Annotated in this window: 49 protein-coding genes and 1 tRNA gene; 26 read left to right on the top strand and 24 right to left on the bottom strand. The window is 70.1% G+C overall.

Annotated features, from left to right (window positions below):
* The 3 genes from OQF71_RS01260 to yqeC form a co-directional block, all read right to left on the bottom strand.
* A partial coding sequence (locus OQF71_RS01260) for a phosphoenolpyruvate-utilizing N-terminal domain-containing protein (RefSeq protein ID WP_280585265.1) occupies window positions 1-839 on the bottom strand: 839 nt, incomplete at its 3' end.
* Entirely contained in the window at window positions 836-1162 is a 327-nt protein-coding gene (locus tag OQF71_RS01255) for an HPr family phosphocarrier protein (RefSeq protein ID WP_280585263.1), read from the bottom strand. The genes OQF71_RS01255 and OQF71_RS01260, both read right to left, overlap by 4 nt.
* A gap of 30 nt (window positions 1163-1192) precedes the next feature.
* Window positions 1193-1936 (bottom strand): selenium cofactor biosynthesis protein YqeC, encoded by a 744-nt coding sequence (yqeC, locus tag OQF71_RS01250; protein WP_280585261.1) that lies wholly within the window; start codon window positions 1934-1936, stop codon window positions 1193-1195.
* 146 nt (window positions 1937-2082) lie between these two features.
* On the opposite strand from yqeC, the gene OQF71_RS01245 reads away from it, so the two are divergent.
* A complete protein-coding gene (locus OQF71_RS01245; protein ID WP_280585260.1) occupies window positions 2083-3969 on the top strand; it encodes an aldehyde ferredoxin oxidoreductase C-terminal domain-containing protein in 1887 nt (628 codons plus the stop codon).
* Between the two features lie 14 nt (window positions 3970-3983).
* Here the strand turns inward: OQF71_RS01245 and OQF71_RS01240 are convergent, their stop codons facing one another.
* Window positions 3984-5186, bottom strand: a complete 1203-nt coding sequence (locus tag OQF71_RS01240; protein WP_280585256.1) for a redox-regulated ATPase YchF — start codon at window positions 5184-5186, stop codon at window positions 3984-3986.
* A 115-nt stretch (window positions 5187-5301) separates the two neighbouring features.
* Window positions 5302-5559 carry a hypothetical protein gene (locus OQF71_RS01235; protein ID WP_280585255.1) on the bottom strand — a complete coding sequence of 86 codons (258 nt, stop codon included), beginning with the start codon at window positions 5557-5559 and terminating at the stop codon, window positions 5302-5304.
* Between the two features lie 114 nt (window positions 5560-5673).
* Here OQF71_RS01235 and OQF71_RS01230 point away from each other — a divergent pair, with 114 nt between their 5' ends.
* A complete protein-coding gene (locus tag OQF71_RS01230; protein WP_280585254.1) occupies window positions 5674-6216 on the top strand; it encodes a universal stress protein in 543 nt (180 codons plus the stop codon).
* Window positions 6217-6257: 41 nt separating this feature from the next.
* On the opposite strand, the gene OQF71_RS01225 is transcribed toward OQF71_RS01230, so the two are convergent.
* Window positions 6258-7244 (bottom strand): biotin--[acetyl-CoA-carboxylase] ligase, encoded by a 987-nt coding sequence (locus OQF71_RS01225; RefSeq protein WP_280585253.1) that lies wholly within the window; start codon window positions 7242-7244, stop codon window positions 6258-6260.
* A gap of 137 nt (window positions 7245-7381) precedes the next feature.
* Between OQF71_RS01225 and OQF71_RS01220 the strand changes: the two genes are divergently transcribed.
* Together OQF71_RS01220 and OQF71_RS01215 are read left to right on the top strand one after the other, a co-directional pair.
* Window positions 7382-7729 carry a 2Fe-2S iron-sulfur cluster-binding protein gene (locus OQF71_RS01220; protein ID WP_280585251.1) on the top strand — a complete coding sequence of 116 codons (348 nt, stop codon included), beginning with the start codon at window positions 7382-7384 and terminating at the stop codon, window positions 7727-7729.
* A gap of 138 nt (window positions 7730-7867) precedes the next feature.
* Window positions 7868-8440: a hypothetical protein gene (locus tag OQF71_RS01215; protein WP_280585249.1), complete on the top strand. Its 573-nt coding sequence runs from the start codon at window positions 7868-7870 to the stop codon at window positions 8438-8440.
* Between the two features lie 16 nt (window positions 8441-8456).
* Here OQF71_RS01215 and OQF71_RS01210 read toward each other — a convergent pair whose 3' ends face one another.
* A complete protein-coding gene (locus OQF71_RS01210) occupies window positions 8457-9413 on the bottom strand; it encodes a DMT family transporter (protein WP_280585247.1) in 957 nt (318 codons plus the stop codon).
* 182 nt (window positions 9414-9595) lie between these two features.
* Between OQF71_RS01210 and OQF71_RS01205 the strand changes: the two genes are divergently transcribed.
* Window positions 9596-10078, top strand: a complete 483-nt coding sequence (locus tag OQF71_RS01205) for an Lrp/AsnC family transcriptional regulator (RefSeq protein WP_280585246.1) — start codon at window positions 9596-9598, stop codon at window positions 10076-10078.
* A 12-nt stretch (window positions 10079-10090) separates the two neighbouring features.
* Here the strand turns inward: OQF71_RS01205 and OQF71_RS01200 are convergent, their stop codons facing one another.
* The 3 genes from OQF71_RS01200 to OQF71_RS01190 form a co-directional block, all read right to left on the bottom strand.
* Entirely contained in the window at window positions 10091-10582 is a 492-nt protein-coding gene (locus tag OQF71_RS01200) for a phosphate-starvation-inducible PsiE family protein (protein WP_280585245.1), read from the bottom strand.
* A gap of 69 nt (window positions 10583-10651) precedes the next feature.
* Window positions 10652-12535, bottom strand: a complete 1884-nt coding sequence (gene gatE, locus OQF71_RS01195; protein ID WP_280585244.1) for a Glu-tRNA(Gln) amidotransferase subunit GatE — start codon at window positions 12533-12535, stop codon at window positions 10652-10654.
* Window positions 12536-12865: 330 nt separating this feature from the next.
* Window positions 12866-12950: transfer RNA gene (locus OQF71_RS01190), tRNA-Leu, on the bottom strand.
* Between the two features lie 165 nt (window positions 12951-13115).
* Here OQF71_RS01190 and OQF71_RS01185 point away from each other — a divergent pair.
* Complete coding sequence (locus OQF71_RS01185; protein ID WP_280585243.1) at window positions 13116-13676, top strand: DUF420 domain-containing protein; 561 nt, start codon at window positions 13116-13118, stop codon at window positions 13674-13676.
* 56 nt (window positions 13677-13732) lie between these two features.
* Window positions 13733-14257 carry a metal-dependent hydrolase gene (locus tag OQF71_RS01180; protein WP_280585242.1) on the top strand — a complete coding sequence of 175 codons (525 nt, stop codon included), beginning with the start codon at window positions 13733-13735 and terminating at the stop codon, window positions 14255-14257.
* A gap of 15 nt (window positions 14258-14272) precedes the next feature.
* On the opposite strand, the gene OQF71_RS01175 is transcribed toward OQF71_RS01180, so the two are convergent.
* The 4 genes from OQF71_RS01175 to rqcH form a co-directional block, all read right to left on the bottom strand.
* Window positions 14273-14968 (bottom strand): halocyanin domain-containing protein, encoded by a 696-nt coding sequence (locus OQF71_RS01175; protein WP_280585241.1) that lies wholly within the window; start codon window positions 14966-14968, stop codon window positions 14273-14275.
* Between the two features lie 78 nt (window positions 14969-15046).
* Window positions 15047-16546: an amidophosphoribosyltransferase gene (gene purF / locus OQF71_RS01170; protein ID WP_280585240.1), complete on the bottom strand. Its 1500-nt coding sequence runs from the start codon at window positions 16544-16546 to the stop codon at window positions 15047-15049.
* Between the two features lie 148 nt (window positions 16547-16694).
* Window positions 16695-17078: a DUF5820 family protein gene (locus tag OQF71_RS01165; protein WP_280585239.1), complete on the bottom strand. Its 384-nt coding sequence runs from the start codon at window positions 17076-17078 to the stop codon at window positions 16695-16697.
* A 72-nt stretch (window positions 17079-17150) separates the two neighbouring features.
* Complete coding sequence (gene rqcH / locus OQF71_RS01160) at window positions 17151-19352, bottom strand: ribosome rescue protein RqcH (RefSeq protein WP_280585238.1); 2202 nt, start codon at window positions 19350-19352, stop codon at window positions 17151-17153.
* 210 nt (window positions 19353-19562) lie between these two features.
* On the opposite strand from rqcH, the gene OQF71_RS01155 reads away from it, so the two are divergent.
* The gene (locus OQF71_RS01155; RefSeq protein WP_280585237.1) at window positions 19563-20612 is read left to right on the top strand and encodes a transposase; all 1050 of its coding nucleotides are present in this window, start codon (window positions 19563-19565) and stop codon (window positions 20610-20612) included.
* 240 nt (window positions 20613-20852) lie between these two features.
* On the opposite strand, the gene OQF71_RS01150 is transcribed toward OQF71_RS01155, so the two are convergent.
* Window positions 20853-22595 carry a tRNA uridine(34) 5-carboxymethylaminomethyl modification radical SAM/GNAT enzyme Elp3 gene (locus tag OQF71_RS01150; RefSeq protein ID WP_280585236.1) on the bottom strand — a complete coding sequence of 581 codons (1743 nt, stop codon included), beginning with the start codon at window positions 22593-22595 and terminating at the stop codon, window positions 20853-20855.
* An 87-nt stretch (window positions 22596-22682) separates the two neighbouring features.
* Between OQF71_RS01150 and OQF71_RS01145 the strand changes: the two genes are divergently transcribed.
* From OQF71_RS01145 to OQF71_RS01135, 3 genes are all read left to right on the top strand, one after another.
* A complete protein-coding gene (locus OQF71_RS01145; RefSeq protein ID WP_280585235.1) occupies window positions 22683-24197 on the top strand; it encodes a DUF790 family protein in 1515 nt (504 codons plus the stop codon).
* 84 nt (window positions 24198-24281) lie between these two features.
* Window positions 24282-24815: a DoxX family membrane protein gene (locus OQF71_RS01140; RefSeq protein ID WP_280585234.1), complete on the top strand. Its 534-nt coding sequence runs from the start codon at window positions 24282-24284 to the stop codon at window positions 24813-24815.
* Window positions 24816-24828: 13 nt separating this feature from the next.
* Complete coding sequence (locus OQF71_RS01135) at window positions 24829-25086, top strand: hypothetical protein (RefSeq protein ID WP_280585233.1); 258 nt, start codon at window positions 24829-24831, stop codon at window positions 25084-25086.
* A 78-nt stretch (window positions 25087-25164) separates the two neighbouring features.
* Here the strand turns inward: OQF71_RS01135 and OQF71_RS01130 are convergent, their stop codons facing one another.
* Both OQF71_RS01130 and OQF71_RS01125 read right to left on the bottom strand, forming a co-directional pair.
* The gene (locus OQF71_RS01130; protein WP_280585232.1) at window positions 25165-25710 is read right to left on the bottom strand and encodes a hypothetical protein; all 546 of its coding nucleotides are present in this window, start codon (window positions 25708-25710) and stop codon (window positions 25165-25167) included.
* Window positions 25707-26657, bottom strand: coding sequence for an RsmB/NOP family class I SAM-dependent RNA methyltransferase (locus OQF71_RS01125; protein WP_280585231.1), 951 nt, complete (start codon window positions 26655-26657; stop codon window positions 25707-25709). Before OQF71_RS01125 ends, OQF71_RS01130 begins: the two co-directional genes overlap by 4 nt.
* Before the next feature lie 123 nt (window positions 26658-26780).
* Between OQF71_RS01125 and OQF71_RS01120 the strand changes: the two genes are divergently transcribed.
* Window positions 26781-27521, top strand: coding sequence for a PAC2 family protein (locus tag OQF71_RS01120; RefSeq protein WP_280585230.1), 741 nt, complete (start codon window positions 26781-26783; stop codon window positions 27519-27521).
* A 20-nt stretch (window positions 27522-27541) separates the two neighbouring features.
* Here OQF71_RS01120 and OQF71_RS01115 read toward each other — a convergent pair whose 3' ends face one another.
* Together OQF71_RS01115 and OQF71_RS01110 are read right to left on the bottom strand one after the other, a co-directional pair.
* A complete protein-coding gene (locus OQF71_RS01115; protein WP_280585229.1) occupies window positions 27542-28903 on the bottom strand; it encodes an isochorismate synthase in 1362 nt (453 codons plus the stop codon).
* Window positions 28904-28970: 67 nt separating this feature from the next.
* Window positions 28971-29621 carry a molybdopterin-dependent oxidoreductase gene (locus OQF71_RS01110; protein ID WP_280585228.1) on the bottom strand — a complete coding sequence of 217 codons (651 nt, stop codon included), beginning with the start codon at window positions 29619-29621 and terminating at the stop codon, window positions 28971-28973.
* A 272-nt stretch (window positions 29622-29893) separates the two neighbouring features.
* Between OQF71_RS01110 and OQF71_RS01105 the strand changes: the two genes are divergently transcribed.
* The 3 genes from OQF71_RS01105 to OQF71_RS01095 all read left to right on the top strand — a co-directional run bounded on the left by OQF71_RS01105 (window position 29894) and on the right by OQF71_RS01095 (window position 32469).
* Complete coding sequence (locus OQF71_RS01105) at window positions 29894-30112, top strand: cell surface protein (RefSeq protein WP_280585227.1); 219 nt, start codon at window positions 29894-29896, stop codon at window positions 30110-30112.
* Window positions 30113-30229: 117 nt separating this feature from the next.
* Window positions 30230-30508, top strand: a complete 279-nt coding sequence (locus tag OQF71_RS01100; protein WP_144798579.1) for a UPF0058 family protein — start codon at window positions 30230-30232, stop codon at window positions 30506-30508.
* Between the two features lie 83 nt (window positions 30509-30591).
* Window positions 30592-32469, top strand: coding sequence for a rhomboid family intramembrane serine protease (locus tag OQF71_RS01095; protein WP_280585226.1), 1878 nt, complete (start codon window positions 30592-30594; stop codon window positions 32467-32469).
* Between the two features lie 2 nt (window positions 32470-32471).
* On the opposite strand, the gene OQF71_RS01090 is transcribed toward OQF71_RS01095, so the two are convergent.
* Window positions 32472-33095 (bottom strand): METTL5 family protein, encoded by a 624-nt coding sequence (locus OQF71_RS01090; RefSeq protein ID WP_280585225.1) that lies wholly within the window; start codon window positions 33093-33095, stop codon window positions 32472-32474.
* A 3-nt stretch (window positions 33096-33098) separates the two neighbouring features.
* Window positions 33099-33500, bottom strand: coding sequence for a hypothetical protein (locus OQF71_RS01085; RefSeq protein WP_280585224.1), 402 nt, complete (start codon window positions 33498-33500; stop codon window positions 33099-33101).
* 291 nt (window positions 33501-33791) lie between these two features.
* On the opposite strand from OQF71_RS01085, the gene OQF71_RS01080 reads away from it, so the two are divergent.
* The 4 genes from OQF71_RS01080 to OQF71_RS01065 all read left to right on the top strand — a co-directional run bounded on the left by OQF71_RS01080 (window position 33792) and on the right by OQF71_RS01065 (window position 38406).
* Window positions 33792-34748 (top strand): transcription initiation factor IIB, encoded by a 957-nt coding sequence (locus OQF71_RS01080; protein WP_144798575.1) that lies wholly within the window; start codon window positions 33792-33794, stop codon window positions 34746-34748.
* A gap of 144 nt (window positions 34749-34892) precedes the next feature.
* Window positions 34893-35327: a universal stress protein gene (locus tag OQF71_RS01075; RefSeq protein WP_280585223.1), complete on the top strand. Its 435-nt coding sequence runs from the start codon at window positions 34893-34895 to the stop codon at window positions 35325-35327.
* A gap of 27 nt (window positions 35328-35354) precedes the next feature.
* Window positions 35355-37196, top strand: a complete 1842-nt coding sequence (gene menE, locus OQF71_RS01070) for an o-succinylbenzoate--CoA ligase (RefSeq protein WP_280585222.1) — start codon at window positions 35355-35357, stop codon at window positions 37194-37196.
* Window positions 37197-37257: 61 nt separating this feature from the next.
* Complete coding sequence (locus OQF71_RS01065; RefSeq protein WP_280585221.1) at window positions 37258-38406, top strand: acyl-CoA dehydrogenase family protein; 1149 nt, start codon at window positions 37258-37260, stop codon at window positions 38404-38406.
* A 32-nt stretch (window positions 38407-38438) separates the two neighbouring features.
* Here OQF71_RS01065 and OQF71_RS01060 read toward each other — a convergent pair whose 3' ends face one another.
* Window positions 38439-39113: an MBL fold metallo-hydrolase gene (locus OQF71_RS01060; RefSeq protein WP_280585220.1), complete on the bottom strand. Its 675-nt coding sequence runs from the start codon at window positions 39111-39113 to the stop codon at window positions 38439-38441.
* Between the two features lie 103 nt (window positions 39114-39216).
* Here OQF71_RS01060 and OQF71_RS01055 point away from each other — a divergent pair, with 103 nt between their 5' ends.
* On the top strand, window positions 39217-41094 hold the full coding sequence (locus tag OQF71_RS01055) for a helix-hairpin-helix domain-containing protein (protein ID WP_280585219.1): 1878 nt from the start codon (window positions 39217-39219) through the stop codon (window positions 41092-41094).
* Window positions 41087-41530: a hypothetical protein gene (locus tag OQF71_RS01050; protein WP_280585218.1), complete on the top strand. Its 444-nt coding sequence runs from the start codon at window positions 41087-41089 to the stop codon at window positions 41528-41530. Before OQF71_RS01055 ends, OQF71_RS01050 begins: the two co-directional genes overlap by 8 nt.
* A 27-nt stretch (window positions 41531-41557) precedes the next feature.
* Here OQF71_RS01050 and OQF71_RS01045 read toward each other — a convergent pair whose 3' ends face one another.
* The gene (locus OQF71_RS01045; protein WP_280585217.1) at window positions 41558-46303 is read right to left on the bottom strand and encodes a glycoside hydrolase family 15 protein; all 4746 of its coding nucleotides are present in this window, start codon (window positions 46301-46303) and stop codon (window positions 41558-41560) included.
* Between the two features lie 111 nt (window positions 46304-46414).
* Here OQF71_RS01045 and malA point away from each other — a divergent pair, with 111 nt between their 5' ends.
* The 4 genes from malA to OQF71_RS01025 are packed head-to-tail and all read left to right on the top strand — an operon-like array spanning window position 46415 to window position 53782.
* The gene (gene malA, locus OQF71_RS01040) at window positions 46415-48592 is read left to right on the top strand and encodes an alpha-amylase MalA (RefSeq protein WP_280585216.1); all 2178 of its coding nucleotides are present in this window, start codon (window positions 46415-46417) and stop codon (window positions 48590-48592) included.
* Entirely contained in the window at window positions 48589-51204 is a 2616-nt protein-coding gene (gghA, locus tag OQF71_RS01035; protein WP_280585215.1) for a glucosylglycerol hydrolase, read from the top strand. The genes malA and gghA overlap by 4 nt, the downstream gene beginning before the upstream one ends.
* Window positions 51205-51255: 51 nt before the next feature.
* Window positions 51256-52746 carry a 4-alpha-glucanotransferase gene (malQ, locus tag OQF71_RS01030; protein ID WP_280585214.1) on the top strand — a complete coding sequence of 497 codons (1491 nt, stop codon included), beginning with the start codon at window positions 51256-51258 and terminating at the stop codon, window positions 52744-52746.
* 4 nt (window positions 52747-52750) lie between these two features.
* The gene (locus tag OQF71_RS01025; protein ID WP_280585212.1) at window positions 52751-53782 is read left to right on the top strand and encodes a sodium:calcium antiporter; all 1032 of its coding nucleotides are present in this window, start codon (window positions 52751-52753) and stop codon (window positions 53780-53782) included.
* 4 nt (window positions 53783-53786) lie between these two features.
* On the opposite strand, the gene OQF71_RS01020 is transcribed toward OQF71_RS01025, so the two are convergent.
* Window positions 53787-53999 carry a PLDc N-terminal domain-containing protein gene (locus OQF71_RS01020; protein WP_280585211.1) on the bottom strand — a complete coding sequence of 71 codons (213 nt, stop codon included), beginning with the start codon at window positions 53997-53999 and terminating at the stop codon, window positions 53787-53789.
* Between the two features lie 130 nt (window positions 54000-54129).
* On the opposite strand from OQF71_RS01020, the gene OQF71_RS01015 reads away from it, so the two are divergent.
* On the top strand, window positions 54130-55088 hold a 959-nt coding region (locus OQF71_RS01015; RefSeq protein WP_280585210.1), incomplete at its 3' end, for a hydantoinase/carbamoylase family amidase.

The following is a 55088-nucleotide window of genomic DNA, read 5'->3' as shown; positions in this document are numbered from 1 at the left end:
CGGTCGGCGGCGCCAGAGAGTCCCGCGGCGCTCCCGACGTTCGCGGCAACCTCGACCGACCGGCCGTCGTGGGTCGCGACGCGTTCGGTGACGGCCGGCGTCGCGTCGCCCTCGGCGGTCGTGCGCGCCGACGCGTCGGGGTCGACGACGACTCGCCCATCGACCCCGTCGACGAGCAGTTCGGTGCCGTCGGCGACCTCGCGAAGCGTCTCGCCGACGCCGACGACCGCCGGAATCGACAGGGAGCGCGCGATGATCGCCGCGTGGGCGGTCCGTCCGCCCGCGACGGTGGCGATCCCGGCGACCGCGTCCGGGTCCAGTTCCGCCGTGTCGCTCGGCGTGAGCCGCTCGGCCAGCACCACGGTACCGTCCGGGAGGCCGCCGAGGTCGCTGAGCGCGTCGACGTTCAAGAGGGCACGGAGCAGGCGGTCGCGGACGTCGCGCAGGTCGTCGGCCCGCTCGGCCATGGGACCGTCGAGCGCTTCGAACTGCTCGATCGCGGCCGCGAACCGGTCGTGAACGGCGTGTTCGGCGGGGGTCCCGTCGCCGATCGCGTCCTCGATATCGCCGACCAGCTCCGGGTCGTCGAGGAACCCCTCGTGCGCGTCGAACACCGCCGCCTCGTCCTCGCCGACGCGTTCCGCAGTCCGGTCGCGGGCGCGTCGGATCGCCTCGCGCGCCTCGTCGCGGGCGCTCTCGAACCGCGTCAGTTCGGCGGCCGCGTCGACCGCGGCGGGGTCCGGTCGGTCGGGGAGCGTCAGGTCCGCCTCGGGCCGGTACCAGCGCGCCGCGCCGACGCCCGACAGCGGCGTGCTCCCGACGCCGGTGAGGGTCGTCACTCCGACTCACCCTCGTCGGCGTCGGTCCCGCCTCCGTCGCTCTCGTCCCCCGTCCCCTCGACCTCGCTCGTCAACAGGTCGCAGACCGCGTCGAGCGCGGCGGCCTCCTCGGGCCCCTCGGCGACGACGCGGACCGACTCGCCGTGAGCGACGTTCAGTCCGCTCACCGAGAGCATGCTGTCGGCGCGGACCAGCCCGTCGTCGCCGTCGTCCGCGCGACCGATCGACACGTCGGCGTCGAACCCGTTCGCCGTCTGTACCAGCTTCGAGGCCGGGCGCGCGTGGAGTCCCGCCTCCGGAACCACCGTCACGGTTCGCTCCATGGCGGCAGTGGACCGCGAGCGGTCTTATATTCACACCACGTCGACGACCTCGCCGGCGATCATCCGCGCGAGCACGACTCGGGGGACGTCGGCGCGCTCGTGCACGACCTGCGCGACCTCCCGTGCGACCGCCTCGTCGCCGGCGTCGTCGACCGCGTTTATAAGTGGAATCGCCGTCGCGTCCGGCGGCACGTCTTTGAAGCCGCCCAGCTCGTCGGCGAGCACGCGCCCGACCAGTTCCGGGGTGATCTCGTCGCCGAGTTCGGCGTCGGTGATCGCGGCCACGCGTTCGGGGCGGTGAACCGTCTCCTCGGCCAGCGGTTCGCCGACCGCGCCGACGCTCGCCACCGGTACGACGCGGTCCGCGCCCGACGGGATCTGCGGCTCGCGCTCGTTCGGGGACTTAAAAAGGCGCGTTCGGGCGCCGTCCGCCTTCACGAGCACCGGACCGTCGTGCGCGGCCGCGATATCGTCGACGACGGCCGGGTCGTACCCCCGATACCGATCGTCGCGCTCGCGCTCCGGGACCAGTCCGAGGGGAAACGCGTCTCCCTCGCCGCCGTTCGCCGCGGTCCCGTCGAGTTCGCCGACCGGGTCGTCGGTCGCCCGGACTTCGGCGACCTCGCGGTCGAAGATCGGGATCCGGACCGTCGACGTGAGCACGGCCCGGTCGAGCCGGGCGGCGAGCGCGTACAGTGTGGTCTTCTTTCCACCGGCGCCGACGAGACAGGTCGTTCCCGCGGCCGCGTCGAGCGCGTCGACGACGTCGTTCATGCTCATCAATATGAGGGGCCAAGGGCGAAAGGCCGTCGGTCGGGACGGGGCACCGCGTCGAGCTCCGGTCGGCTCCGCGTCGGCGACGAGGCGCACCCTCGCGGCGGCGTGTGATTTAATCCCGTCCGCGCGCGACCGTATGCACGATGACCGTCCCCGACCGGGCCCTCCGCGTCGACCTCTCCGCCGGCCGCGTGCGTAGCGAGCCGGTCCCCGAGGAGTGGCTCGCGCGGTACGTCGGGGGGAAGGGGCTCGGGGCGCGCTACTGCTACGAGATGGAGCCCGGCGTCGACCCGGAGGCGCCGGCGAACCGGCTCGCGTTCCTCGTCGGCCCGCTGACGGGGCACCTCCCCGGCGAGCCGCGCTACGCCGCCGTCACGAAGTCGCCGCTCACCGGGGCGTTCCTCGACTCGTACGGCGGCGGGTCGTTCGCGAGCCGGCTGGCGGGCTCGCTCGGCGACCACCTCGGCATGGTGGTCGAGGGCGCGGCCGACGCTCCCGTCGCGCTCTCGCTCGCCGGCGGGGAGGCGACGATCGAGCCGGCCGGAGACCTCCGCGGGCTCGACGCCGCCGAGACCGACGCGCGGTTCCCGGATAGCGCGGTCGCCTGCGTCGGCCCCGCCGGCGAGGCGGGCGTGCGCTACGCGACGATCGCCTCCGACGGCGGCGACCACCACGCCGGCCGCGGCGGCGCGGGCGCCGTGATGGGGTCGAAGAACCTGAAGGCGGTCGTCGCCCGCGATCCGCCGCCCGAGACGCCGCCGGCGCTCCGGGAGCTCCGCGAGCGCGACGAGGGGGAGTTCGCCGACAGCGACGCCGGGCGGTGGCTCGCCGCGGGCGACACCCTCGAAACGGTCTCCTTCGCCGACGAGACGGGCGTGCTCCCGACCCGGGGCTGGCAGGCGCGCCGGTTCGAGGGGGCCGAGAACCTCGGCGTCGAGCGCGCGAGCGAACGCGCCGCGGGGCGCGAACGCTCGGACGAGGCTGTCCCCGGCGGGTTCCGGATTCGAGCGGGCGGCGGAGACCGCTCGGGTGGAGGTTCCGACCCGGACGAGACCGTCCCCCGCGGGGGCACCCCGATCGCGCTCGGCGCGGGGCTCGGGATCGACGACTTCGACGCCGTGGCGGCGCTCGGCGACGTCTGCGACCGGCTCGGGATCGACGTGATCTCCGCGGGCAACGCGGTCGCGTGGGCGGTCCGCGCGAGCGAGGCCGGGCTGATCGACCCCACCGATCACGGGATCGACCGGAAACTCGCCTTCGGCGACGACTCCGCGGCCCGGACGCTGATCGAGGAGATCGCCTCGCGCTCGACGCCCCTCGGCGACGCGCTCGCGGACGGCGTCGAGTCCGCGGCCGATCGGTTCGGCGGCGCGGATCTCGTCCCGACGGTGAAGGGTATGGAGCTGGGCTCGTACGACCCGCGCGGGGCCGAGACGATGGCGCTCGCGTTCGCGACGAGCGACCGGGGCGGGTGTCACCGGCGGGCTCGCCCGGTCGAGACCGAGGCGGTGGCCGCGCCCGGGTGGAGCCCGGCCGAGCGCGCCGCGGCCGTCGCCGACGAGCAGGACCGCCGCGCCGCGCTGTGGTGTCTCGTCGGCGACGACTTCCTCGCCGAGAGCTTCGGTCCGGCGGCCGCCGCCGAGTGGTTCGCGGCGCTCGGCGACGAGCGTGACCCCGACGACCTCCGGCTGCTCGGCGAGCGCACCTGGACGCTCACGCGGCTGTTCAACCTCCGCGAGGGGTTCACGCGGGCCGACGACCGCCTCCCTGAGGCGCTGACGAGGAACACCGAGAGCGGAGCGGACCGCGAGCGCGACGGCGGAGCGTCCGGCGACCGGGGCGGCGACGGGCTCGATCCCGCGTCGTTCGAGACCCTGCTCGACCGGTACTACGAGCACCGGGGCTGGGACGGGGAGGGTCGGCCGACGGCGCGGCTGCTCGATCGACTCGGGCTGTCCCACCTACCGGACGCGGCGACGCCGGTCGGGTCCGCGGCGGAGGGCCCCGACACCGACGGCGACAGTTTGTAAAGAGCGCCGGGCGACTACGGCGCCGCCTGCTTCGTCGAGACCAGTTCGATCACGTCGCGGTGGGCGAGCGCGTGGTCGGTCCCGACCTGCCGGCCGCTCCGACAGTCGGTGCCGTGGAGGAGCCCCTCGCCGATGTCCGAGTGGATGTGGAACGCGAAGTCCTCCGTCGTCGACCCGCCGGGGAGGATGAAGCAGTCGCGGAAGACGCCCTTCTCGTCTTTGCTCCCGTTCGCGGAGCCGGGGAAGACGGCGATGCAGCCGAGCACGTCGAAGACGGCCGCCTCCAGCGCGCCCTGCACGCCGGTGCCGTCGTAGTCGGCGACGAACTCGCCGATCCGGTCGAGGCCGGCCGCCTGCTCACCGGAGACGTCGCCGACGACGTCGAAATCGCTCTCGCCGGGCGTGTAGTCGACGACGCCGGCCTCGTTCGCGTTCTTGAGCGCCTTCTCGGCGTGGGCGCTCGCGGGGACGAACGAGAGGTGCTCGTAGTCGGGATCCGTCGTGATCGCCTCCCAGTTCGCCTGCGCCTCCGGGGTGTCCATCTTGTTGGCGGCGACGACCATCGGCTTCGTGCGCTTGCGTATCTCGCGGGCGAGCGACGCCTCGTCGGCGTCGTCCCACGTCTCGGGGTCGAGGTCGAGCCCCTCCGCGAGGATCACCCGCTTCATCCGGTCCTTGTCGATCCCGAACGCCGACATCTGCTCGGCGAGCTCCGCCTCGATGGCGGCCTCCGACCCGTGGTAGCGGGTCTCGAACTTCTCGATCCCCTTCCGGAGCACGTCGAGGTACCACTCGTCGAGCTCCTCCTCGAGGAAGTCGATGTCCTCGCGCGGGTCGTGGCCCTCGGTGGTCTCGCCCTCGATGTCGGTCTTCCCCGAGAAGTCGACGACGTGGATCAACACGTCGGTCTCGTTGAGGTCGGTGAGGAACTGGTTGCCCAGCCCGCGCCCCTCGTGGGCGCCCGGAACGAGTCCGGCGACATCGACGAGCTTCACCGGGACGAAGCGGGTCCCCTCGCGGCAGACCCCGACGCTCGGCGTGCAGGTCTCGTCGAACTCGGGCGCGGCGCAGTCGACGCGGACGTACGCCTCGCCGACGGTCGGGTCGATCGTGGTGAACGGGTACGCGCCCTCGGGCACGTCGTTCATCGTCGCGGCGTTGAAAAACGTCGACTTCCCCACGGAGGGTTTGCCGACGAGGCCGATCCGATAACTCATTACCAGCAGTGCGCGACCCGCGGTAAAAAGCGATGCGAGACGCGCCGTGGCGTGCGTACAGGTGACGAAGGACGAGATTTCGGAGCCGGTCAGGCGACGAGGACGACTGAGTCGGTCAGGCGTCGCCGTCGGACTGCCCCGGCTCGCCGACCGCCTCAATCGGCAGGACGTTCTGGAGCGCGGCAAAGGCGTCTTCGGGGCTCTCGAACCGCTCCTGATCGATCTCGGCGAGCAGCTCTCCGAGATCGGCGTCGCCGTCGGCGAACAGCGCGGTGGTCCCCGCGCACGACTCGGCGAGCTCGCTCCGAGTCGCCGGGAAGGAGTAGTCCTCGAACTCGCTCTCGACTCGGGATAGGTGAATTTCGGTACTCATGAGCGAAAGACGCGTCGGAGCGGCTTAAGCGCGCGCCTCAGACGGACCGCCGCGAAGAACCGGCAAGGCCTGCAAAGAGTTATGCGACCGTGGAATCATGGAGCATGTAAACAAATGTCACTTTACAACCGCATCTTGGTCCCGACCGACGGCTCGGCCGAGGGGCATCGCGCGGTCGTGCACGCGTTCGACCTCGCCGCGGTCCACGGCGCGGCGGTCCACGCGATCCACGTGGTCGACACGGCGAGCTACGCGGGGATGCCGATGGAGGCCTCCTGGGAGGGCGTCAGCGAGCTGCTACGGGGCGACGCCGCAGAGGCCGTAGAGGGGGTCGAGGAGCTGGCCGAGGGGACCGGCGTCGACGTGGAGACGGCGGTCGTCGAGGGCTCGCCCAGCGGCGAGATCATCCGATACGCCGAGGACAGCGACTGCGACCTCATCGTGATGGGGACCCACGGCCGCGGCGGGATCAACCGGCTGCTGCTCGGGAGCGTCGCGGAGAAAGTCGTCCGCGGTTCGGCTGTTCCCGTCCTGACAGTCCGGATCGACGGCGACGCCCCGCCGAAGGCGCGCGCCGAGGAGACCGCCGCCGAGGGAACGACGACCGGTGAAGGGGCGACTGACGACGGAGAGTCGGAGGCGACGGGTCAGACGTAGCCGAGGCGATACGCCGCCCGCCCGCGCTCGACCCGCCGCGGTCACTCCTCGGCGTCGCGGAGGTGCTCGCAGTCCCCGGCGTGGACGCGCCGCGCTCCGCCTCCGGTGTCGATCACGAGCGCACCCGGCGACTCGACGTCGACCGCGGTCCCCACGACGGACTCGGTCGGCGTCTCCACCCGCACCCGCCGGCCGAGCGTGCTCGCCCGATCTCGCCACGCGGAGAGGATCCGGTCGGAGCGGTCGGCCGTCTCCGCGAGCGCCGCGAACCGTTCGAGGAGCGTCGCCGCGAAGCGCCGTCTATCGGTATCCGCGCCGATCTCGGCGCGTAGGGAGGTGGCGCCCGCGGGGAGCGTCTCGGGGTCGAGGTTCGCGTTGACGCCGACGCCGACGACGAGCCACGACACCCGATCGGCCTCGCCCTCCATCTCGGTGAGGATCCCGGCGAGCTTGCGGCCGCCGCGTCCCGAGCGATCGCTTCCACTCGCGTGTTCACCCTCCGCCTCGCTTCCCACCAACACGTCGTTCGGCCACTTGATGTGCGCGTCGACGCCGGCCTCGCGGCAGGCGTCGACCGTCGCGACCGCCGCCGCGAGGGTGAACAGGGGCGCCCGGGCCGCCGGGACCGTCGGGCGCGTGACGAGCGAGAGCCAGACGCCGCCGCTCGGCGCGACCCACTCGCGAGATAGCCGTCCACGTCCCCCGGTCTGCTCGTCGGCGACGACGGCGACGTCCGCGGCGCCCCCGGTCGCCAGCTCGCGGGCGCGGTCGTTCGTCGACGGGAGGCTCTCGTGGTACTCCACCCGGTACGGGGTGTCGAGTCCGAACTCGATCCCGGCCGCGCAGTAGGCGGGGACAGCCGGCGCGACGTACCCGTTCGGCGTCGATTCGACCGCGAACCCCTCCTCGCGGAGCGCCTCGACCGCCTTCCACACCGCCGCCCGCGAGACGCCGAGCTCCGCGGCGAGGGCCGGGCCCGAGACCGGACCGTCTTCCAAGGCGTCGAGCAGCGCGCGACGCGTGTCCATGCCGACGGGGTCGGCGCGGGCGTGCAAAGCCGTTCCGGGTCGGAGCCGCCAGCGTCGAGACCGACCGGATCGCCCGCGAAAGCCGGTCGACTCGGGCGCACATCTATGCCTCCGGAACACCACGCTCCGGTCGTCGAATGACCGATCCGATCGCGGAGACCGTCTCGGTGGTCGTCGTCGACGGCGACGAGCGCACCGAGCTGTCCGTCGAACCGGGGCGGAACCTCCGGCGCGTCCTCCTCGACGTCGACCTGTCGCCGTACGCGGCCGCGACCCGTCGGCTGAACTGCGGCGGACGCGGGCTCTGTGCCACCTGCGGCGTCCGGATCCGCGATGGTCCGCCGCCAGACCACTGGCACGACCGGCTCGCGGCCCGCTTCGGCTATCCGCGGCTCTCCTGCCGGGTAACCGTCAGGGGTCCGATGACCGTCGAGCTCGTCGACAAGCGGGTGTGGGGATCGCGCGAGTCCGCCGGAGGCGACTGAGGGCGAGAGAGCGGCGGCTCCCGCGTGGCGGTCGCTCGCCGCCGAGACACCTCGTTTCCGGTGAAAGCGAGCCCGCGTGACGGCGACGCCGTCCCTCGTGGGCACAAGACACAAGGTCTCAGGGGCGAACGCTCCGGTATGCAACCCTCCAAGGAGCGGGGGTCGTCCGACGGCGACCCGTTGGACGACCTCGACGACCTCCTCGACGACGACCTCGCCGAGGGCGAATCGTCCTCATCGTCGGACGACACCGGGGGCGACATCGCGGCGAGCGACGCCTCCGGTCGGGCCGCCACCGCGGGCGACGACGGGGGCCGGATCGGGGCGAGCGGTCGCTGGTTCTCCGCGAAGGCGTTCGCGCTCTCGCTCGTCGCGGTCGCCGCAGGCGTGTTCGTCGGCGGTGCGATCCCCCTCATCGGCGGGACGATCGGTTCCGCCGGAGGCGTGTTCCTCGCGGCGTTCCTCATCGGGCTGGCCCTCTCATCTCGGCGGTACGTCGAGACCGGTCTCGCCGGCGCCGGGGCGGGGGCGACCGTCGCCGTGATGAACGTCCTCGGCGTCGGCTTCCTCCCGATCGGCATCGATTACCTCCAGCAGTGGGGGCTCCCCCTGCTCGCCGTCGGCGGTGGACTCGGCCTCGTCGTCGCGCTGCTCGGCCACTACCTCGGCCGCGACCTCCGTGCGGGGGTGACCGCTGACGTCGAGGGCTGAGCGGCCCGGGAAGCCCTTACTTCCGCCCGATCAGCGCGGGCCAGTGATACGCGTCGAATCCGACGTACGCGGCGATCTCGCGGCGTTCGAGCGCGACGAAGCCGGCGAGGATCGCGAGGAAGCCGAGTATCGCCTCCCCCTCGATCAGGCTGCCGAACAGGACCCAGCTCCCGACCGCGGCGACGACCGGCTCGGCGTATCCGACGAGGTGGAGCTGTGCGGGGCCGACCGCGTCGAGCAGCGCGAAGTAGATCAGGAACGCGAGGACGCCGGACAGCAGGGTGAGGTACGCTAACGACGCCATCGCGGTTCGGTTCCACACGATCGCCGCCGGCGACTCGCCGAACAGGGCGGCGCCGACGAACAGGAGCCCGGCGCCGAGCACCATCGCCCACCCCTGTAGGGCGGCGATCGGGAGATCGGTCCGGAGCGGTCGCAGCAGGACCGCGCCGAGCGAGAAGGCGACGGCGCCGGCGAACGCGAGCGCGACGCCGAGCAGGGCTGAGTTGCCGATCCCAGTCCCCGTCGGGTCGGCGATCACGACCACGCCGAGGACTCCGAGTGCGAACCCGCCGATCTCGACGGGGCCGAGCCGCTCGCCCGGGAGGAGAAGGGAGGCGAACACCGCGGTCAACACCGGCACGAGGCTCACGACCACGGCGGCGACCGCCCCGGAGATGTGGATCTCACCGACGTACAACAGACCGTGGTACGCGGCGATCACGAAGGTTCCCGCGACGGCGACGCCGAGCCACTCGTCTCGACCGCGAGGAATCGTCCGACCGGACGCGACCGCGGCGATCCCCAACACGATCGCCCCGGCGACCGCGTACCGGACGCCGGCGAAGAGCAGCGGCGGGAAGTAGTGCAGCCCGGCCTCGATGGCGACGAAGGAGGTACCCCACAGAGTCGCGAGGAGGACGAACGCGGCGACGACTGATTCCGGAGTAGAAATCATATTCCGTAACTTCATTGAGTGTTACTTCGAAGATGTTCGAGGCAGTTAAAGTATTCTTCCATAACTCGCCAGATTTAAAATGAACAACCACACATACAAATGAACTGCAATTCGGTCCCGAAACGGGCCCCGTTCTTGGAGTCGAATGCAACTGTGTCGGTCGAAATATACAATAATCCCTCACGCGAAGGGCGGGTATGGACGAGCGCGACGTGCGGCTGTTGAAGGCGATATCGGACTTGGGCACCGGGAGTCCCGAGCGGCTCCACGAGGAGACGGACATTCCGGTGTCGACGATCCACTACCGGCTCAACAACCTCCGCGAGGACGGCGTGATCGAGAACGACCTGTACGACCTCGACCACGAGGCGCTCGGGCTCGGCGTCACCGTCATCGTCGAGGTGCTCGCCGGCTACGAGGGGCCCTACGAGGAGTTCGCGGAGGAGCTGCTCGCGGTCGAGGGGGTCACGGAGGCGTTCTTCACCATGGGCGAGACCGACTTCGTCGTGCTCGCACGCCTCTCCTCGTCGGACACCGTCGAACGCCTGATCAGCGATTTCGAGGCGATCCCGGAGGTCGAGCGCACGAACTCGACGTTCACGATCGCCACGCTGCGCGACGAGCCGCGCGCGCCGGCGACCTACGAGCTCGACACGCTGCTCGCGGAGCTGACGGAGTAGTCGGCGGACCGATCACGGGTCGAGCACGGTCCCCACCGACCGCTCGACGTACAGCAACGCGACCAGTCCCAGGATGACGATGGTGTACGACACCGCGGCGAACAGCGCGTCCTGCGCGGAGCCGTACTCCGAGGTCCGATAGATAATCACCTTCCGGACCATCGCGATGACGCCGGTGTAAATAACGAGCCTGACGATCCGGCGGGTGTTGCTCTGTTCGATGTACGCGACGACGGTCTCGTACACCTCGACGATTATCAGCAACAGCAGCCCGGTCTCGATGAACCCGATGACGACGTTCGGGTCGGTGATCGCACCGGTCGGAACGGACTCGACGATCTGGATCGCGAGGTCGACGACGCCGATACCGAACAGGAGGGCGAAAAGCGCCGCGGCGGCGAGTTCGACGCCGCGGATGAACCGGTTCGTCGTGTCGAAGATGCGATCGCCGGCCGTTTGGCCGGCGGATTGCTCGTCCGACTGGTCGGCAGACTGGTCCGCCATCGAATTCCTCTCAGGTCGAGGGAGGACGCCCCGACACGTAAAGAACAGGCCTGACCGACCGGAGAAGCGCTACGACCGCTTCCCGATCTCCTCGCGGAGCACGTCGGAAACGACCTCGCCGTCGGCCTTCCCGCGAAGCGCACCCATGGCCTCGCCCATCAGCCCCGAGAACGCGCCCATCCCCTCTTCGTCGATCTGGTCGGCGTTGCGCTCGACGACCTCGACGACCGCTTCGCGCACTTCCGCCTCACTCACGCCGGAGAGGCCCGCCTCCTCGACCGCCTCCGCGGCCGTAAGATCGGGGTTCTCCGCGAGCGTCGTCAGCACCTCGGGGACCCCTTCCTTCGCGAGGTCGCCGTCCTCGACGAGGGCGAACAGCTCGAGGAAGCGATCGTCGCTCAGGTTCTCGACGGGCGCCCCCTCGCGGCGGATCTCCGTCGTCGTCGACTCCAGCGTCGAGGCCGCGAAGGTGGGATCGACGCCGCGGTCGACCGCGGTCTCGAACAGCGGGAAGCGACGCCCGAACGCGACCTGCTCGGCGAGCCCGCGGTCGAGCCCGAACGCGTCGACGTAACGGTCGGTCTTCTCGTCGAGGAGTTCGGGACGCTCCACGTCGGACGGGTCGGGTTCGACCGGCGGCACGTCCGTCTCCGGGTACATCCGCGCCGCGCCGGGGAGCGGGCGGAGGTAGCGGGTGGTCCCGTCCTCGTTGGCGTCGCGGGTCTCCTCCGGGACGCCCTCGATCGCGGTCCCGGCGCGGTCGGCGGCGGCCTCGATCGCGAGGTCGGCCGTCTCCGGGTCGGCGGCGACGATGGCGACCGCGTCTTCCGGGCCGGCGCCGACCGCCTCGCGGAGGGTCGCGACCTCCTCGTCCGTGACGCCGTACGCCGGCAGCTCGTCGGTGTGGAAGATGCCGCCGGCGCCGTGGCGCTTCGCGTGGTCCGAGAGCTCCGTGCCGAGCCGACGGTCCGACTGGATCTCGCGCCCGACGAGCCCGTCGAAGCCGAAGAGGGGGACAGCCGTCACCTTCCCGCCCGAGTCGAGCGCGCCGCGGATGACCCCGGAGTCGGTGTCGGCGAAGGCGTCGGTCACGTCCGCAACGTCGCCGACGCTCGCGTCGCGCTCGCGGAGTTCGTCGCGGATCGCGAGCAGTTCGGCCTGTCGACCGACCTCGCCGCGCACGATGTCTTCGATCCCCTGCAGGTCTTGGACGCCCTTCACCTCGACGCGGGCGCCGTCGGCGATGGAGACGTTGACGTCCTGCCGGATCGTGCCGAGCCCGCGCTTGACCGCTCCGGTCGACCGGAGCAGCATCCCGATGCGCGCGGCCGCCTCGCGGGCCCCCTCGGGGCTCCGAATGTCCGGCCCGGTCCCGATCTCGACGAGGGGGACGCCGAGGCGGTCCAGCGAGTAGACGACGCCCTCCTCGGTCTCCTCGACGCGCTTGGCCGACTCCTCCTCCAGCATGAGGTCGACGATCGACACCGTCCCCTCGCTCGTCTCGATCTCTCCGCGCTGCCCGAGCAGGATCGAGCGCTGGAAGCCGGAGGTGTTCGACCCGTCGATGACGAGCTTCCGCATCACGTGCGCCTGATCGACGACCGAGACGTCGAGCAGGTCGGCGATCTGGAGGGCGACGGAGAGCGCCTCGTCGTCGACGCGCCGGGGCGGCTCGTCGTCCTCCTCGACGAGACAGGTGGTGTCGTACGCGAGGTAGGTGAACTCGCGGTCGACCCGGCTCTCCTCCATCGCGGCGTCGTCGAGCTCGCCGAGCTCGCTCTTCGTCGGGTGGAGCCGGCGGGCGATCTCGCGGTCGGCCTCGTCCGGGTCGCGCTCGACGGTCGGGGAGTCGCAGAACAGCTTCGTCTCCGTGTCGAGCTGCTGGTGGATCTCCAGCCCGGCGACGAGCCCCAGCTCCTCGTGGTCGTACTCGGGGGTCGCGTCCTCGCTCATTACGCCGTACTCCGGCAGGCCGGAACAAAAAGGGTGGCAGTTCGCGCGAGCGGTGACCGACTGTCGAGACGTGCGTCGGAGCGTGGCGCCGACGATGTCAGTTATAAGTGAATGGGGCGGTGGCGCGCCCCTCGGAGCGGGCCGCCGGTCCGGCGAGGCTGGGGAGCCGTGAGGCGGCGGTCGCGGTTGGGTGGGGCTTTCGAAGTGTCCACCGTCTCAGGACCTATTACGGAGCGACCACTCAGCATGTAGCAGTCGAAAGGAATTGTGCGTGGGTGCTGTCGTAGAGACAACACCGTGCATCGGTGTGGCGGGTGTGCCGCCGAGCGATGCGTGGGACCGGATTTGAACCGGCGGACCTCTACAGGACAGCGCCCTCAACGCTGCGCCGTTGGCCTGGCTTGGCTACCCACGCCCGCGGGTGTCCTGTCGCGTCCTCACGTACCCTTCCCCCAATTAAAAGCCCTTCCATTCGACAGTGGCGTGCCGAAGAGTGACATCGGGCGGCGGGGCCGAACGGACCGCGCCCCGGACCGCCGAAACCGGCACGCGTTTGGGGATGGCGCCCCTCCGTCGGGTCATGTCCGAGTGGGCCCGCGAGAACGTCCCGCTTTTGACCGCCGCCTCCTCCGTCGTCGCGCTCGCCGTGGTGTTCGGCGCCGTCGGCGGTGCGATCCCGGGCGCTCTCCTCCCCCGCGCGAGCGACGCCGTCCTCGCCGCGATCCCGCACTTCAACGCGGCCGTCTCAGTCATCGCGATCGCCACCATCCTCCTCGGGTGGCGCGCCATCTCTCGCGGGAACGTGCGCCGCCACCGGGCGTTCATGCTGACGTCGTTCGCGCTCTTCACCGCCTTCCTCGGGGCCTACCTCTACCGGCTGATCCACGTCGGCACGACCGCGTTTCCCGGCCCCGAGGCCGTCTACACCTACCTCTATCTCCCCTTCCTCGGGGTCCACATCCTGCTCGCGATCGTCTGTCTCCCGTTCGTCTTCCACGCCCTCCTGCTGGCTGCGACTCGCCCGTATGAGGATCTGTACCGCACTCGCCACGCGCAGGTCGGCTTCGTCGCCGCCGTCCTCTGGCTGGTCTCCTTCACGATGGGTGTCGGTGTGTACGTCATGCTGTACCACGCGTTCTGAGGCGCCCGCGACGACCACGACGAAGCTTGAAGCCGCCGCCGAGCGTACGGACCGGTGTGCTGTTCGCGACCCACCTCCTCGTCGCCGCCGGTATCGGGTGGCTGTCGGGCCGCCCGCGAGGCGTTTCCGGACTCAGGGGCACACCGGCGTTTCCGCCCGCACTCTCGACCGGATGGCTCGTCGCCGGCGCAGCCCTCTCAGACGTCGTGGACAAGCCGCTGGGTGCGCTCGGGGTCTTCGATGTGTACCAGTCGGTCGGCCACTCCGCGCTGCTCCTTCCGCTCGCGGCCGCCGTCGTCGTGAAGCACCGACACGGGCTCGCGCTCGCGGTCGGCTGGGGGTCACACCTCGCGCTCGACGCACTCCACATGACCGTGAACGGGCGGGCGGGCGACGCGCTGTTCCTCGCGTGGCCGGTGCTCACGCGCTCCGATCCGCTCGCGATCCCGCCGGGCGAGTTCGCGCTGTTCTACGCCGGAAGTCCCTCCTTTTTCCTCGAAGCAGCCCTGTGGCTGGCGGCGATCGTCGTCGCGCTGCGGTCGCGGTTCGGCGTCGGTGCGGCTCGAAAAAGCGGTCGGTGAGCCCCGTCGGCTACCCTACTCCTCGTCGTTCGCCATCTGATGGGCCGCGTAGAACAGGGGGACGAGCAGCGCCCCGGCGAAGCCGAAGCCGAGCGCGAGCGCGCCGATGTCGCCCGCGCTGAGGGTGCGACCACCGCCGTCGCTTTCGCCGTCGCCGCCGTCGCTCCCGCCGTCGCCGCCGTCGCTCCCGCCGTCGCTCCCGCCGTCGCCGTCGCTCCCGCCCGCGTCCGGCTGGACGAGGTCGTCGTCGACGGAGCCGATGGCGACGGCGCCCTTCATGCCGACCGCCTTGTGCGGAACACAGTAGTAATTGAACGTGTCGCCCTCGGCGGCGTCGTCGAACGTGTACTCGAAGGTGGTTCCCTCCTCCGTGATCGGATCGCCGCTGTCGAAGGTCTCGTCCTCGGCGACGACGTTGTGCGCGCCGCCCTCGCCGGTCCACTCCCAGACGACGGTCGTCCCGGGGTCGATCAGGATCGCCGCCGGGCCGAATCTGAGCCCGTTGACCGCGCCGACGGTGACCGTGACCTCGTCTTGGCCGGTGTAGTCGTGAGTGCCGTCGTAGTTATCCACGTCGTCCAGATAGCCGCCGTACTGGGCGGCGACGGTTCCGGATCCGGTGGCGAGGCCGGTCGCGGCGGCAGCGCCCGCGGCGCCCGCCCGGAACAGCCCGCGGCGACTCACCGTCGCGTCGTCGGCGTCGGATGTCATACGCGTACCTCCCGGCGTGGGCGTATTTAAATTCCCGATTCTGGGCTCACGGTGCGAGAACGCGAGTCGGCGACCGGATCAGTCGTCCGCCGGCGTGGGATCGGACGTGACGGCGTCGAGGTCGCGGTCGCGTTCCTCCCCCTCCACGTCGAAGGGGTACTCGCCGGTGACGCAGCCGAGACAGAGGTCAGCGCGGCTCTCGCCGAGCGACTCGGCGACGGCGTCGATCGAGAGGTACGACAGGGAGTCGGCGCCGACTTCCTGACGTATCTCCTCGGTCGAGGCGTCCGCGGCGATCAGCTCCTCACGGGTCGCCATGTCGATGCCGAAGTAACAGGGAGCGAGGATAGCCGGCGCGCCGATCCGGAGGTGGACCTCCTCGGCGCCCGCCTCGCGGACGAGATCGACCAGCTGGGTCGAGGTCGTCCCGCGGACGATGGAGTCGTCGATGATAGTGACCGACTTCCCCTCCACGGTCGATCGGATCGGGTTGAGCTTCAGCCTGACCGCGCGCTCGCGCTCGTCCTGCGTCGGCATGATGAACGTGCGCCCGACGTACCGGTTCTTCATCAGCCCCTCGGCGAACTCGATGCCGGCGTCGCCCTCCGGACGAGGCTCGCCGTCCGCGGTCGTCTCGCCGGCGGCATCGGCGTAGCCGGAGGCGAACGCCCGCCCGGAGTCGGGCACCGGCATCACCACGTCCGACTCGACGCCGGACTCCTTCCAGAGCTTGCGGCCGAGTTTGCGGCGGACTTCGTACACGAGGTTCTCGTCGATGACGGAGTCGGGGCGCGCGAAGTAGACGTGCTCGAAGAAGCAGTGGGCGGTCGACTCGCGCTCGACGAGCTGGTAGGTGTCGTACCCCGACCCGTCGGGATCGAGGACGACGAGCTCACCCGGGCGTACGTCTCGGATGAGCTCCCCGTCGAGGGTGTCGATGGCGGCCGACTCGCTGGCGAGCACGTAACCGCCGTCGACCTTCCCGAGACACAGCGGACGGTTCCCGAGGGGGTCGCGCACGCCGAGGACGGTGTCGTCGTGGGTGATCGCCAGCGAGTAGGAGCCGTGGATGCGGTTCATCGTGTGTTTGACGGCGCGCACGAGGTCCTCTTCGAGGAGGTTGCGCGCGAGGTCGTGGGCGATCACCTCGGTGTCGCCGTCGGAGGTGAACGCGTGGCCGGCCGCGGCCAACTCCTCGCGTACCTCGCCGGCGTTCACGAGGTTCCCGTTGTGCGAGAGCCCGAGCGAGCCGGACTTAAAAGAGACCGAGAACGGCTGCGCGCAGCTCTTGTCGAGGCTACCGGCGGTCGGGTACCGGACGTGACCGATTCCGGTCCCGCCCGACAGCGACTCCAGATCGCCCTTCTCGAACGCGTCGCCAACGAGCCCGCGCTCGACGTGGCTGTGCTGTTGGAACCCGTCGTGCGTGACGATCCCCGCGGACTCCTGGCCGCGGTGTTGGAGCGCGTACAGCGCGTAGTACAGCGGCCGTGCGGCCTCGCGGTCAGCGAGCGAGATGCCGACGACGCCGCACTTCTCTCGCGGCTCGTCAGCGGTGTTATCCCCACCGGCGTTCATGTACGCGAGGATGGGGCGTGAGGCGATAAAAATCCTCGTGTTCGTGGTGCTATCGGGAGTTTCGACAGAAAATATATCCACGAATACGGATCGGTATCGGAAGACCGGCCGACCGGCTCGCCTCGCTCACTCGTCGTCGACACCCCGATCACTCCCCGTCGACACACTCGTCTAACCGCTCGAAGTAGGCCTCGCGCGGCACTTGGTAGGCGGCGCGGTAGTCCACGTCGCCGGCGGCGAACCGCTCCGCGATCTCGACCGCCGCGGCCGAGCCGGCTTCGCGGTCGTCGCGGGTCTCCGAGACCGCCTCGACCTCGGGTTCCAAGAAGAGGACGACGTGCCACTCGTCGGTCGCGTACTGCCCCGATCCGGGGCGGGCCGTTCGCGCGCCGTTCGTGAGGTAGATCGTCGGCAGGCACTCGGCCGGGAGGTCGTCGCCGTCGAACACGTCCGGACGGTAGACGAGGATGGCGCGTCCGCTCGGCTCCTCGTTCCACACCCGCCAGCCGTCGGGGAGCGCCTCGAAGCTCATGGGCGGAATCGGGCGCGGAGGCATGAAAGGGTCGCGCTCCGGCGGCGGGCGCGGCGGCGATCTGCGGGCCCCTTAGTCGACGATGTCCGATCCGCCCGCCGGAATGAACTCCTGGAGCTGGTCCGCGCTCGCGACCTTCCGGACGAACGACTGGTCGGCGAACCGCTCTTTCAGCGTCCGGTAGGCCATCATCGCGGCGTCGTTCTGCGCGTACATCCCCGGTTCGAAGGTGACGCTCGTCGCCGCGCGGTCGACGATCGCCGACGGCGGCCCGCCGATGGCCTGCGTGACCGGCTCACACTGGACGCCGACGGCGATCCGGCAGGGCACGTCCTCGAAGTAGGTTCGGTCGCCGCGGATCACGAAGCTCCCCTTCTCGATGTACTCGCCGCTCTCGGGGGTCTTCGAGACCTGATCGGGCTCGACCATGTACGCGTCGCCCGCGCCGCGGCCGTCCTTCCAGTCCGAGGAGTAGGAGACGGCGAACTGCGCGGCCTCCCGCAGCGTCTCCTCGGCGAAGTCGACGGGATCGGCCGACTCGGAGGGGCCCGACGCCTTCAGCAGTGTCACCGGCCCCCCGTGCGCCTGCGTGTGGAAGAACCGGTCGTGTTTGCCCATGTACTTCTTGACGAGCTCCTCGTTCTGGTCGGCGTTGCGCCCGCCGATGACGAGGTAACCCGTCGAGGTGTGGAACCACCGGAAGCGGTCGTACCAGTCGTCGGGGCTCCGGATCGGGACCGACGGGCGCGAGAGCCAGTCGGTCTCGTACTCCTCCTCGTCTCCGTCTCCGCCGTCGGCGCCGTCGCCTCCGCCGGTCTCGTCGTCGGCCGCTTCCTTCGCTTCCCACTCCGCCTTGCGCTCTTTGACCGCCTCCAACTCGCGGCGAGTCGACTCGATCGCCTCCATCGCGCCCTCCTTTTTCCCCTCGATCCGCTTCGCCTCCCGATACAGCCGGTCGGCGTTGACCTCGACGCCGTCGTCCGCGTTGAGTTCGATCCTGACCGAGTCGCCGTCGTCGTCGCTCTCGGCGTCGAGCCCGACCGTCACCGTCCCCTCGCCGCCGTCGACGTCGACGACGGCCTCCGCGGCCGGGATACCCCGTTCCGCGCCCGCGTCGAGGGTCTCGGCGATCTCGTCCCACGGGACCTCGTTCTCGCGGGCGTCCCGAACCGTCGAGAGCACCTCGTCGACGAGGTCGTAGTTCGCGTACAGCAGCTCCGCGCGCTGGCGCTCCGCCTCGGCCTGCTCTTCGAACCCCTCGATCGCCCCTTGCTGTTGCTCGATGATGCGCTCCTGTTTGGCGATCTCCTCTTCGAACTCCGGCCGAGACGCGCTGGCGTCCGCCGGGGCCTCGCCCGCGTCGGTCTCCTCGCCTCCGAGCCGGTAGAAGTACTCGTCGACGGCGGCGTTGAACGAGTCGAAGCCGACGCTCGGGAGCCCCTCGTGCTCGGAGAGCGGGAAGGGCGTAACGTCGACGACGCGGGGATCGCGGTCGGCGTCGGACCCGCCTCCCTCGCCGCCCAGCTGCTCCTCGTACACTCGGGGATCGATGTCGCCGGAGCGGAGCCGGTCGCCGATCCGTTCGAGCGCCTCGTGGAGCGCGCGGAGCTGGTCGTCGGTCGCCTCGTCGATGGGCGTCTCCTTCTCGACGCCGGCGCGGGTACACACCTCCTCGGCGTAGAGCCCGCCGAGGTTGAGCTGCGTGGCGAGGGTCCGCACAACGTCGCTGTCGGACTCGCGCATGTGTCGTTTAAACCCGCCGAGGCTCACGTCGAGGGGATTGAGCCGCGAGGCGGGGTACTCGTACTGCGAGCCGGGCGCGACCGTCCGAGACTTGAGCCGGACGGTCGACAGCGACCCGACGACTTCGCCGGTCTCGTCGAGCGCGGCGACGTTGCCCTGGCCGAACAGCTCGGCGACGAGCGTCGTGTTCTCGTCCTCGCGCTCGAACTCGAAGGTGAGGATCCGGTCGAACTCGTACTGCTCGACGCCCGCGAAGTCGGCGCCGGACATCCGGTTTCTGAGCATCTTCGCGAAGTTCGGCGGGCGGCCGGGGGCGTCCGCGACGTGCTCGGCGTCCGCGACGTGGGCGCGTTTGGTGTCCCCGACCTCGATCATGAGCTCGACGCGGCCGCGGTCGAAGTCGCGGAGCTTCAGCCGGAGCAGGTCGTCGTCGTAGAGGTACGCCTTGTCGACCTTCGCGCCCTCGTACCGATTGAGCTCGGTGACGAGGGCCGCGAGGTCGATGCTCGACAGCTCCCGCTTCTGGTCCATACCGTCCCAACAGGCGGCCCGGAAAAAGGGATGTCGTTGTGGTGACGGTCGACCGAGTGGTCGCACCGGAGGCGGTTACGGAAGTACAAGGAGAAAGCCCCGCCCTTCAGGACGGGGATGAGTCCGACAGTCAATGACACGGGCCACCGACGATAGCACGGCCTGATATTCCAACATATATTTAAGATAACACACCTAATTACATTTGTAATGGTCACGGTGACTGTCACCGCGAAGTTCCACAATCCATCCCTCTCACGGCGCAAAGAGTGGCAACGCGCCACTCGACTCTACCGTGACACCAAGCGATTCTGTATCGACGGATGGAAGAACGGCGACTTCGGAAAGTCCGTGACCACAGCCAGCATTGACAACGACCTCTACTCGGCTATCCAGAACCAAGCCATTCGAGAGGCAAAATCCGACCACAACAAGGACGGAGAAGTTCGCTACCGAGAAAGTCAGCCGTTCGCCGTCAACAACCAGAACTGGGAACTCGACACAACCGAGAACGGCACGGTTGTCGTCGGCTTCCCGTGCGTCTCCCAATGGTGGTACACGCCCATTGAAGTGTACGACGACATTGCCGATCCCGTAGACCAACTGGTCGAAGGTGACGCCGACAAGACACGGCTTCAAGTGTATCGTCGTGGTGATGACTGGTACTGTACGTTCAACGCTGAGTACGACACCGATACGTCGGGTGAGACGCCCATCGGCGTTGATATTGGCGAACGCCACATCCTCGCGGTGACGGCATACGGTGAAGACGAGTCCATGCTGGTGTCTGGTGGTGAGGCGAAATATGTTCGACGCAAATATCGTTCCCTACGCGATTCGCTTTCGGAAGCGAGTGCGCTTCGCGCACGTAACCGTGTGGGTGACAAAGAACAGCGTCGAATCACGGACTTGAACCACAAACTCTCCCGTCGCCTCATCACGTTCGCGGAACAGTTCGAGAATCCCGTCATTCGGATGGAAGACCTCGAAGGCATCCGCGAGAACAGCTCGTGGGCGGGCGTCCACTCGTGGCATTTCCACCAACTCCAACAGTTCATCACGTACAAAGCCGAACGCGCTGGTATCCGTGTCGAGAAAGTCGATGCATACCACACCAGTCAACGGTGTTCGGTGTGTGGTTCGATGGGAAGCCGTGATGGAGACCACTTTTCGTGTTCAGAGTGTGATCGTGGACGCCACGCCGACCTGAACGCTTCGGAGAATATTGCACAACGGGAGGGTGAACCATGCACGGGCTAACGCTTCGGGCGAGTCGAACCGTGCTACCTCGCGGGCTGAAGAACCCGCCGTCGTTGACGCCCGCTGTATGCGGGGAGGAAGGCCCCATTGATAGGGCTGTACGCGCTGTAACGCACGTCCTTGGTCACAACTGGACGGCTACCTTTGACGTTCCACGCGAAAGCGTACTTGAGAACCGAGGAAACGCGCAACCTGAATATCCACTTCGTGGAATCCTCGCCCTTTAGGGCGGGGAGGATGTCAAAGCCGCTTCGACACGTACGGCCCGTCTTGGTGGTAGCCGAGCTTGTTCCGGTAGTACTCTCGGGCCCCGATCCCGGAGATGACGGCCATCTTCCGATAGCCGGCGTCGCGGGCCATTTGTTCGGCGTGTTCGAGGAGCTTCGTGCCGTATCCCCGGTGTTGCCAGTCGCCGTCGCCGCCGATGGCGACCTCGGTGCCGTACACGTGCAGTTCGCGGATCAGCGCCGCGTCCTCCAGCTCGCGCCGGATCGCGTCGTCCTCGGACCCGGGCGCGCCGGGCTGGTCGGGCGCGAACGAGGGGAACCGCAGGCGACAGAAGCCGACGAGCAGGTCGCGGACGGGGTCCTCGAAGGAGATGAAATGCTCCGTCCCGCCGCCGGCCTCGTAAGTCACCACGTCGAGCTCGACGTCGTCCGGGTCCGGGTCGGCGTCGTTGTGGCCGACCTCGCGGGCGCGGATGTCGCGCTGGACGATCCCCTTCTCCTCGGCCCGCTGGTCGGCGAGCTGCCGGAGGTTCGACTTCCAGACGCCGCCCTCGATAAAGTCGGCGGGGATGTCGCGCTGGACGCGCTGGAGCCGCGTGTACTTCGGGATCTGGTCCATCGCCTCGGCGACGACGTCGGCCGCCTCCTCGTTGGAGAGCGGCTCGAACGAGTCCCGTCGCCACCGGTCGTACACCCGAGTCCCCTCGACGACGAGCGTCGGGTAGATCTTGAGGTAGTCCGGGCGCCAGTCGGGGTTCTCGAACAGCTGCCGGAAGTCCTCGACGCACATCTCCCGCGTCATCCCCGGCTGGCCGGGCATCATGTGGAACCCGACCTTGAACGCGGCGTCGCGCAGGCGGCGGTTGGCGCTGCGGGAGGCCTCGTTGCCGTGCCCGCGGTGCATCTCGCGGTTGATCCGCTCGTAGGTGGTCTGGACGCCGACCTCCACCTTGGTCCCCCCGAGATCGAGCATGCGGTCGATCTGCTCGGGGTCACACCAGTCGGGCTTCGTCTCGAACGTCGTCCCGATGTTCCGGATCGCGTTCGTCTCGTTCTCCGCGATCACGTCTTCGAGGTACTCGAACGAGGTCTCCGCGGGAGCCGGCGCGAACGACTCCTCCTCGGCGGGTTCGGGTTCCTTGTCGAGGTCGTAGTCGTTCATCGCCTGCAGCGCGCGCTTCACGAACCACTCCTGGTAGTCGTGCGAGCGCGCGGTCATCGTCCCGCCCATGAGGATCAGCTCCACCTTGTCGACCGGGTGGCCGATCTTCCGGAGCTGTTCGAGCCGGAGGGTGACCTGCCCGTACGGGTCGTAATCGTTCTGCTCCCCGCGGGCCGCGGCGGGCTCGTGGCCCGTGTACGACTGCGCCGAGGAGAACTCTGAGGCCGGCCCGCCGGGACAGTAGAGACACTTCCCATGGGGGCAGAGCTTCGGCGAGGTCATGATCGCGACCGGCGAGACGCCGGAGGCGGTCCGGACCGGCTTCCGCTGGACCACTTCGATCACGTCGTCGCGGGCCTCAGAGGGCGCGTGATCGAGGATCTCGGTGTTCTTCGGAACCTTCGGCGAACCGAACTCCGAGCAGGCGTCGAGCTTGGCGGACTCGAGGTCGTCGCGGTCGATCTCGCCCGCGAGGATCCGGTCGACGAGGTGCTCGCAGGTGCGGACGAAGGCCTCGGGCTCGTCGCCGTCCGACCCGCCCTCGCCGTCGCCCTCACTGCCGGCGTCCGCGTCACTCGCCGCGTCGGTACTCATTACGCTCCGATCGACGGGTTTCGGAGTTAAGGGTGTCGCACCGCGCGAACCGGCCGGTTTTAGGCCGGCGCTCGCGTAGCCGTCGCCGTGTTACGCAAGGACCTCCTGCGCGTCTCCCGGGCCGGCGGGGGATACCGCCCGCGATTCGCGAGCCGCGAGCACCGCCCGCTCGCGGCGCGGGTGCTCGGGACCTTCGAGTCTCACGTCGGGGAGCGCCGCGGCGACCTCGACGACGCGCTGGCGGCGCTGGAGGCCGACGCCGCCGACGCCGGCGGCGACTTCAAGCTCGTTCGCGGGCTCGCGGCGCTCGTCGAGCGCGAGTGCGTCTTCGAGACGCGAGCGCCGGTCCCGCCGAGCCGCGTCCGCCGCGCCGCGTTCGAGGCGGCGGAGGCGCTCGGCGTCGCCAGCGAATCGGAGCGCGAGACCGCAGTCGACCGCGCCGCCGACGCGCTCGGGATCGACCCGGGGGTCGTGGAATCGTCGCTGTACGCGGACCGCGACGTCAACGAAGTCCTCGTCGACGCCGACGTGCGGTGGGACCCTGACTCCCTCTTAGCGCAGTACGACCTCTCTCTGGCGCAGACCGCCCTCTTCGACGCCACCGAGGTTCGGATCCGATCGAACGACCCGAGGCGACTCGTCTCGGCGGTCAAGCGCCTCCGGCTGATGTACGAGCTGGAGAAGACGCCAGAAGGTCGCGAACTGGTCGTCACCGGCCCGAACGCACTGTTCTCGCGCACCCGTCGCTACGGGACCGCCTTCGCCCGACTGCTCCGCACCGTCGCGGAGTCGGCGGAGTGGAGGCTGTCGGCGACCATCGACGACCGCGGGCGCGAGCGCACCATGCGCCTCTCCGACGGCGACGTGACCGTTCCGGGCGTCGAACCGGTCGCGGAGCCCGACTTCGACAGCGGGGTCGAGGCCGACTTCGCCGGGCGGTTCCGCGGGCTCGACTTCGACTGGACGCTCGTCCGGGAGCCGGAGCCGCTCGAAACCGGGACGCGGGTGATGATCCCCGACTTCGCGTTCGATTACGAGCACGCCGACTTCCGGCTGTTCTTCGAGGTGATGGGCTTTTGGACCCCCGAATACGTCGCGAAGAAGCTCGGCCAGCTCGCCGACGTGGAGGACGTGGACCTGCTGGTCGCGGTCGACGAGAACCTCGGCGTCGGCGAGGAGATCGCCGCGCGCGACCACCGCGTCGTGACGTACTCCGGTACCGTCCGCGTGAAAGATATCGTCGACGTGCTCCGCGAGTACGAGGCCGAGTTCGTCGCGGACGCCGCCGCCGCCCTCCCGGCGGCCTTCGATCCGGACGACGACGTGCTTCCGCTGAGCGACCTCGCCGATCGACACGGCGTGAGCGAGGCGGCGGTAAAGGACGGCCCGTTTCCCGAGCACGAGCTCGTGGGTCGGACGCTGGTCCGGCCCGCGGTCCTCGACCGGGTCGGTGACGAGATCGCGGACGGAGCAGCGCTGTCCGATGTCGAGGTGACGCTCGACGGGTACGGAGTCGACGACGCGAGCGCGATCCTCTCGGCGCTCGGGTACCGGGTCGAGTGGGAGGGCCTCGGGGGCGGGACGGTGAAACGGAAAGAGTAGAGCGGTACTCGCACATTACTCGTAGTTGACAATGAAGATGGATTTATATATCATAATAAGCGAATCATCCGACTGAGGACACTCATGAGTACGAATATCCAAACGCAGCTGCTAGGCAGAGACGTATCGTTCCCGGTCGACGAGTCGCGGTTCGCCTACTGGCTCGTCGTGATGCGACTGATCGTCGGCTGGTGGTTCCTGCACGCGGGGCTCGACAAGTTCCTCGCGTGGCCGTTCGACGCGAGCTGGTTCGTCGGCGGGGCCGCGGCACAGACGAGCCTCGGCCCGATAGTCACGCTGTTCTCAGACGGGATCCTGTTGTCGTTCACCAACATCATGGTCCCGCTCGGGCAGACCCTGATCGGGCTGGGGCTGATCCTCGGCGCGCTGACGCGGCTCGCCGCGTTCTTCGGCGCGTTCCTGATGACGTTCTTCTACTTCATCAACGGCGAGACCGGCGGCTGGGCTCACGGCGTGATCACCGGTGACCTGCTGGGGCTGTTGATCTTCGCGATGATCGCCACGCTCGGCGCCGGGCGCGTACTCGGCGTCGACGCCTACCTCGCGGAGACATCGATCGTCAAGAACAATCCGCGGTTGCGGTACTTCATCGGCTAACGAGGAGACAACAATGAGCGAACTCACTACAATGGAACGAGTCGGACTGTACGGCGGCGGAGCGCTCATCCTGATCGGCACGGTCGGGATGGGGCTGTTGGAGATCGTCGCTGGAGCGCCCCATCCGGTGACGGGGGAAGGACAGGTCGTCCACGAGACGCTGATCAGTCTCAGCGTCCGGTCGTACACCATCCTGCTCGGACTGCTGCTGCTGGCGGCGTACGGGATCAGCAACCTCGCCACCAAGCCGCCGAAGGACACGTCGATCTGAGGCCTACGGCCGGGTGAAGCGCCGCCAGTGGGCAGCGCTCCGACGGATCGACATTTTATCGAAGCCGACGACAGCCGCTTACGCCACGACCGGCAGGTCCGCGCGGCTCCCCTTCGGTACCACTGAGCGCAGTTCGTCGTAGAGGTACAGCCCCACGCCGATCGGCGCCGACTCGCCGGCGATCTCGTGGGTCGCGATCAGATACCCCCAATCGCCGTCCCACTCGGGGAGGTCCTGGTCGTCGCCGGCGGCAAAGGTGGCGGCCTGCTCTGGGTCCAGTTCGATGACGTTCTTCGTCGCGTGATACCCGAATCGAGTGGCCGCCCGGCTCGTCGGCTTCCAGTGCTCCTGTCGAGTCCGGAGGAAAGTCATCCCGATCGCTTCCACCTCGCTGGGATCGGTCGCCTCGCCGTTGAATATCCAGACCTTCCCCGCGCCCTTCTCCCAGAAGCTGTACCCCTCAAAGACGCCCGCGTCGATACCGAACCGCTCCTCGAACCAGTCGAGCACCTCCCGTCTGCTCGCTCGCCCCTCGACCTCGCGGTCGTCGGGGGTCTCCGGGAGCCGGTCGAACTGCTGGCCGTCGTTGGTCGGGGCGTCGTCGGAGTCCGCGTCGTCGCTCATGCGGCCACCTCCTCGTCGTCTCCCGTACCGTCCCCGGCCTCCCCACCGACGCGAAGCTTCGCGCAGAAGAACCCGCCCGTGTCGTTGTGATGGGGATAGATCCGGTTCGCGCGCGTCACCGACTCGTCGTAGGTCTCCCCTTCCCACTCCGTCACGCCGGGGGCCGCGTCGAGCGGGAGGTCGAACGCGACGATCTCGCAGTCCTCCGCCTCCAGGACGTGGTCGAGGACCGCCTCGTTCTCCTCGGGCGCGAACGTGCAGGTGGAGTAGACGACGGTCCCGCCGGGGCGAGTCGCCTGCACGGCGCGCGCCAAGATTCCCTTCTGGATCCCGGCGACGCCGTGGACGTGGTCGAGCGTCCACTGGTCGACGACGTCCGGGTTCTTTCGGCAGGTTCCCTCACAGGAACACGGGGCGTCGACGAGGGCGCGGTCGAACTCGTCGAACGCGAGCGGCTTCGTCGAGAAGTTGCGCGCGTCCTGGTTCGTGACGATAGCGTTCGTGATCCCGAGGCGCTCGGCGTTGTGGCGGAGCGCGGAGAGCCGCCCGAGGTTGTTGTCGTTGGCGACGACGGTCCCCTCGTCGTCCATCGCGTCCGCGATCTGGGTGGTCTTGCTGCCGGGCGCCGCGCAGGCGTCCCAGACCCGCTCGCCCGGCCGCGGATCGAGCGCGAGTCCGGGGAGTACGGACACCTCCTCCTGCCCGTGGGTCCAGCCGTGAACGTACGGCCAGTTGCCGCCGGGGTTCCCGTCTGGCAGCCTGAAGAGGCCGTCGTGCCACTCCACGGCTTCGTAGGCGACGCCCTCCTCGTCGAAGGCCTCGCGGACGCGGGCCGGCGAGGCCGCCATCTCGTTCACGCGGACGACCGACGGCAGCGGCCGATCGCAGGCCGCGCGGAACGCCGCCGCGTCGTCGACGAGCGGCTCGTACCGCGCTAACGGATTCATGGCTTCCCTTTCGCGTCGGCCCGTTAGTCGGTTTCGGGACGGGGGCGGCGCGGTCGTTCCCTCTGAGTCATTGGCCTCCCCTCGCGCCCCACCTTTAGGTCGCTACCCGGAGTACGCGGACGTATGGCACGAATCTCCGTCATCGACGACGAGCTATCCCTGAACGAGCCGACGCTGGTGGAAGGGTTCCCGGGCGTCGGTCTCGTCGGCAAGATCGCGACCGACCACATGATCGAGGCGCACGAGATGGACCACTACGCGAACGTCCACTGCGACGGGCTCCCGCGGGTGGCCGTCTACCGCGAGGACGACCGGGCGCTGACGACGCCCGTCCGGCTGTACGCCGACGCGGAACGCGACCTCGTCGCGCTCCGGAGCGACGTGCCGGTGAACCCCGGCGCCGCGACCGAAGTCGCGGGCTGCCTGGAGAGCTGGTTCGCGGAGACCGCCGTGTTTCCGGTCTACCTCTCCGGGCTCGGCCGCGAGAAGGGAGAGGCGCCGCCGGCGATCTACGGCATAGCGACCGGCGAGGGCGGCGATCGGCTCGACCGCGCCGAGGTGGAGGACCCGCCCGAGGCCGGGCTCATCTCGGGACCCACGGGCGCGATGCTCGCGGAGTCGCTGGAACGCGGCCGCGACGCGGTCGGCCTCGTCGTCGAGTCGGACCCGAAGTTCCCCGACCCCGAGGCCGCGCGTATTCTCATCAAGAACGGGATCGATCCGATCGCGGGCACGGAGACGCCGACCGACGGACTCGTCGACCAGGCGACCGAGATCCGGGATGCGAAACGGGCCTTCGCCGAGCGGATGCAACAGGCCACCGAGGAGAGCTCGCAGGCGGAGCCGCTGAAGATGTTCCAGTAGTCGGCGGGGATCGCTAACCGTCAGTCGTCCGCCGAGCCAGCCCCCCCGTTTCCCGCCTCCAGTTCGTCGAGGATAGGTCGGTACTTGAGCTGGATCTCGTCCCACTCGCGGTCGGGGTCCGAGTCGGCGACGAGCCCGACGCCCGCGAAGAGGGTCGCTCGCCGGGGCGTCGCGACCGCCGAGCGGATCGCGACCGCGAACGCGCCGTTGCCGGCGGCGTCGATCCATCCGACCGGGGCGGCGTACCAGCCGCGGTCGAACGGCTCCGTCTCGTGGATCGTCTCCAAGGCGCGGTCCGGCGGGAGCCCGCCGACGGCGGGAGTCGGGTGTAACGCCTCGACGAGGTCGAGCACGTGGCGGTCGTCGCGGAGCTCGGCCGTGATCGGCGTGTGGAGGTGTTGGACCGTCGCGAGCCGACGGACGCGGCGGTCCCCGGCGGAGACCGAGGCCGCGAACGGCTCCAGCTGCTCGCGGACGGTGTCGGCGACGAGCTCGTGTTCGTGGACGTTCTTCGAGTCCTCGAGCAGCTCTTGGGCGAGCCACTCGTCCTCCTCGGGAGTCTCTCCCCGACCGGTGGTCCCCGCGAGCGCGTCGGTCTCCACGGTCCGCCCGCGCAGCGAGACGAGCCGCTCCGGGGTCGCGCCGAAGAAGGCGCTCCCGCTCTCGTCCGGTTCGAAGAAGTACCGGTGACAGTGCGGGTACTTTCCCGCGAGGCGCTCCAGCGTCGCGGATCGGGGGAACTGCGTCGCCAGATCCGCCTCTAAGGCCTGCGCCAGCACGACCTTCCGCAGGTCGCCGCCGCGGATGCGGTCGACCGCGGCCTCGACGCTCTCGCGCCACGCCTCGCGGCTCGTGGTCCGACGCGTTTCGACGATGCCGGGGCGCGGCGGGTCGGCCGCGCCGCCGTCGATCGCGGTGAGGCGCTCGGACTCCTCGCCGAGCCGATCCTCGACCGCGTCGACGTCGACGTCCGACCCGGCCGCGTTCACCGTGAGCCACGTGCCGTTGTCCGCAAACGTGAGTTGGACGCGCGGGAGCACGAAGCGCGCTTCGGGGAAGGGCCCCCACGGGTCGCCGTCGCACGCCCCCTCGTGGAAGGCGAAGCCGCCGAAGACCCTCGGGCGGGCGGCCTCGGTGCCGGCGTGGACGTCGCCGGAGTCAAAGAGGTCGGCCGCGGCGCTCCGGATTTCGGCGAACCGCCCCGGGCCGCTCGCGGTGAGGGTCGCGGCCGCACCGCTCCCGAGCACGAGGGCGTCGTCCGGGGCGCACCACGTCGTCCGCGGCGACGAAAGGGCATCGAAGGCGGCCGCGAACGAGGGCGCGTCGATCGGGGTCGTGCGGCTGACGAGGGGCGGAGCCGACGTCGAACGCGCCCGTTCCATTACACGTGACTGGGTACCGCGGCCCCTTTATCCTGACTATCGCGGGGGTCGAGGCGGGCGCCGATCGTCAGCAGTACCGCTCCTCGTTCCACGGATTTGCGGTGTCGCTGTACCCGCGCTTCTCCCAGTAGCCGAGCTCTTTCTCCGTGAGGAACTCCACCCCCGAGACCCACTTGGAACCCTTGTACGCGTACTTGTGCGGGGTGACGACCCTGATCGGGCCGCCGTGGTCCGCCGGGAGGTCGCCGTCGTCGTAGCCGTACGCGAACAGGACGCCGTCGCGGGTACACTCGTCGAGCGAGAGGTTCGTGGTATAGCCGTCGAGCGCGTGAAAGAGGACGTGCTCGACGTCGTCGCCGATTCCGGCTCGGTCGGCGATCTCCGCGAACTCGACGCCGGTGAACGCGCAGTCGAACTTGCTCCATCCCGTGACGCAGTGGAAGTCCTGTCGCTGGGTGACGGCCGGGAGCTCGCGGAACTCCGACAAGGAGTACGCGAGGGGCTCGTCGACGGCGCCCCAGACATCGAACGCGAACGTCTCCGGGTCCCACGAGGGCGTCCCGCTCTTCGAAAGCACCGGAAAGCGGTCGGTCTCGCGCTGGCCCGGAGGGAGTCGGTCGTCACCGTACTCTCGGTAGAGTCCCGTGAGATCCTCGGCAGCGGTTTCGGCGTCGGCGTCGGTCTCGGCCGCAGCGTCCGGGGCGCCGGATCCGGTCATGTACCGAGGTTGGGCTCGTGCCCACGTATGCGTATCGCTCCGTATCGCGCTCCCGGTACGGCAGGTGCTTCACTCTCAGCGGATGTCGCTGTTCGAGAAGAGAAGGCCCGAGCGCGGTGGGACGTGTCGCTGGACGACGAGAATGTTTATATATTAAAGATATACTTCCAAATTTTTAAACTCGATTTTCAAAATTGCCGGGGAGAGCTTTCTCATACTCGTATCTCCGACGCCACATTTATATACCCATTGCCATTACTCCCGGGCAGGAAATGCCACGAGTAGAGATAACCGTGCCGGAGCATCTGGAGATGCAGATCGCCCAGATGGTCGAGGAAGGGGAGTTCCTCAACCGGGAAGAGGCGGTGGAGGAGCTCCTGTCGACGGGAATTAAGGCGTTTAAGACGAGCGGTCCGCGAGACGACGATGACGACTCCGGCGGGTTCGAGGACGAAGGCATGATGGGACACGAAGACGAGTACGTGTTCTGAGCCGGCGGCCGACCTCGCGACTCCCGCCTCCTGTTCGTTCACGTTCGATGACCGCCCGCGAGCCGTGCGTATACCCCTCAACAACGCTTAAAGGGACTACGGCCCGTATCACGGGGCATGCACAAAGACGAACTCCTCGAACTCCACGAACAGATGGTGACGATCATGGAGCACTTCCGTTCGCACGAAACCGTCGACGGCTCGCTGTTCGACCCGTACGACGAGCTGGAAGTCGACCCGTCGCACGTCCACAAGTCGAAGAGCGAGCACAAACACGCCGTGTTCGTGCTCGGCAACGCGCTGGCGAACGCGATGAGCGAGGACGAGTTCTCGCCCGCCGGCCGCGTCGGCAAGCGGATGGAGGAGCTCGCGGACGACGCCGAGAGCAAGATCTGAGGACGCCGTCGCGCCGGGACGGTGGACGCCTTCGGCCCCCGCGACCCGCGGATTGATATGCGGTCGACCGCTCCTTCTCCCACATGGTCGCGGAGGCGCTGACGTCCGACGCCGCCCACCTCGCCGTCGGCGGCGCGCTCGTCGCCGTGGCGCTCGCGGTCGTCTACGGGATCGACCGACCGAGCGGCGCGTGGACCCGCGCGCTCCGCTCGCGTCTCCTGCTCGGCGTGCCGTGGGGGACGCTCGTCGCCGTCGCCGGCGTGGTCGGGGTGTACCTCTTCGTCCAGAGCGGCTTGGAGAACCCGAGTCGGCCGGTGGTGATCCCGTTCCGGTCGTGGTCGTACCTCTACCCGGAGGGGCTCCTCTGGTCGAGCTTCGCACACGCCGACCGAGGACACATCACGGGGAACCTCCTGTCGACGCTCGTCGCCGGGGGGATCGCCGAGTACGCCTACGGGCACTTCCCGAGGGGTCGGGACGTGGACGACGAGACGGGGACGCTCCGGGGGGCACTGCCCTCGCGCGCGTCGCTGCGACGGGTTCGGTCCGAAGGGCTCGCCGCCGTCGGTTCCGACCTCCGGCTCCCGACGCTCTCGTCGCTCTCGGCGGCCGCGTCGGGGGCGGACGCTCGCTCGCTCGCCGAGAACCCGTACGTCCGCGCGGTTGCGATCGTGCCGGGGTCGATGGCGCTGTTCGGCGTCATCGCGTCGCTGTTCGCGCTCGGACCGGTGATCGGGTTCTCGGGGGTCGTCTTCGCGTTGTGGGGGTTCGCGCTCGTCTTCCATCCCGTCGGAACGATCGCGGCGCTCACGGGCGCGACGCTGGTGAACGTCGCCTACGAGACCCTCCGGAACCCGGTCGTCACCGCCGGAGCGAGCGGCGCCTACGGGCCGCCGGGGTGGGCGAACGTCGCGATCCAAGGCCACGCGCTCGGGCTCATCGGGGGGGTTCTCGCCGCGTTGTGGCTCGTCCGTCGGCGAGAACGGAGGGCGGTCGACGGTGACGGCGACACCGAATTCGCGGTCGCCACGGACGACCGGCGAACGACCGCGCTCGTCGCGTTCGGAGCCATCCTCCTCTTCGGCGCCTCCCGCCGTCTCTGGGCCGTGTACTGGTACCTCGGGAACGAGCGGTACGAGCTGTATCGGGCGCTGGGGTTCGGGCTGCTGGCTGTCCTCGCAGCGGTCGTCGCCCTCGCGGTCGCGGGGCGAGACGAGCCGTTTCGTCACGATCTGGCCGTCCCGGAGCCCGAGACGATCCGCGGGGCGATCCGATCCGCCACGCCGGCCGCGGTCGGGCTCCTGCTGCTCGCGTCGGCGCTGGCGGTCGTCGCCGGGCCGGGAGTGGTCCCGAACCTCGTCGTCGTCGACGACGGCGACCTGCCGGGCGACCCGATCGAGGTCGAGGGATACCGGGTGACGTACGCGGAGAACGTCGAGGACCAGACGGTGAACGTCGTCGACGTCGAGGCGTTCGGTCGGTCGACGAGCGTCAACACCTCGGGGGTGATCGTGAAGAACGCGGACCGGGAGATCTGGACCACGGCGGTGTCGCGCGGGAACCTCGCCTTCTGGGGCTACCGCGCCGTCGACGTGGGGGGGACCGGGTGGCGAGAGACCGTCTGGGTCCAACGAGTGGGATGGGTGGCGGCGAACGGCGGGGCGACGTACCGAGTCGACGCTGTTCGAAACGAAACGCGCTCGACGCTGTTCACGAGCGAGCCGGCGCGGGCGGAGCCGCGGATCGACGGACGCAACGTCACGGTCGCGGCCGTAGGGGGCGGGTTCGAGCTACGCGCCGCCTATGCGGGCGAGACCGAGCGGGCGGCGATCCCCGCAGCCAACGAGACGGTGACGCTACGCGGGGTCGCGTTCGTCCGCGAGGCGGACGCCGTCTTCGCGGAGCGCGGAGAGACGCGGGTGCGGATCGCGACGCGGGAGCGGTACGAGGGGCGCCAATAAGCTCACGCCCACTCGATCCGGTACACCTCGGCGTCGATGTCGCGCGACGCGTCCTCGTGGTGATCGAACTGGGCGTCGATCTCGAAGTCGGCCGCGAACGCGTGGGTCACCTCACCGCCGTTATCGGCCGCGAACGCCTCCACGAACTCCCGGCTCCCCGCGTTGTGGACCGAGTAGGAGACGGTCGCGACGCGGCTCGCCGTCGACAGAAATCCGCGGTCCGCGTTCCGGTTTCCGTCCTGCGCGCCGAACGGGGGATTCATGACGACCGTCACGGGGTCCGGAACGTGAAGCGGGAGTCGGGTCGCGTCGGCCTGGACCCAGTGGACGGGAGCGCTCGCGGCCACCCGGCGCTGGTTGGCGGTCGCGGTGCTCAACGCGTCGCGGTCGAGCTCGACGCCGAAGACGCGGGCGGGACCGCGCAGGGCGGCGGCGAGCGCGAGCATCCCCGTTCCGGTTCCGAGATCGAGGACGGTCCGGCCGTCGACGTCGCCGTGGAGGTCCGCGAGGTGGACGACGTGGGCGGCGAGCTCGGGCGGCGTCGGATACTGTTCGAGGGCGAGACGGGGGTTCTCGAACCCGGCGACGACGCCGAGCTTCGTCGCGAGCGAGCGCTTCGACGCCATCCGTCAGGCCTTGGTCGCGTCGGCGTCGGCCCGAACGAGCTCGACCCCCTCGCGGCTGGCGCGCTCGGCCAGCGCCGACAGCGCCGGTTCCGCGGCGTTCGAGTCCGAGACCTCGCCGAGGTGGACCTCGATCCGACCGGCACCGAGGAACGACGCGGCGCGGACGAACTCGCGGAGTCGGTCGGCCTCGCGCTGGGTCGCGAGCGTGTCCTCGCAGTCGAAACGGGCTTCGACCGACAGCGTCGCCGGCTGGTAGCCGCGGGCCGAGAGCTCGGCCTTGAGATCGCGGAGGTGCTCGGGCGCGGTGCTGTCGAGGTCGGCGGCGTCGATGACGATCGGATCGATCTCCGCGGGTCGACAGCCGCGGAGCGTCCCCTCGATCGCGTCGGACTGCGTCGTGCTCATGACCGCTAATATGTTATAGTTATACAAAAGTCTTTGTGAATGTTTGATGGTAATAGATCGGTGCGAGCGCCTCGCCGGAAATGTGACCCGCCACGGCGGTCACGTTTCGTGTTCGACACGCGGTGTTCTCGCTGTCTGAGAACGCGGCAGCGGTGACGAAACGATAACGTAAACGAGCTCCTGAGCGCTTGAAAATTCGTTTGAGTCCAGTTGCGCGGAAACGGGACGGGCCGACGACGCCGGCGGATCCGGGACAAAGGTTTAAATGCGGCAATAACCAGAAACCTTATAATGGAACGTCCGAGCCGCCAGCGCCAACAGGAGCGGAACACAGAGCGAGAGTCGGACGAGACGGAAACGCTCTCCTGCCCGGAGTGCGAGTCGGAAGAGATCGTCACGGACGCCGATCAGGAACTCGTGTGTGAGGACTGCGGGCTGGTGTTAGACGAGCGGAACATCGACCGCGGGCCGGAGTGGCGAGCGTTCAACCACTCCGAGCGGCAGTCGAAGTCGCGCGTCGGGGCCCCCATCACCGAGACGATGCACGACAAGGGGCTGACGACGACGATCGACTGGAAGGACAAGGACGCGTACGGACGGTCGCTCTCCTCCGAGAAGCGGTCGCAGATGCACCGGCTGCGCAAGTGGCAAGAGCGGATCCGCACGAAGGACGCGGGCGAGCGCAACCTCCAGTTCGCGCTTTCGGAGATCGACCGCATGGCGAGCGCGCTCGGCGTTCCCCGGTCGGTACGCGAAGTTGCCTCCGTCATCTATCGACGAGCGTTGAACGAGGACCTGATTCGAGGCCGGTCGATCGAGGGCGTCTCCACCGCCGCGCTGTACGCCGCCTGCCGACAGGAGGGAATCCCCCGCTCGCTCGACGAGGTCGCCGACGTCTCGCGGGTACCACAGAAGGAGATCGGCCGGACGTACCGTTATATTTCTCAGGAGCTCGGGTTAGAACTGAAGCCCGTCGACCCCAAACAGTTCGTCCCGCGCTTCGCGTCTTCCCTAGAGCTGAGCGAGGAGGTCCAGTCGAAGGCGACGGAGATCATCGACGTCTCCGCCGAGCAGGGGCTGCTCTCCGGCAAGTCGCCGACCGGCTTCGCCGCCGCCGCGATCTACGCCGCCTCGCTGCTCTGCAACGAGAAGAAGACCCAGCGCGAAGTCGCCGACGTCGCGCAGGTGACCGAGGTCACCATCCGCAACCGGTACCAAGAGCAGATCGAAGCGATGGGCTTTCGCTAGCGACGAGGCGGGCCTCGACGGCGTTTTCGCGGTGCGATTAGGCTCGCGGGGGAGTTCCTTGTCACAGTGCAGTCGTGCGATCGTTCCGAGAACGATCCGTCGTGATCGGGTTTTTAATCGGTACCGAGCGTATCGAGTCGTAAGATGTACTCGCAGATCCTCGTTCCGACCGACGGCAGCCCTGCATCCGACGCCGCCATCGAGCACGCGATCGACCTCGCCGGGCGGTACGACGCCACGCTTCACGCGCTGTACGTCGTCGACGGCGCGGCGTACTCGACGCTCGAGGCCGGCGCCGAGGTCGTCGTCGACGCCCTCGAATCCGAGGGCAGGGAGGCTACGCGGCGGGTCGCGGACGCCGCCGAGCGCGCGGGCGTGGACTGCGAGACGACGGTCGCCGCGGGAACCGCGTACCGCTCGATCCGTGACTACGTCGACGAGCACGGCATCGACATAGTCGTGATGGGGACGCACGGCCGGAAGGGCCTCGACCGGTACCTTCTCGGCAGCGTCACGGAACGGGTGGTCCGGACGTCGGACGTGCCGGTACTCACCGTTCGACACTCGGACGATGAGTGAGTCGCCCCCGCGCCGGGGGTGACCCCCGTGCGCGACTGGCTCTCACAGCGGGTCGCCGCCTCGCCGGACGACGCGGCGCTCATACGGGCCGAGGACGGCGAAACGTGGACGTACACGGACCTCGACCGGCTCGTCTCTGAGACGGCCGGGCGTCTCGTCGCCCACGGGATCGAGTCGAGCGACAGACTCGGCGTGATCACCCCGCCGTACGTCGGAACCGTCGGTTTGGTCCACGCGGCGATGCGAATCGGGGCAACGTTCGTCCCGCTCGGGCAGGAGCTCACGCCGAGAGAGCTCTCGGCACGGATCGAGCGAGCGGATCTCTCGGCCGTCGTCTGCGCGGAGCCCACCGAGGACGACGCGCTGGCGGCCGTCGACGGGACCGCGGATACGCCCGTGTTCTCCGTCGACGACCCGACCGACGCGACCGTCACCGCCGTCCACGACGTCGAACCGGCGCCGGTCGAGCCGCCCGAGTGGGAGTTCTCCGATCACCTCTGTATCCTCTTCACCTCGGGGACGACGGGAGAGCCCAAGCCGGTCCCGCTCACCGCGGGCAACGTGTACAGCTCCGCGGTCGCCTCCGCGTTCCGGCTCGGAGTCGACCCCGGCGACCGCTGGCTCGTCTCTCTCTCCCTCCACCACATGGGCGGGCTCGCGCCGGTCTACCGCTCTGCGCTGTACGGGACGACGCTCGTGCTCCGGGAGGGGTTCGACGCCGGCGGCACCGCCGACGACCTCGACACGTACGACGTGACCGGCGTCTCGCTCGTGCCGACGATGCTCGAGCGGATGCTCGACAGGCGCGGCACCCTCTCGGACACGCTCCGCGTGGTCCTGCTCGGGGGCGCGCCGGCGCCGGACGAGCTGCTGGAGCGCTGTCGCGACTACTCGGTCCCGGTGTATCCCACCTACGGAATGACCGAGTCGGCCTCGCAGATCGCGACCGCGACCCCGCGACAGACGAAGAGTCGGCTCGGCACGGTCGGTCGACCCCTGTTCGGCACCGACGTGACGGTCGTCGACGAGGGCGGCGCGCCGGTCGAGACCGGCGAGACGGGGGAGATCGTCGTCGACGGCCCGACGGTGACGCCGGGGTATCTCGAGCGTTCGCCCGACGCCGACGACGAAGCGGACATCGAACTGGACCGCTCGGCGTTCGGTCCGCACGGCCTCCACACCGGCGACGTGGGACGGGTCGACGAGGACGGCTACCTCTACGTGGTCAACCGCCTCGACGACCGGATCATCACCGGCGGCGAGAACGTCGAACCCGGCGAGGTGACGGACGTGCTCCGCGGGTTCGACGAGATCGAGGACGTCGCCGTCGTCGGCCTCGACGACGAGGTGTGGGGCGAGCGGGTCGGCGCGCTGCTCGCGGTCGGCGACCGAACGGAGGGGACGGTGGACGAGTCGGCTCTCTCCTCGTTCCTCCGGGAGCGGCTCACCGGGTTCAAGGTCCCGAAAACGCTCGCGCTCGTCGACGAGCTCCCGCGGACCGTCTCGGGCACGGTCGACCGGGAGGCCGCGCGGGAGGTGCTGCAGGAGCGCGGTCACGAGCTGAACGGCGGCTCGGAGTCCGAACTGGAGACGGCGGGCTTCCGGCCCGCGAACCCGACCGATCCCCCCGACGTCGAAGCTGACGGGGACGACGAGGGCGAAGACGCAGCCGATGTCGACTCCGCGGGAGATGACGCCGGTGGTAATGCCGACGGCGACCCCGGTGACGCAGACGAGGGACCCGCTGACAACCCAGAGGACGATCCCGATCATAACGCCGCCGACCACGGTGACGGGAGCGGCGACGAGGTTACCGACGAGAGCGGCGGCGATGTTACCGACGCTGAAGAGACGCGGACCGAAAAATAAACTCTCCCGCTGTTTCTCGTTGTTCCACGGACGTTTTGACCGCGGAGCCCGCGGACAGGACATGGACCTACTCGACGACAGCGTCGTGCCGGAGCACGCGCGCGAGGTGAAGACCGAGGCCCGCGAGTTCGCCGATGAGCACATCGCACCGAACGCCGAGGCGTACTACGAGTCGGGGGAGTACCCGTGGGAGATACTGGAGGCCGGGATGGACGCCGGGCTCGTCGCGCAGGACATCGGCGAGGAGTACGGCGGGAAGGGGTTCGACCTCGCACAGGTCCTCGCGATCGCGGAGGAGTTCTACCGCGCCGACGCCGGCATCGCGCTCACCCTCCAGCTCGCGAGCTTCGGCGCCGAGATGGTCGAGCAGTACGGCACCGACGAGCAGAAGGAGGAGTACCTCCGGCCCGTCGCGGCGAACGACCAGATATCGGGGCTCGCCGTCTCGGAGCCCGAGACCGGCTCGGACCTCGCTGGAATGACGACGAAGGCCGAGAAAGTCGAGGGCGGATACGAGCTCACCGGGGAGAAGTACTGGGTCGGCAACGCGGTCGAGGCCGACTGGCTCACCGTCTACGCGAAGACCGGCGAGAGCGACGACCGCTACTCGAACTACACGCTGTTCATCGTCGAGACTGACTCGGAGGGGTACGAGGCGGAGCACATCCCGGAGAAGATGGGGATGCGAGCCTCCAAGCAGGGGCACATCGTCTTCGAGGACTGCTTCGTCCCCGAGGAGAACGTCGTCGGTAGCGAAGGCGGCGGCTTCTACGTCCTCGCGGACTTCTTCAACCACGGTCGAATCGTGGTCGGCGGGCACGGGCTCGGACTCGCCGCCGCCGCCATCGAGGAGGCCGAGGAGTTCGTCCACGGCCGCAACGCCTTCGGACGCACCGTCAACGAGTTCCAGGCGGTCCAGCACACCCTCTCGGATATGCGGATCGGCTTCGAGTCGGCGCGCGCGCTCAACTGGCGCGCCTGCGAGAAGGTCGCAGATAACCAGAACGCCGGCTACTGGGCCGCGCTGGCGAAGACCAAGTCCACCGAGGTCGCGACCGACTGCGCCGAGAAGGGGATGAAGCTCCACGGGGGACGCTCGATCCTCGCCGACCGCCGGATCGCCCGGGTCTACCGCGACGTGCGTATCCCGGTGATCTACGAGGGCGCGAACGACATCCAGCGGAACCTGATTTACCGGCAGTCGCGGTAGGTCGGGGTCTCGGGGGCGTTCCGCTTTACGATTCAGATCCGCTTCGCGAGCGCCGCGAGCGCCTCGCTTCCCCTCGACGTGAGGGGGTCGCCGTGACCGACGCAGGCGACCTCGAAGGGTGGGGCGCGGTCCGACAGGTCTCGAATACTCTCCAGCACCGCGTCCGTGTCGTAGCTGATGAGCCACTCCGAAGGGTCGAGCACGCCGTCGGACTCGGAGACGAGGTCGCCGAGCAGCGCGACGCCGACTTCCTTGCTCACGTACGCGACGTGGCCCGGGGTGTGACCCGGCGTGTGATAGGCCGTAAAGGAGCCGAGGCGCTCGCCGTCCGAGACCGCCTTGACCTCGAGGTCGGGCAGCGTCGTGAACACCCCGGCGAGCCGCTGGAACGCCCCCTTGTGGTTCCGCAGCGGCGGCGACCGCTCGCCCCGAAGGATCGCCGCGTCGAACGCGCCGGTGTACACGGTGGCGTCGAGCTCGGGCGTCAGCGCCGCCAGCGTCCCGACGTGGTCGAGGTCGTAGTGGGTGAGCAGCACCCGCCCGATATCCGCGAGGTCGACGCCGGCGGCGGCGAGCCCGTCTCGGACCGTCGCCTCGTCCCACGGCGTCCCCGCGTCGACCAGCGTGGGCACGTCGTCGTCGACGAGGTAGGCGCTGACGCCGCGCAGCTCGAACCGCCACACTCCGTCCGCGAGTTCCGTCGCCATGGACTGCCGTAGCGACCGGCGGGGTTTGACGCTGGCGGCCGGAGACGCCGCGGGATCGGCCTCCCGACGAAAACGCCAAGACGCCGCGCCGATACGTCGTCATATGCGACTCGAGGACTACTGGGGGATCGGCCCGAAGACGAGCGAACGGCTCGTCTCGGCGCTGGGGACCTCGCGAGCGGTCGAGGCTATCGAGGCGGCCGACGTCCGGGCGCTCGTCGATGCCGGGCTCCATCGCGGGCGAGCCACCCGGATCCTCCGCCGCGCCAACGGAGAGGCTGGCATGGACGTCCTCGCGACGGGGGACACTCGCTCGGTGTACGACGACCTGCTCTCGCTGGCCGCCGGCCACGCCGTGACGGCCCACGCCGCCGACCGGATCCGGGTGTTGACGCCGCTCACCGACCGGGATGCGGTCGAGGCCCGACTCGACAGCGTGGTCGCCGCGCGGGACGCGTGGGAGGGGCTCGCCGGGGCCGACCGGGAACGGGTGACCGAGGCGTTCGACGCGTACGACGAGGCCGAGGGGTCCGATCTGGCGGCCGTCGAGACCGCCCTCGCGCTGCGGGAGGCGGGGCTCGACACCGGCCCGTTCGAGGCCGTCGGCGAGTTGGAGGCGGCGGCCTTGCGAGACGCGGCCGACGCCCTCGCGGACGTGCGCGGCCCGATAGACCCGACGAGCGTCGGCGGCGACGGAGAGTTCGAGATCGCCCGCGGCGCCGACGAGGAGTTGGACCGCCTCCGCGATCAGCGTGACGCGGCCGAGGAGCTGGCGAACTCCGCGTTCGACGTGCTCGATTCGGTCCGAGACGGCTCGCTGCGGGACTTCGAGGCGCTTGAAGCCGCGACGGTCGACCACGTCGCGAGCGAGACCGGGGTCGACCCGGCGACGGTGCGCTCGGTCGCGCCGGACGACGCGCTCGACGCCGCCGACTTCGTCTCGGCCACCCTCCGCGACCTCGTGGCGGAGCTCGAAGCGGCGGTCGCCGAGCGGGAGGAGACGGTCGCCGCCGACATCCGCGAGCGGATCGGCGGCGTGGGAACGGGGAAAGGCGGGGACGGCGAGGACGGTGACGGCGAGGACGAAAACCGAGACGGCGAAGGCGGGGGCGGAGAGCGCGGCGACGTCGCCCGAGCGGTCGCCGTCGTCTCGGACGCCGCGTTCCTGCTCTCGCTCGCGCGGTTCGCGGCCGCCTACGACCTCGTGCGGCCGACCCTCGTCGACGACGGGATCGCGGTGCGAAACGCCCGAAACCCCTTCATCGCCGGCGAGGTGCAGCCGGTGTCGTACGCGGTCGGGAGCCACACGCTCGCGGACGACGCGGGCGTCGCGAGGGCCGACGCGCCGCCGACCGGCGACCGCGTGAGCGTGCTCACGGGGGCGAACTCGGGCGGGAAGACGACGCTTCTCGAAACCGTCTGCGCGGTCGCGCTGCTCGCGTCGATGGGGCTCCCGGTGCCGGCCGAGTCGGCGGAGGTCGGCGCGTTCGACCGGATCGTCTTCCATCGCCGGCACGCCTCGTTCAACGCCGGGGTGTTGGAGTCGACGCTGAAGTCGGTGGTCCCGCCGCTGGTCGAGGACGGGCGGACGCTGATGCTCGTCGACGAGTTCGAGGCGATCACGGAGCCGGGACGGGCCGCGGACCTGCTGAACGGGCTCGTGACGCTCACCGTCGATCGGGGCGCGCTCGGGGTGTACGTCACGCACCTCGCGGAGGACCTGAGCCCGCTCCCCGAGGCCGCCCGGATCGACGGGATCTTCGCGGAGGGGCTCACGAACGACCTCGAACTGCGCGTCGACTACCAGCCGCGCTTCGGGACGGTCGGCAAGTCGACGCCGGAGTTTATCGTGTCCCGGCTCGTCGCGAACGCGAAGGACCGCGGCGTCCGCGCCGGCTTCGAGCACCTCGCCGGCGCCGTCGGCGAGGAGGCCGTCCAGCGCACCCTCTCGGACGCGGAGTGGACGGGTGGCGATGACTGACGGTCCGGCTGACGGCCCCGAGCGGATCCGGTCGATCGCGGTCCACCGCGAGGACGTCGCGAGTGCGCTCGAAGCGACCCTCCGGAGCGACCGCGAGGTCGTCCTCCGCGTGACGCCGCCGTTTTCGGGGCGGATGCGCGCCCGACTGCACGCGGTCGACGCGGACGCGCCCGACGGCGGTACGGGCGATGGCGCTGACGGCTCCGCGGTCCCGATCCACGTCGACCCCCGAGACCTTGTCACTGAGGTCCCCGCGTACCCCGAAGTCGACGAGACGGCGGCGACACACCCCGACGCCGACGTCGAGACGCGGCGGGAGCGCCACGCCGAGGCGGTCGAATCGTGGCGCGAGCGCGTCCGGGAGGCGGTCGTCGACGCGGTGGAGATCGAGGTCGATAACGAGTCCCGCGAGGTCGACGTGACCGCGCTCGGCTGACTGCTAAGTAAAAGGGGCGGGGACCCGTTACAGCCGGAGCCGCTCGATCGACGTTCCGGCGTCGACGAAGTCGGCGAGGGCGGCGTCCGCGTCGTCGCCGTTACCGGCCGCGGCGTCGGTGGTCGCCGCCGCGGCGACGACCGTGTCGGCGTCGAGGTCGGCGTCGAGCCGGACCTCGTACTCGCCGTCTTCGGGTTCCACCAGCGTGGAGCCGCCGGCGGCGTACACCGCGACCGCATCGCCGTCGGTCTCGCCCGAGACGATCAAATCGTCGCCCGCGTACTCGACGGCGGCGGTGAGATCGGGGCTCGCGGGGCGGTCGCGCTCCACGTATCGCTCGCGGACGACCGACGGCGTCTCGACCGGCTCGCCGGCGTCGACGCCGTGGGCGAGCCGGATGTAGCCGGCCATCGTCCACGCGAGCGGGGTCGCCCCCCCGGTGCCCTCGCCGAACTCCCAGCCGTAGTCGGTCGGGTGCTCGCGGTCCCACACCTGCTCGGGGAGCATCCGCCCGGAGTTGCCGAAGCCGGCCATCGTCTCCAAGAGGGCGTCGGGTTCGAGCGCGTCCTCGTCGGTGCCGCCGAAGGCGTCGGGGCCGTCGGCGCGGGCTCGGAGCTCGTACTCGCCGCGCTCGCCGGTGAAGATCGGCCACAGGCGCCCGCGACCGTCGCCGGTGCCGGCCCACGGCGCGCCCGGGTCGCCGGCGGCGATCTCGCCGTAGGCGTCGCCGACGTAGCGGTACCACCCGGGGCCGTACGGCGTGTCGACACGGATCGAGTCGTCGACGACGGAGACGGAGTTCCGAATCGTCTCGTCGTCGGCGGGCTTCACGCCGAGCCGGACGAGTTCGAGGAAGCCGCCGTCGACGATCTCCCGTTCGTCGTAGGTCGGCCCGTCGTTGGCGATCGTCCGCGGGCGCCCGGACTCGGGGTCCCCGTCGGCGGTGATACGGAGGTAATACGGTGTCTCGCCGTAGCGCTCGGTCCCCGTCGACGTCGCGCACCACTCCTCGACGCGCGCGGCCCAGTCGTCAGCGAGCCCGAGCCACGCGAGCGCGTCGGCGCGGAGCTCGTCGGGAGCGGGCTCGTCGCGCGAGCCTCCCGCCGGGCTGCCACCGGACTCGATCCGGTCCGCCTCCGCGAGCGCGAGGGCGGCGCCGCAGACGAGCCCCGCGACCTCGGCGGCGATGCTCGACGGCGAGAAGCCGGCCTCCTCCTCCCAGCGCTCCTGTGCCGTCTCCGGGCCGTGAGCCGCGATATAGCCGAGCGAGCGCCGGACCTGGTCGTAGGTGTAGTCGGCGTCGGCCGGCGCGGTCCCGTGTTCGTACAGCTGCCACGCCATCACAGACGGGAACGCGATGTTGTCCATCTGCTCGCCGCCCCACCGGGTTCGGCCGTCGATGTAGGTGTTCTGCGGGAGGAAGCCGTCGGCGTCCTGCTGGGTGTTGTAGAGGTACGCGAGCGCGTTCGCGCCGCGCTCGACCTCGCCGACCTCGATCAGCGCGGTGAACACCTGATAGAGGTCGCGCGACCAAACGAAGTTGTAGCCGTAGCCGCGGTCCTCGGCCGCGTACTCGGTCTCGCCCCACGGCACCGACGGGCTGGCGATTCCCGCCCCGTCGTGACGCTTGTCCTCGACGGCCGCGAGCGTCATCAGCGCGAAGCGGTACTGGGTCTCCAACTCCGCGTCGCCGGTCACCGAGTCGGGGAACTCGCGGCCGGCCAGCCAGTCGCGCCACGACGTGACGTACGACGCGGCGACGTCCTCGAAGCCCCGCGAGACGGCGCCGCGGGCCTCGCCGAGCGCGGCCGCGGTGTCGGCGTTCTCGGCGAACCCGAGCGCGACCGTGTCCGAGACGGCGGTCCCGCTGCCGACGAGCCCGGCGAGTACGACGTTGCCGGTCGCCTCGACGGCGCCATCGCCGCGCTCCCCCTCGCCGAACAGGGCGTCCGCCTCCTCGCCGCCGGCCGCGAGGACGCTGGCCCACTCGAACCGGTCGTCGCTGGCGAGCGCGAGCGCGACCTCGAAGGAGTCGCCGTCGTCGTCGACGAGCTTACCCGTGTGTCGCTCGGCCGCGTCGTCGTTGCGCGCGAGGAGGTGGTAGCCGTCGGCGTCGCCGACGCGATCGCCGCGGTCGTTCGTACCGACGTTCGTGATCGTCGTGTCGACGAGGGCGTACACGTCGTACTCGCGGCCGCCCTCGAACGCGACGTCCGCGAGGATCGCGTCGCCGTCGGTGTCCACGGCGTACTCGACGGTGAGCGTCCACTCGTGGCCGTGGCCGTCGCCGGTCTCGCGGACCGTCTGCGTGTACGCGAGGGCGTCGTCGGCGGCCGGCACCGTGCGGCGCTCGACGGTCTCCGTGGTCGTCACGTGGCTCGTCTCGTCGAAGGTACGGATCGTGTACCCCGTCTCCGGATCGGCGACGAGGAAGTCGAACGTCCTGACGTTCATCACGTCGATCCGCGGGAATCGGGCCTCGGTGAGCGCTCCCTCCGTCAGCGTGAACCAGACCGGGACCGGGTCGTCGGTCTCGTGGTCGGCCGGGGTACCGACGCCGAACTTCCGACCCGTGGTCCAGTGAGGCGCCTCGTCCGGTCCGGTGGGTCGGTCGTGCGGAACCGGAAGCGCCCCGTGCTTCGCGAGCGTCACCGTCGCCTCGATCCGAAGCGCGTGCGACCACGCGATGGGCGTCGCGCTGTCGAGGTCGCCGTCGTCGAACGCCTGTTCGGCGAAGAGCCCGGCGTCGTTGACGAAGTGACCGTCGGGTTCGCAGAGCGCGTACAGGTCGCGGGCCGCGCCGAACAGCCGATCCGCGTCGCCGCCGCGATCGCGAACGAGCCCGCCCAGCGAGGCTGCGGCCGTCGCGCCCCACAGCGTCGCGATCGACCACACCTTCGCCGCGCCCTGCTCGGCCGTGCGCCAGTCGTCGCCGGTGAACCTGACGAGGCCCTCGACGTCGGCGGTCTCCCGGTGGAGCGCCTCGATCGAGTTCCGGACGTGAGTCCGCACGCTGTCGAGGAACGCCTCGAAGTCGGCCGCGGCGACTGCCGCGCCCGAACCGTCGGTGACCGCGCCGTCGACGTCCGCGCGCTCCTCGCGCAGCGCCGCGTACTCGACGGTCGCGCTCGCGAGCGCGAACGTGCTGGCGTCCGCGCGGTCGTCGCGGCTCTCCGCGCTCGCGCGCTGCGGGAACCGACCGATGTCCGGATTCCAGCGGTCGTCAAGCCCGGCGAGCGCCTCATCCGCCGCCGCGGCCGCCGCGACGCGCGTCTCGTCGTCGACCGGGGCGCGAGCCACCGCGGCGAACGCGCGGAGGTACGTCGCGCCGGTGTGGGTGAACCGCCCGAGGGCGTTCTCCCAGCAGTTCTGACACCGACGGGGGAGCCCGTCGTCCTCGGTCGTCTCGCGGAGGAAGGCGACCGCGTCGGCGATCGTCGCGTCGATCCGGTCGCGCCACTCCTCGGGGAGGTCGGTCGTCCGGCGGAGCCGGGCGAGGAACGCGACCACGGACGCCGGCTGGTCGAGCTGATCGTTCGGCCCGGCGGTCCCGTTAGCGTCCTCGATCCGAGCGTTCGCCCAGCCGGGGGCGACCTTGCCGGAGTCGGCCCAGACGCGGTGGGGCCACGAGCCGTCGGCGTCCTGCGTGCGGCAGAAGAACGACGCGGTCGCGAGCAGCTCCTCGTCGGCGTCGAGGCCGATCTCCTCGCTCGCGCTCAGGAGCGCCGTCGCGGTCTCCGCCTCGTCGCGGAACCACGTGTAGCCGTAGCCGCCGGAAGTCGAGTAGAACGGGTCAAACTCGGGGGCTGCGATCCGGGCGCCGGACTCGGCGGTCAGCAGGGTGAGCGTGCGGAGGTCGCTCTTGATCACGCCGCGCCGCGGCACGTCCTCGGGGACTGTCGGCCCCCGGCCCGCGGCCGCCTCGCGGAGGTCGTCGGCGTCGGGGTAGGCGGTCGCGATCCGCGACAGCTCCTCGATCCGCCGCTGGCGGTCGGGGCCGTCGGAGAGCGCGTCCATCGCGTCGTCGCCCGTCTCCCGCGTCTCTCGGCGATCGACGACCGCTCGGCTCGCCAGCGTGACGCGCTCGGTCCGCCCGTCGCGCTCGAAGGGCGCGCGGACGACGACGTCCGGGGTGAGCCGCGAGTCCTCGCGCTGGTCGATCTCCCCGCGGTGAGGGAAGCCGTGCTCGTCCTCGCCGAGCAGCTCCGTGATCGTGCGGAGCCGCTGGCCGTGCGCCGCCGAGAGCCCGGTCGACGCCGTGAGGAAGTCGTGTTCGGTGCGGTGGTACACCTCGACGACGCTCCCGTCCTCCGGTCCGGCCTCTTGGTGGACCAAGTTGCCGACGCGGCCCTCGACCATGTCGGGCGAGAAGGCGCAGGCCGCGACCAGCTCGGCGTCCGCCGGCGGCGCCCCGCGCAGCTCGACGTGGGTGAGGTGCGTGTCGCTCACGACGAGATCGTACTGGTGGATCGTGTACCGCCCCGCGTCGTACTCGGTCTCGACGAGCGGGGTGTCGCCGTCGTAGTGCTGGCGCGTCGTCGCGAGGTCGTCGAACCAGCGGACGCCGCGGCCGGCCGTGATCCCCATCCGGAGCCGGTCGGCCCCGCCGACACCCGACAGGGAGTACGAACAGTCGTGGACGGCGCCGTCGGGGCCGACGTGGACCAGGCGGCCGTCGTCGCCCGTGAACGCGCCGGCGGTCGTGGGGCGCTCTGCCGGATAGCGCTCGCCGCGCCGACGTTCGTGCTCCGTGAGAGCGGTTCGCAGTCGCATAATCGCCCTGCGATTCCCTCGGTAAAAGCCTTGACGAACGAGGCGACCGCTCGATGCTACTGAAATGGTCGAAGAGCAATAACAAAGACCCCGGGCGCCGATGGGTTCCCCATGCATCACCCTGGACCCCCCCGATTCCTCTCGACTGGGGAGTCGACCCAGCTGGCACCGCGGGACCCGGACCCGGAAGCGGCGTACGAGTGGCGCGTCGCCGACGCGCCGCCGGACAGCGAGGCGACCGTCGGCGAAGAGTCCGTGACGGCGTTCACGCCTGACGTCCCCGGCCGGTACCGGCTCGGCCTCGACGCGCCCGACAGCGATCACCTCCTCACGGTCCGCGCCTTCGCGGCGAGCTACGAGGGCGCGGACGTCGCCGGTGGCAGCGGCACGGCGATCCGCGACCGCGACGCGGATCACGCCGAGATCGACTACGGCGCGGAGCGCGCCCGCGAGGGCGTCGGCCGACCGCGCGTCCGACTGGACGCGACCGTCGAGGAGGCGCGAGAAGACGGAGATCGCGAGGCGAACGGCGGCGAGGGCGCCGGAAGCGGCGGCGGCGAGGGCGCCGGAAGCGGCGGCGGCGAGCGCGCCGAAGTCATCGTCCGGGCGACGCCGACGCCGAACCCCGAGTCCACCCTCGATGCGTCCGATCTCGCGGTCACCTTCGTCGTCGACGACCGCGACGTCGAGGAGGCGGTCGCGGAGGGACGGCGAAACCCGCGGGACGCGCTCAGCACGACCGACGACGGACGCGCGCTCCGGATCCCGGCCGACGCCGTCCCCGACCGGCTGCGCGTCCACGGGGTCGCCGTCGCCCGCGAGCCGGGGCGCGAACAGCGGGTAAGCGTCGCCGACGCGATCGCGGTCGAGCGGACCGAACGGAGCGACCTCGCGGCCGCGGACGCGGACGAGGTGAGCGATCCGGACCTGACGGCCCCGACCGGCGCCGACGGGCTCGCCTTCGAGACCGTCCGGCTCAACCAGCCGCCCGAGTGGACGACTGACGCGACCGTCTACGAGGTGTACGTTCGGACGTTCGCCGACGCCGACGAGGGGGAAGCGTTCGAGGCCATCGCGGATCGGATCCCGACGATCGCCGACCTCGGCGTCGACACGTTGTGGCTCACGCCCGTTCTCGGGCACGACGGGAAGCCGCACGGCTACAACATCGTCGACTTCTTCGACGTGGCCGACGACCTCGGCGACCGCGACGACTACGAGGCGCTCGTCGAGACCGCCCACGACCACGGGATGCGCGTGCTGTTCGACTTCGTCGCCAACCACACCGCCCGCGACCACGAGTGGTTCGAGGACGCCTATCGGAACCCCGACTCCCCGTTCCGCGATCGCTTCGAGTGGCAGGAGTCGGGCGAGCCGGGGACGTACTTCGACTGGGAGCTCATCGCGAACCTGAACCACGCGAACCTCGACGTGCGGCGGTTCCTGCTCGACGTGATCGACGAGTGGGCGCCGCTCGTGGACGGGTTCCGCTGCGACATGGCGTGGGCCGTGCCCGACTCGTTCTGGCGCGAGCTCCGCGACCGGGTGAAAGACATCGATCGCGAGTTCCTGCTGATGGACGAGACGATCCCGTACATCCCCGGCTTCCACGAGGGGATGTTCGACATCCACTTCGACGCGACACTGTACTTCCAGCTCCGGCAGGTCGGCCGCGGCGCCGAGCCGGCCGCCTCCGTGTTGGACGCGATCGACCAGCGCGCGGAGATCGGCTTCCCCGACCACGCCGGCTTCCTCCAGTACATCGAGAACCACGACGAGACGCGGTACCGCGTCGAGTGTGGGGACGCCGCCGCGGCCGCCGCCGGCGCCGCAACCATGACGCTGCCCGGCGTGCCGATGGTGTACGCCGGCCAGGAGATCGGCCAGCGCGGCCGCCGCGACGCGATCGCGTGGGACCACGCGCGTGAGGAGGTCCGCGAGCGCTACGAGCGCCTGCTCGCGACCCGCGCCGATCACCCGGCACTCGGCCCCGAAGGCGACTTAGAGCGCGTCGGGTACCACGTCGCCAGCGGCGACCTCGACGAGCGCCCGATCGTCGCCAGCGGGAACATCCACCCCGACGACGTGGTCGCGTTCCGCCGGAGCGACGGCGCGGAGTCGCTGATCGTCGTCCTCAACTTCGCGCCCGAGACGGCGAGCGTCGCGGTCGACCCCGACCACGCGGACCGCGATCTGGTCACCGGCGAGCCCTGCGTCGTCGCCGACGGCGAGGGCACCGAGCGGATCCGCGTCGACGAGGTCGCAGTCGTCCGGGAGCCCGACGAATGAGCGGGGGACCCGGCGACGACGGAGACGGTCCCGACGATCGATCGCCGGAAGTCCTCCCGGATCGAACCGCCGCGCTCGTCGAGCGAGCGCAGGCGGACCGAGACGCGGCAGCGGATCGGTTCGAGGCGGCCAGATCGATCGCCGAGCGGCTCGGCGCCGACCCGATCCGGGGCGAGGGCGCGGATCCGGCGACCGACCCGCCCGAGGGCGTCGCCTTCGGCTTCTGGACACCCGATCTCGTCGACGCCGGCGTCCCCGCCGACGACGTACGGCTGGAGCTGTTCACACCCCTCTCCGGCGACGGTAATGACGACGGGAAGGGTTCCGTCGACCCCGGCCGCGACGACCTCCGCGAGGCCGCGTTCCGTGTCGACCGGCTCCCGGTCGAGCGCGACGGCGAGTTCCACTGGGTCGCCGTCGAGGGGATCCCGGTCGGAACCCGCGATCGGCTCGGCGCGCTGTATCAGCTGGCGTACCGGAGACCAGACGGCGACGGCGAGTGGGAGACGGTTCGCGACCCCCTCGCGTACTCGCTCCCGTTCGGGGCGTTCGCCCCCGCCGAGGCGTACGACTGGCCGCGCCTCGACGCGACGCGACCCGACCGCGACCACTTCGCGTCGCTCGGGACCGACGGCGAGGCGCTCCCGACGACGGCGGACGACGGGCTCCCGCGGGTCGACACCGCGACGAGCATGCTGGAGGTCCACCCCGGCACGTCGACCGGGCGCGGATCGCTCGCGGCGCTCGCGGAGCGGTTCGAAGCGATCGGGGAGAAGCTCCGCGCCGGCGACCCGCTCGCGCCCCACGAGCGCAACTACGCCGGCTACGACGCGGTCCAGCTCATGCCGGTCGAGCCGCTCACGCAGGCGTACGGGCGACAGTGGTACTGGCGCCCCGGCGGGGTCGGCGGCGAGACGCCCGACGACGCAATGGAGCGCGAGCGCGACGCGGAGCGCGTGACCGTCGGCGCCGAGCGCCCCGATCAGACCAACTGGGGGTACGACGTGGTAGTGAGCGGGCTCGGGGCCGCGAACCCCGCGATTCTGGAGACGGGGCGGCCCGACGAGCTCGTCGACTTCATCGCCGCCTGCCACGCGATGCCCGACCCGATCCGGGTCGTCTTCGACGTGGCGCTCGGACACGCGGACGCGGGGGCGGCCGAACTCCTCCCCGACCCCTTCTTCGAGGGGCCGGGGATGTACGGGCTTCACCTGAACTACCGGCAGCCCGTCGTCCGGGCCATCTTGCTCGAACTCCATCGGCGCAAGGCGAACTTCGGCGCCGACGGGATCCGGATCGACGGCGCGCAGGACTTCACCTACCACGACGAGGAGACGGGCGAACAGGTCCACGACGACGCGTTCCTCGCGGAGATGGATCGCGTGGTCCACGAGGTCGCCGGGACCGAGTTCCGCCCGTGGATGATCTACGAGGACGGGCGGCCGTGGCCGCGGGAAGACTGGGAGCTGGCGTCGACCTACCGAACGCTGATCGACCAGCATCCGCACGCGTTCCAGTGGTCGCCAGTGACGTTCGCGCACAACAGGCCCGCGCTGCTCACCTTCTGGGCGACGAAGTGGTGGCGCATGCGCGAGGTCGGCGAGACGGGGAGCCAGTGGATCACCGGCGTCGCGAACCACGACACGCTCCGGCGCGGGTCGCAGGTCGAGGTGACCGACGACTGGGACGGCGCGCCGATCAATCCCTACCTCGCCGACTCGCCGCCCGAGACGATCCGCGAGGCGTACGACAGCCCCGCCGCGCTCGTCTGGTTCCACGTCGCGATGCCGGGGGTCCCGATGGACTTCCTCCACGCGAACTACCGCGCGCCGTGGGGGTTCGTCCGCGACACCGATCCGACGTGGAACGTGAAGGTCGTCGCCGAGGAGGCGCCGTGGATCGACTGGCACGTCCCCGAGGTGTCGTACGACGATCACGACGCGTTCGCCCGACTGAAGGCGCTGGGATTCGAGACGCGGGCGGAACTGAAGGAGTTCGTTACGACGCTCGCGGCCCTCGTCGACGCGACGGACTACGACCTCGACCTGACCGCGGAGCTGCTGTCCGTGCAGGGGACGCCGCTGTCGAGTGAGGCGAGAGACGACGACCAGCGAGCCGGCGACTCCGACCCCGCCGCGGAGGGGATCACCGCCGTCGACCTCAAAGAGTTCTCGTTCGCGTGGAGCGCCGACGTGGCCGAGTACCTCGTTCTGGACCGGTGGGAGGACGATCAGGGCGAGGCGCGGACCGCGTTCGACCGACGCGTCCGCGAGTTCCGGCAGGCGCGGCCGTGGCTCCGGGCGGACGTCGAACCGGAGCGCGGCGAGGCGTTCGGCTACCGACATCCGACGGAGGGGACCGTGGTGTATCAGGCGCTCAGGCGCGACCCGGAGGGCGACGAAACGCTGCTCGTCGCCTGCAACGTCGAGGGAACGCCGGTCGAACTGTCGCCGACGGGCGTCCTCGACGACTTGAATGTCGACGATTCGGCCGACTGGAGCGTCGCGATCGCGGCGCCCGACACGAGCGCCGCGCCCGGGGACGACGCGGCGACAATCACGCTCGAAACCGCGGACGCGGTCGTGTGGCGAGCCGGACCGAGCGACGACTGAGTCGGTGGCGCGGACGCAACGCTTGAGTCGGTGGCGGTCGCAGGGGAACGCATGCGATTCGATCGCTCCGACGGCGTGTTCTGCCACGTCACCTCGCTTCCGGGACGACACGGGATCGGCGACCTCGGCGACGGCGCCGCGGCGTTCCTCTCGTTCCTCGGCGACGGCGACGTCGACCACTGGCAGATCTGCCCGATCGGCCCGACGACGGACGGCGCCGCGGAGTCGCCGTACCAGTCTCCTTCCGCGTTCGCCGGCAACCCGCTCCTGATCGACCTCGACGGGCTCGTCGCCGACGGCTGGCTCGACGAGTCCGAGCTCGAACCCGTCCCCGACTTTCCCGACGACCGAGTCGATTACGGCGCGGTACGAGAGTACAAGCTGCCGCTGTTGCGGACCGCGTTCGAGCGGTTCGACGCGGAAGCGGGTGAGGGGGCGGCGTCAGAGCTCGACGCGTTCCGCGAGCGCGAGCCCTGGCTCGCCGACTACGCGCTGTTCCGGGCGCTCTCCGACTCCCGTCCCGAGGGGATGTGGGTCGAGTGGCCGGAGCCGCTCCGGACGCGCGAGTCCGAGGCGCTCGCGGAGGCCCGCGAGCGACACGCGACGGAGGTCCGGTTCCGCGAGTTCGTCCAGTTGACGTTCGACCGGCAGTGGCGCGAGCTCCGCGCGGTCGCGGCCGAGGAGGGCGTCTCGATCGTCGGCGACGTGCCGATCTACGTCGCGCTCGACTCGGCGGACGTGTGGGCGAACCCGGAGGCGTTTCGTCTCGACGGGTCGAACCGGCCCACGGCGGTTGCCGGCGTCCCGCCGAATCCGGGCGACGACGGCCAGCGCTGGGGGAACCCCGTCTACGACTGGGAGCGGCTCGCCGAGCGCGACTACGACTGGTGGATCGCCCGGTTCCGGCGGCTGTTCGACCTCGCCGACGTGGCGCGGCTCGACCACTTCCTCGGGTTCGTGAAGTACTGGGCGATCCCGGCCGACCGCGACGACCCGGCCGCCGGCGAGTGGCGGGAGGGCCCGGGGCGTGACCTGTTCGAGACGGTCGAGCGCGAGCTGGGGCAGGCGCCCTTCATCGCCGAGGACCTCGGCTTCGAGGAGCCGGCGATGGACGAGCTGATGGCCGAGTTCGGCTTCCCGGGGATGCGCGTCCCGCAGTACGCCGACTGGTGTCAGGAGGGTAACGAGTACCAGCCGATGCACTACCCCGAGGGCGTCGTCGGATACACGTCGACCCACGACACGGACACGTGGGTCGGCTACTTCGAGGACCTCCCCGAGCGGCAGCGCGACTGCTTCCGGTACAACGTCGGCGCCGAGGGCGACCGCGGAGTCGAGTGGGAGATCATCGACGAGGTGTGGGATTCGGAAGCGGTGCTCGCGATGACGACGGTACAGGACCTGCTCGGGCTCGGCAGCGAGTCGCGGTTCAACGAGCCCGGGACCGTCGACGGCAACTGGGAGTGGCGCGTGACGCGGGACCAGTTCGACGACGCCATCGCCGACCGCCTGTGGGAGTTCGCCGGGCGACACGTGAGGTAAACCGGTGCTCGGAGACGTCCTCCCGAACTCTCCGATCATCGACATCGCGGTGATCCTCGTCGCGACCGCCGCCATCTGGATCGGCAGCGGCTGGCTCGAAGAGGCCGCGGAGAAGCTCTCGGCGTACTACGGGTTACCGGCAGTCGTACAGGGGTCGATCGTCGTCGCCGTCGGGTCGAGCTTTCCCGAGCTGGTGAGCGTGCTCGTCACCGCCCTCGTCGGCGTCTTCGATATGGGCGTGGGCGCGCTCGTCGGTTCCGCCATCTTCAACGTGCTCGTCATTCCCGCGCTGTCGGGGTTCGGCGCCGACGGCCCCCTAGAGTCCAGCCGGACGATCGTGTACAAGGAGGCGCAGTTCTACATGATCGCCGTCGCGGCGCTGATCGTGACGTTCTCGCTCGCGGTCATCTACGTTCCGGTCCCCGCGGAGACGATCTCGGGAGAGCTGACCCGGCCGCTCGCGCTCATCCCGCTGGCCCTGTACGGGCTCTACTTATTCATCCAGTATCAGGACGTCGGCGACGCCGACATCGAGACGGTCCGGGACGGGGTCGACATCCGCAGGGAGTGGGGCAGACTCGCCGCCGGGCTGCTCGTCATCGTGGTGACCGTCGAGCGGCTGGTCGCGTCCGTCGAATCTCTCGGCACGACGTTCGGGATCCCGGAGTTCCTCGCGGGGGTCACGATCGTCGCGGCGGCGACGAGCCTCCCCGACACGCTGGTGAGCCTCCGGACCGCACAGGAGGGTCGCGGATCGACGAGCCTCGGGAACGTGCTCGGGTCGAACACCTTCGACCTTCTCGTCGCCATCCCGCTGGGCGTGCTCATCGTCGGCCGCGTAGAGGTGAACTTCTCGACGGCCGTTCCGATGTTCGGCGTCCTCACGGCGGCGACGGTCCTGCTGTTCGCGGCGCTCCGGACGGATCTGTCGCTCACGAGCCGCGAGTCGTACGTCCTGCTCGCGGCGTACCTGCTGTTCGTTGCGTGGGTGGTCGCCGAGACGGTCGGAGTAACGAGCCTCCTGCGGGGGGTGTGAGCGCCTACCGGTTCCGACCGATAATGAAGTAGAGCACGAGGCCGAGCAGCGGCGCGAGGAACGCGACGATAGCCCAGAGGAACGCGGGCTGGTCGCTGCGCTGCTTCGCGTCCGAGTAGATCCAGACGATGATGGCGAGCTGTACGAGCAGCGCCAGCAGACCGAACAGGAAGGCGATCCCGCCGGCCAAGGCCTCCTGCAGCAGTATCGGGGACATCGGCCGAACACACTCACGGGCGCAATAAGTCTCTTTGGTCCGTTCGGAGCGTTTGGGCGCGCCCGTGCCGCCCCCTCGCCGCCGTCCCCGACCACGAACCGTTTTGGTCCGGCAGCGCCCCGATCCGCGCATGGACCTGTCAGTCGACGCCGATCGCCTCCGGGCGGACCTGGAAGCGAACGCGGCGTTCGGTCGAGTCGAGTACGACGACCCGGAGAGGCGCGGGCGAACGAACCGGACCGGAACCGAGGCGAACAGAGCCGCCCGCGACCGGCTCGTGGAGCGGCTAGAGGCGGCCGGCCTCGACGTCGCCGTCGACGAGGTGGGAAACGTCATCGGCACGTGGACCCCCGACTCCGCGGACCCCGCGGCCGCGCCCGTCGTGAGCGGGAGCCACCTCGACAGCGTCCCCGAAGGCGGAATTTTCGACGGCCCGCTCGGGACGTACGCCGCGCTGGAAGCGGTGCGGGCGATGCGGGAAGCGGGCGTCGAGCCGGCGCGCCCGGTCGGCGTCGTCAGCTTCACCGAGGAGGAGGGTTCGACGTTCGGAAACGGGCTCCTCGGGTCGAGCGTGGCGATCGGCGAGACGAACGCCGACGAGGCGCTCGGGTACGAGAACGCCGACGGGGAGACGCTGGGCGAGGCGCTCGACCGGATCGGCTACCGCGGCGACGACGCGATCGACCCCGCGACGTGGGCGGCGTTCTACGAACTCCACGTCGAGCAGGACACCGTTTTAGAGGAAGCGGGCGCGGACGCCGGCGTCGTGACGACGATCACGGGGATCACTCACTGTGACGTGACGCTCGAGGGCGAGGCGAACCACGCCGGCGCGACCGCGATGGGCGACCGGACCGACGCGCTCGCGGCCGCGAGCGAGTTCGTCCTCGACGTGGAGGCGGCCGCGAACGCGGTCGTCGACGAGTCGAGCGCCTCCGCGGTCGGCACCGTCGGCTCGCTCTCCGTCTCGCCGAACGCGACGAACGTCGTTCCGGGCCGCGTCGACGCCGGCGTCGACGTCCGCGACGTCGAGGCCGAATCGAGGGGCGCGATCGATTCGGCCGCTCGCGAGTCGCTCGCCCACCAGGA

Origin of the sequence: Halorubrum sp. Boch-26 (assembly GCF_029889805.1) — an archaeon.
Lineage (GTDB): Archaea > Halobacteriota > Halobacteria > Halobacteriales > Haloferacaceae > Halorubrum.
The sequence above is the reverse complement of the archived record's forward strand: the minus strand, read 5'-3'. Positions and strand labels throughout refer to the sequence as shown.

Bases quoted from the DNA above. Each gene is read 5' to 3' on its own strand.
- OQF71_RS01200 (WP_280585245.1), bottom strand. From the start codon at position 10,582: ATGGCGGACCAGTCTGCCGACCAGTCGGACGAGCAATCCGCCGGCCAA.
- OQF71_RS01140 (WP_280585234.1), top strand. From the start codon at position 24,282: ATGAGTACGAATATCCAAACGCAGCTGCTAGGCAGAGACGTATCGTTC.
- OQF71_RS01210 (WP_280585247.1), bottom strand. From the start codon at position 9,413: ATGAAGTTACGGAATATGATTTCTACTCCGGAATCAGTCGTCGCCGCG.
- gatE (WP_280585244.1), bottom strand. From the start codon at position 12,535: ATGAGCGAGGACGCGACCCCCGAGTACGACCACGAGGAGCTGGGGCTC.
- OQF71_RS01060 (WP_280585220.1), bottom strand. From the start codon at position 39,113: ATGGCGACGGAACTCGCGGACGGAGTGTGGCGGTTCGAGCTGCGCGGC.
- OQF71_RS01130 (WP_280585232.1), bottom strand. From the start codon at position 25,710: ATGAGCGACGACGCGGACTCCGACGACGCCCCGACCAACGACGGCCAG.
- OQF71_RS01045 (WP_280585217.1), bottom strand. From the start codon at position 46,303: ATGCGACTGCGAACCGCTCTCACGGAGCACGAACGTCGGCGCGGCGAG.
- OQF71_RS01205 (WP_280585246.1), top strand. From the start codon at position 9,596: ATGGACGAGCGCGACGTGCGGCTGTTGAAGGCGATATCGGACTTGGGC.
- OQF71_RS01150 (WP_280585236.1), bottom strand. From the start codon at position 22,595: ATGAGTACCGACGCGGCGAGTGACGCGGACGCCGGCAGTGAGGGCGAC.
- OQF71_RS01065 (WP_280585221.1), top strand. From the start codon at position 37,258: ATGGACCTACTCGACGACAGCGTCGTGCCGGAGCACGCGCGCGAGGTG.
- rqcH (WP_280585238.1), bottom strand. From the start codon at position 19,352: ATGGACCAGAAGCGGGAGCTGTCGAGCATCGACCTCGCGGCCCTCGTC.
- gghA (WP_280585215.1), top strand. From the start codon at position 48,589: ATGAGCGGGGGACCCGGCGACGACGGAGACGGTCCCGACGATCGATCG.
- OQF71_RS01090 (WP_280585225.1), bottom strand. From the start codon at position 33,095: ATGGCGTCGAAGCGCTCGCTCGCGACGAAGCTCGGCGTCGTCGCCGGG.
- malQ (WP_280585214.1), top strand. From the start codon at position 51,256: ATGCGATTCGATCGCTCCGACGGCGTGTTCTGCCACGTCACCTCGCTT.
- OQF71_RS01175 (WP_280585241.1), bottom strand. From the start codon at position 14,968: ATGACATCCGACGCCGACGACGCGACGGTGAGTCGCCGCGGGCTGTTC.
- OQF71_RS01120 (WP_280585230.1), top strand. From the start codon at position 26,781: ATGGCACGAATCTCCGTCATCGACGACGAGCTATCCCTGAACGAGCCG.
- OQF71_RS01115 (WP_280585229.1), bottom strand. From the start codon at position 28,903: ATGGAACGGGCGCGTTCGACGTCGGCTCCGCCCCTCGTCAGCCGCACG.
- purF (WP_280585240.1), bottom strand. From the start codon at position 16,546: ATGAACGCCGGTGGGGATAACACCGCTGACGAGCCGCGAGAGAAGTGC.
- OQF71_RS01095 (WP_280585226.1), top strand. From the start codon at position 30,592: ATGGTCGCGGAGGCGCTGACGTCCGACGCCGCCCACCTCGCCGTCGGC.
- OQF71_RS01255 (WP_280585263.1), bottom strand. From the start codon at position 1,162: ATGGAGCGAACCGTGACGGTGGTTCCGGAGGCGGGACTCCACGCGCGC.
- OQF71_RS01245 (WP_280585260.1), top strand. From the start codon at position 2,083: ATGACCGTCCCCGACCGGGCCCTCCGCGTCGACCTCTCCGCCGGCCGC.
- OQF71_RS01105 (WP_280585227.1), top strand. From the start codon at position 29,894: ATGCCACGAGTAGAGATAACCGTGCCGGAGCATCTGGAGATGCAGATC.
- OQF71_RS01240 (WP_280585256.1), bottom strand. From the start codon at position 5,186: ATGAGTTATCGGATCGGCCTCGTCGGCAAACCCTCCGTGGGGAAGTCG.
- OQF71_RS01230 (WP_280585254.1), top strand. From the start codon at position 5,674: ATGTCACTTTACAACCGCATCTTGGTCCCGACCGACGGCTCGGCCGAG.
- OQF71_RS01100 (WP_144798579.1), top strand. From the start codon at position 30,230: ATGCACAAAGACGAACTCCTCGAACTCCACGAACAGATGGTGACGATC.
- OQF71_RS01020 (WP_280585211.1), bottom strand. From the start codon at position 53,999: ATGTCCCCGATACTGCTGCAGGAGGCCTTGGCCGGCGGGATCGCCTTC.
- OQF71_RS01085 (WP_280585224.1), bottom strand. From the start codon at position 33,500: ATGAGCACGACGCAGTCCGACGCGATCGAGGGGACGCTCCGCGGCTGT.
- OQF71_RS01185 (WP_280585243.1), top strand. From the start codon at position 13,116: ATGTCCGAGTGGGCCCGCGAGAACGTCCCGCTTTTGACCGCCGCCTCC.
- OQF71_RS01050 (WP_280585218.1), top strand. From the start codon at position 41,087: ATGACTGACGGTCCGGCTGACGGCCCCGAGCGGATCCGGTCGATCGCG.
- OQF71_RS01215 (WP_280585249.1), top strand. From the start codon at position 7,868: ATGCAACCCTCCAAGGAGCGGGGGTCGTCCGACGGCGACCCGTTGGAC.
- OQF71_RS01125 (WP_280585231.1), bottom strand. From the start codon at position 26,657: ATGAATCCGTTAGCGCGGTACGAGCCGCTCGTCGACGACGCGGCGGCG.
- OQF71_RS01155 (WP_280585237.1), top strand. From the start codon at position 19,563: ATGGTCACGGTGACTGTCACCGCGAAGTTCCACAATCCATCCCTCTCA.
- OQF71_RS01135 (WP_280585233.1), top strand. From the start codon at position 24,829: ATGAGCGAACTCACTACAATGGAACGAGTCGGACTGTACGGCGGCGGA.
- yqeC (WP_280585261.1), bottom strand. From the start codon at position 1,936: ATGAACGACGTCGTCGACGCGCTCGACGCGGCCGCGGGAACGACCTGT.
- OQF71_RS01075 (WP_280585223.1), top strand. From the start codon at position 34,893: ATGTACTCGCAGATCCTCGTTCCGACCGACGGCAGCCCTGCATCCGAC.
- malA (WP_280585216.1), top strand. From the start codon at position 46,415: ATGCATCACCCTGGACCCCCCCGATTCCTCTCGACTGGGGAGTCGACC.
- OQF71_RS01165 (WP_280585239.1), bottom strand. From the start codon at position 17,078: ATGAGCTTCGAGGCGCTCCCCGACGGCTGGCGGGTGTGGAACGAGGAG.
- OQF71_RS01235 (WP_280585255.1), bottom strand. From the start codon at position 5,559: ATGAGTACCGAAATTCACCTATCCCGAGTCGAGAGCGAGTTCGAGGAC.
- OQF71_RS01080 (WP_144798575.1), top strand. From the start codon at position 33,792: ATGGAACGTCCGAGCCGCCAGCGCCAACAGGAGCGGAACACAGAGCGA.
- OQF71_RS01220 (WP_280585251.1), top strand. From the start codon at position 7,382: ATGACCGATCCGATCGCGGAGACCGTCTCGGTGGTCGTCGTCGACGGC.
- OQF71_RS01110 (WP_280585228.1), bottom strand. From the start codon at position 29,621: ATGACCGGATCCGGCGCCCCGGACGCTGCGGCCGAGACCGACGCCGAC.
- OQF71_RS01225 (WP_280585253.1), bottom strand. From the start codon at position 7,244: ATGGACACGCGTCGCGCGCTGCTCGACGCCTTGGAAGACGGTCCGGTC.
- OQF71_RS01055 (WP_280585219.1), top strand. From the start codon at position 39,217: ATGCGACTCGAGGACTACTGGGGGATCGGCCCGAAGACGAGCGAACGG.